52 protein-coding genes and 2 pseudogenes (1 of these 54 cut by a window edge) are annotated in these 55,927 nt (G+C 59.0%); 21 read left to right on the top strand and 33 right to left on the bottom strand.

The features are described 5' to 3' along the window. Window positions 1-2,179 (bottom strand): DUF5801 repeats-in-toxin domain-containing protein (locus AC1Q6Y_RS23895; protein ID WP_492625285.1); only part of this gene is annotated, 2,179 nt, incomplete at its 3' end. A gap of 396 nt (window positions 2,180-2,575) precedes the next feature. On the opposite strand from AC1Q6Y_RS23895, the gene AC1Q6Y_RS23900 reads away from it, so the two are divergent. Next, window positions 2,576-4,006, top strand: a complete 1,431-nt coding sequence (locus AC1Q6Y_RS23900; protein WP_492625286.1) for an IS1182 family transposase — start codon at window positions 2,576-2,578, stop codon at window positions 4,004-4,006. 389 nt (window positions 4,007-4,395) lie between these two features. On the opposite strand, the gene AC1Q6Y_RS23905 is transcribed toward AC1Q6Y_RS23900, so the two are convergent. Further along, window positions 4,396-4,608, bottom strand: a complete 213-nt coding sequence (locus tag AC1Q6Y_RS23905) for a DUF1059 domain-containing protein (protein WP_008001113.1) — start codon at window positions 4,606-4,608, stop codon at window positions 4,396-4,398. A 197-nt stretch (window positions 4,609-4,805) separates the two neighbouring features. On the opposite strand from AC1Q6Y_RS23905, the pseudogene AC1Q6Y_RS23910 reads away from it, so the two are divergent. Continuing rightward, window positions 4,806-5,084 (top strand): annotated as a pseudogene (locus AC1Q6Y_RS23910) (DNA adenine methylase); the annotation flags it as partial. A gap of 83 nt (window positions 5,085-5,167) precedes the next feature. On the opposite strand, the gene AC1Q6Y_RS23915 reads toward AC1Q6Y_RS23910, so the two are convergent. Then, window positions 5,168-9,400 carry a DUF5801 repeats-in-toxin domain-containing protein gene (locus tag AC1Q6Y_RS23915; protein ID WP_492625287.1) on the bottom strand — a complete coding sequence of 1,411 codons (4,233 nt, stop codon included), beginning with the start codon at window positions 9,398-9,400 and terminating at the stop codon, window positions 5,168-5,170. A gap of 252 nt (window positions 9,401-9,652) precedes the next feature. Between AC1Q6Y_RS23915 and AC1Q6Y_RS23920 the strand changes: the two are divergent. Then, window positions 9,653-9,775 (top strand): annotated as a pseudogene (locus AC1Q6Y_RS23920) (acetoacetate decarboxylase (ADC)); the annotation flags it as partial. A 53-nt stretch (window positions 9,776-9,828) separates the two neighbouring features. On the opposite strand, the gene AC1Q6Y_RS23925 reads toward AC1Q6Y_RS23920, so the two are convergent. Next, window positions 9,829-10,278 (bottom strand): MerR family transcriptional regulator, encoded by a 450-nt coding sequence (locus AC1Q6Y_RS23925; RefSeq protein ID WP_090455530.1) that lies wholly within the window; start codon window positions 10,276-10,278, stop codon window positions 9,829-9,831. A gap of 252 nt (window positions 10,279-10,530) precedes the next feature. On the opposite strand from AC1Q6Y_RS23925, the gene AC1Q6Y_RS23930 reads away from it, so the two are divergent. Next, window positions 10,531-11,361 (top strand): alpha/beta fold hydrolase, encoded by an 831-nt coding sequence (locus AC1Q6Y_RS23930; RefSeq protein WP_090455529.1) that lies wholly within the window; start codon window positions 10,531-10,533, stop codon window positions 11,359-11,361. A gap of 368 nt (window positions 11,362-11,729) precedes the next feature. Here AC1Q6Y_RS23930 and AC1Q6Y_RS23935 read toward each other — a convergent pair whose 3' ends face one another. Both AC1Q6Y_RS23935 and AC1Q6Y_RS23940 read right to left on the bottom strand, forming a co-directional pair. Further along, a complete protein-coding gene (locus AC1Q6Y_RS23935) occupies window positions 11,730-12,596 on the bottom strand; it encodes a patatin-like phospholipase family protein (protein WP_057714630.1) in 867 nt (288 codons plus the stop codon). 93 nt (window positions 12,597-12,689) lie between these two features. After that, complete coding sequence (locus AC1Q6Y_RS23940; protein WP_340312105.1) at window positions 12,690-13,007, bottom strand: hypothetical protein; 318 nt, start codon at window positions 13,005-13,007, stop codon at window positions 12,690-12,692. Window positions 13,008-13,521: 514 nt separating this feature from the next. On the opposite strand from AC1Q6Y_RS23940, the gene AC1Q6Y_RS23945 reads away from it, so the two are divergent. Continuing rightward, window positions 13,522-14,496, top strand: a complete 975-nt coding sequence (locus tag AC1Q6Y_RS23945) for a TerC family protein (RefSeq protein ID WP_492625288.1) — start codon at window positions 13,522-13,524, stop codon at window positions 14,494-14,496. Between the two features lie 157 nt (window positions 14,497-14,653). Here AC1Q6Y_RS23945 and dapF read toward each other — a convergent pair whose 3' ends face one another. After that, entirely contained in the window at window positions 14,654-15,469 is an 816-nt protein-coding gene (gene dapF / locus AC1Q6Y_RS23950) for a diaminopimelate epimerase (RefSeq protein ID WP_150814093.1), read from the bottom strand. 211 nt (window positions 15,470-15,680) lie between these two features. Further along, window positions 15,681-16,985, bottom strand: coding sequence for an MFS transporter (locus tag AC1Q6Y_RS23955; RefSeq protein ID WP_492625289.1), 1,305 nt, complete (start codon window positions 16,983-16,985; stop codon window positions 15,681-15,683). Between the two features lie 163 nt (window positions 16,986-17,148). Between AC1Q6Y_RS23955 and AC1Q6Y_RS23960 the strand changes: the two genes are divergently transcribed. The 3 genes from AC1Q6Y_RS23960 (at window position 17,149) to AC1Q6Y_RS23970 (ending at window position 22,832) form a co-directional block, all read left to right on the top strand. Then, window positions 17,149-19,986, top strand: a complete 2,838-nt coding sequence (locus AC1Q6Y_RS23960; RefSeq protein WP_492625290.1) for an AMP-binding protein — start codon at window positions 17,149-17,151, stop codon at window positions 19,984-19,986. A gap of 464 nt (window positions 19,987-20,450) precedes the next feature. Next, complete coding sequence (locus AC1Q6Y_RS23965) at window positions 20,451-21,998, top strand: phospholipase D-like domain-containing protein (protein WP_492625315.1); 1,548 nt, start codon at window positions 20,451-20,453, stop codon at window positions 21,996-21,998. A gap of 228 nt (window positions 21,999-22,226) precedes the next feature. Continuing rightward, complete coding sequence (locus AC1Q6Y_RS23970; RefSeq protein WP_057714639.1) at window positions 22,227-22,832, top strand: transglycosylase SLT domain-containing protein; 606 nt, start codon at window positions 22,227-22,229, stop codon at window positions 22,830-22,832. A 273-nt stretch (window positions 22,833-23,105) separates the two neighbouring features. Here the strand turns inward: AC1Q6Y_RS23970 and AC1Q6Y_RS23975 are convergent, their stop codons facing one another. From AC1Q6Y_RS23975 to AC1Q6Y_RS23985, 3 genes are all read right to left on the bottom strand, one after another. Beyond that, window positions 23,106-23,288: a hypothetical protein gene (locus tag AC1Q6Y_RS23975; RefSeq protein WP_057714641.1), complete on the bottom strand. Its 183-nt coding sequence runs from the start codon at window positions 23,286-23,288 to the stop codon at window positions 23,106-23,108. Between the two features lie 427 nt (window positions 23,289-23,715). Further along, on the bottom strand, window positions 23,716-23,910 hold the full coding sequence (locus tag AC1Q6Y_RS23980; RefSeq protein ID WP_090455493.1) for a hypothetical protein: 195 nt from the start codon (window positions 23,908-23,910) through the stop codon (window positions 23,716-23,718). A gap of 93 nt (window positions 23,911-24,003) precedes the next feature. Further along, entirely contained in the window at window positions 24,004-24,846 is an 843-nt protein-coding gene (locus tag AC1Q6Y_RS23985) for an NAD(P)H-binding protein (protein WP_349734400.1), read from the bottom strand. Between the two features lie 177 nt (window positions 24,847-25,023). Here AC1Q6Y_RS23985 and AC1Q6Y_RS23990 point away from each other — a divergent pair, with 177 nt between their 5' ends. Continuing rightward, window positions 25,024-25,689 carry a TetR/AcrR family transcriptional regulator gene (locus tag AC1Q6Y_RS23990; protein WP_492625291.1) on the top strand — a complete coding sequence of 222 codons (666 nt, stop codon included), beginning with the start codon at window positions 25,024-25,026 and terminating at the stop codon, window positions 25,687-25,689. Between the two features lie 25 nt (window positions 25,690-25,714). Here the strand turns inward: AC1Q6Y_RS23990 and AC1Q6Y_RS23995 are convergent, their stop codons facing one another. From AC1Q6Y_RS23995 to AC1Q6Y_RS24025, 7 genes are all read right to left on the bottom strand, one after another. Next, window positions 25,715-25,999, bottom strand: a complete 285-nt coding sequence (locus AC1Q6Y_RS23995) for a hypothetical protein (RefSeq protein ID WP_057714648.1) — start codon at window positions 25,997-25,999, stop codon at window positions 25,715-25,717. Between the two features lie 206 nt (window positions 26,000-26,205). Further along, window positions 26,206-26,436, bottom strand: coding sequence for a hypothetical protein (locus tag AC1Q6Y_RS24000; protein WP_057714650.1), 231 nt, complete (start codon window positions 26,434-26,436; stop codon window positions 26,206-26,208). Between the two features lie 130 nt (window positions 26,437-26,566). Then, on the bottom strand, window positions 26,567-26,788 hold the full coding sequence (locus AC1Q6Y_RS24005; RefSeq protein ID WP_492625292.1) for a hypothetical protein: 222 nt from the start codon (window positions 26,786-26,788) through the stop codon (window positions 26,567-26,569). 126 nt (window positions 26,789-26,914) lie between these two features. Further along, entirely contained in the window at window positions 26,915-27,994 is a 1,080-nt protein-coding gene (gene modC / locus AC1Q6Y_RS24010; protein ID WP_090455485.1) for a molybdenum ABC transporter ATP-binding protein, read from the bottom strand. A 3-nt stretch (window positions 27,995-27,997) separates the two neighbouring features. Then, the gene (gene modB, locus AC1Q6Y_RS24015; protein WP_090455483.1) at window positions 27,998-28,678 is read right to left on the bottom strand and encodes a molybdate ABC transporter permease subunit; all 681 of its coding nucleotides are present in this window, start codon (window positions 28,676-28,678) and stop codon (window positions 27,998-28,000) included. Continuing rightward, entirely contained in the window at window positions 28,679-29,446 is a 768-nt protein-coding gene (gene modA / locus AC1Q6Y_RS24020; RefSeq protein WP_349734393.1) for a molybdate ABC transporter substrate-binding protein, read from the bottom strand. It lies immediately after the preceding gene. A 122-nt stretch (window positions 29,447-29,568) separates the two neighbouring features. After that, window positions 29,569-30,636 (bottom strand): NAD(P)H-dependent flavin oxidoreductase, encoded by a 1,068-nt coding sequence (locus AC1Q6Y_RS24025; protein WP_154909152.1) that lies wholly within the window; start codon window positions 30,634-30,636, stop codon window positions 29,569-29,571. Between the two features lie 154 nt (window positions 30,637-30,790). Between AC1Q6Y_RS24025 and acuI the strand changes: the two genes are divergently transcribed. Beyond that, window positions 30,791-31,774 (top strand): acrylyl-CoA reductase (NADPH), encoded by a 984-nt coding sequence (gene acuI, locus AC1Q6Y_RS24030; protein ID WP_492625293.1) that lies wholly within the window; start codon window positions 30,791-30,793, stop codon window positions 31,772-31,774. Here acuI and ada read toward each other — a convergent pair whose 3' ends face one another. From ada to AC1Q6Y_RS24055, 5 genes are all read right to left on the bottom strand, one after another. Further along, entirely contained in the window at window positions 31,775-32,839 is a 1,065-nt protein-coding gene (ada, locus tag AC1Q6Y_RS24035; RefSeq protein WP_223502673.1) for a bifunctional DNA-binding transcriptional regulator/O6-methylguanine-DNA methyltransferase Ada, read from the bottom strand. Window positions 32,840-32,926: 87 nt separating this feature from the next. Then, window positions 32,927-33,607, bottom strand: a complete 681-nt coding sequence (gene alkB / locus AC1Q6Y_RS24040) for a DNA oxidative demethylase AlkB (protein WP_492625294.1) — start codon at window positions 33,605-33,607, stop codon at window positions 32,927-32,929. Further along, on the bottom strand, window positions 33,597-34,301 hold the full coding sequence (locus AC1Q6Y_RS24045) for a 2OG-Fe(II) oxygenase (RefSeq protein ID WP_492625295.1): 705 nt from the start codon (window positions 34,299-34,301) through the stop codon (window positions 33,597-33,599). Before AC1Q6Y_RS24045 ends, alkB begins: the two co-directional genes overlap by 11 nt. A 117-nt stretch (window positions 34,302-34,418) precedes the next feature. Beyond that, window positions 34,419-34,586, bottom strand: coding sequence for a hypothetical protein (locus tag AC1Q6Y_RS24050; RefSeq protein WP_492625296.1), 168 nt, complete (start codon window positions 34,584-34,586; stop codon window positions 34,419-34,421). A 37-nt stretch (window positions 34,587-34,623) separates the two neighbouring features. Beyond that, window positions 34,624-34,926 (bottom strand): DUF1883 domain-containing protein, encoded by a 303-nt coding sequence (locus AC1Q6Y_RS24055; RefSeq protein ID WP_007912251.1) that lies wholly within the window; start codon window positions 34,924-34,926, stop codon window positions 34,624-34,626. 201 nt (window positions 34,927-35,127) lie between these two features. Between AC1Q6Y_RS24055 and AC1Q6Y_RS24060 the strand changes: the two genes are divergently transcribed. Together AC1Q6Y_RS24060 and AC1Q6Y_RS24065 are read left to right on the top strand one after the other, a co-directional pair. After that, window positions 35,128-35,484, top strand: a complete 357-nt coding sequence (locus AC1Q6Y_RS24060; protein ID WP_057714660.1) for a hypothetical protein — start codon at window positions 35,128-35,130, stop codon at window positions 35,482-35,484. Between the two features lie 72 nt (window positions 35,485-35,556). Then, on the top strand, window positions 35,557-35,787 hold the full coding sequence (locus tag AC1Q6Y_RS24065; protein ID WP_008053025.1) for a hypothetical protein: 231 nt from the start codon (window positions 35,557-35,559) through the stop codon (window positions 35,785-35,787). 11 nt (window positions 35,788-35,798) lie between these two features. On the opposite strand, the gene AC1Q6Y_RS24070 is transcribed toward AC1Q6Y_RS24065, so the two are convergent. Continuing rightward, window positions 35,799-36,080, bottom strand: coding sequence for a hypothetical protein (locus AC1Q6Y_RS24070; RefSeq protein WP_057714661.1), 282 nt, complete (start codon window positions 36,078-36,080; stop codon window positions 35,799-35,801). A 137-nt stretch (window positions 36,081-36,217) separates the two neighbouring features. Continuing rightward, window positions 36,218-36,406 (bottom strand): hypothetical protein, encoded by a 189-nt coding sequence (locus AC1Q6Y_RS24075; protein WP_007985505.1) that lies wholly within the window; start codon window positions 36,404-36,406, stop codon window positions 36,218-36,220. A 288-nt stretch (window positions 36,407-36,694) separates the two neighbouring features. On the opposite strand from AC1Q6Y_RS24075, the gene galU reads away from it, so the two are divergent. After that, window positions 36,695-37,534, top strand: coding sequence for a UTP--glucose-1-phosphate uridylyltransferase GalU (gene galU / locus AC1Q6Y_RS24080; protein WP_056724500.1), 840 nt, complete (start codon window positions 36,695-36,697; stop codon window positions 37,532-37,534). A 130-nt stretch (window positions 37,535-37,664) separates the two neighbouring features. Next, window positions 37,665-39,023 carry a glutathione-disulfide reductase gene (gene gorA, locus AC1Q6Y_RS24085; RefSeq protein WP_492625297.1) on the top strand — a complete coding sequence of 453 codons (1,359 nt, stop codon included), beginning with the start codon at window positions 37,665-37,667 and terminating at the stop codon, window positions 39,021-39,023. Here the strand turns inward: gorA and AC1Q6Y_RS24090 are convergent. Then, the gene (locus tag AC1Q6Y_RS24090) at window positions 39,020-40,030 is read right to left on the bottom strand and encodes a DNA-binding protein (RefSeq protein ID WP_057714663.1); all 1,011 of its coding nucleotides are present in this window, start codon (window positions 40,028-40,030) and stop codon (window positions 39,020-39,022) included. The genes gorA and AC1Q6Y_RS24090 overlap by 4 nt on opposite strands. Before the next feature lie 570 nt (window positions 40,031-40,600). Between AC1Q6Y_RS24090 and AC1Q6Y_RS24095 the strand changes: the two genes are divergently transcribed. From AC1Q6Y_RS24095 to ahpF, 3 genes are all read left to right on the top strand, one after another. Then, the gene (locus AC1Q6Y_RS24095; RefSeq protein ID WP_492625298.1) at window positions 40,601-41,539 is read left to right on the top strand and encodes a site-specific integrase; all 939 of its coding nucleotides are present in this window, start codon (window positions 40,601-40,603) and stop codon (window positions 41,537-41,539) included. Between the two features lie 139 nt (window positions 41,540-41,678). Next, window positions 41,679-42,242, top strand: a complete 564-nt coding sequence (gene ahpC / locus AC1Q6Y_RS24100) for an alkyl hydroperoxide reductase subunit C (RefSeq protein ID WP_007975937.1) — start codon at window positions 41,679-41,681, stop codon at window positions 42,240-42,242. A 139-nt stretch (window positions 42,243-42,381) separates the two neighbouring features. Beyond that, entirely contained in the window at window positions 42,382-43,944 is a 1,563-nt protein-coding gene (gene ahpF / locus AC1Q6Y_RS24105; protein ID WP_492625299.1) for an alkyl hydroperoxide reductase subunit F, read from the top strand. Between the two features lie 221 nt (window positions 43,945-44,165). Here ahpF and gloA read toward each other — a convergent pair whose 3' ends face one another. Next, window positions 44,166-44,687: a lactoylglutathione lyase gene (gloA, locus tag AC1Q6Y_RS24110; RefSeq protein ID WP_090455458.1), complete on the bottom strand. Its 522-nt coding sequence runs from the start codon at window positions 44,685-44,687 to the stop codon at window positions 44,166-44,168. Between the two features lie 144 nt (window positions 44,688-44,831). Here gloA and AC1Q6Y_RS24115 point away from each other — a divergent pair, with 144 nt between their 5' ends. Beyond that, entirely contained in the window at window positions 44,832-45,350 is a 519-nt protein-coding gene (locus AC1Q6Y_RS24115; RefSeq protein WP_057714667.1) for a DUF4946 domain-containing protein, read from the top strand. 162 nt (window positions 45,351-45,512) lie between these two features. Here AC1Q6Y_RS24115 and AC1Q6Y_RS24120 read toward each other — a convergent pair whose 3' ends face one another. From AC1Q6Y_RS24120 to AC1Q6Y_RS24130, 3 genes are all read right to left on the bottom strand, one after another. After that, entirely contained in the window at window positions 45,513-45,878 is a 366-nt protein-coding gene (locus AC1Q6Y_RS24120) for a histone-like nucleoid-structuring protein, MvaT/MvaU family (protein WP_008051761.1), read from the bottom strand. A gap of 234 nt (window positions 45,879-46,112) precedes the next feature. After that, window positions 46,113-47,645 carry an EAL domain-containing protein gene (locus tag AC1Q6Y_RS24125; protein WP_492625300.1) on the bottom strand — a complete coding sequence of 511 codons (1,533 nt, stop codon included), beginning with the start codon at window positions 47,643-47,645 and terminating at the stop codon, window positions 46,113-46,115. 112 nt (window positions 47,646-47,757) lie between these two features. Continuing rightward, on the bottom strand, window positions 47,758-48,630 hold the full coding sequence (locus AC1Q6Y_RS24130) for a LysR family transcriptional regulator (protein WP_492625301.1): 873 nt from the start codon (window positions 48,628-48,630) through the stop codon (window positions 47,758-47,760). A 77-nt stretch (window positions 48,631-48,707) separates the two neighbouring features. On the opposite strand from AC1Q6Y_RS24130, the gene AC1Q6Y_RS24135 reads away from it, so the two are divergent. Both AC1Q6Y_RS24135 and hppD read left to right on the top strand, forming a co-directional pair. Continuing rightward, window positions 48,708-49,652: a DMT family transporter gene (locus tag AC1Q6Y_RS24135; RefSeq protein ID WP_492625302.1), complete on the top strand. Its 945-nt coding sequence runs from the start codon at window positions 48,708-48,710 to the stop codon at window positions 49,650-49,652. 251 nt (window positions 49,653-49,903) lie between these two features. Then, window positions 49,904-50,980, top strand: coding sequence for a 4-hydroxyphenylpyruvate dioxygenase (gene hppD, locus AC1Q6Y_RS24140; protein WP_057714671.1), 1,077 nt, complete (start codon window positions 49,904-49,906; stop codon window positions 50,978-50,980). A gap of 126 nt (window positions 50,981-51,106) precedes the next feature. Here hppD and rarD read toward each other — a convergent pair whose 3' ends face one another. From rarD to AC1Q6Y_RS24155, 3 genes are all read right to left on the bottom strand, one after another. Then, window positions 51,107-51,988, bottom strand: a complete 882-nt coding sequence (gene rarD, locus AC1Q6Y_RS24145; protein WP_492625303.1) for an EamA family transporter RarD — start codon at window positions 51,986-51,988, stop codon at window positions 51,107-51,109. Window positions 51,989-52,188: 200 nt separating this feature from the next. Next, a complete protein-coding gene (locus tag AC1Q6Y_RS24150; protein ID WP_492625304.1) occupies window positions 52,189-53,196 on the bottom strand; it encodes an aldo/keto reductase in 1,008 nt (335 codons plus the stop codon). A 188-nt stretch (window positions 53,197-53,384) separates the two neighbouring features. After that, the gene (locus AC1Q6Y_RS24155) at window positions 53,385-54,695 is read right to left on the bottom strand and encodes an MFS transporter (RefSeq protein WP_150814056.1); all 1,311 of its coding nucleotides are present in this window, start codon (window positions 54,693-54,695) and stop codon (window positions 53,385-53,387) included. A 170-nt stretch (window positions 54,696-54,865) separates the two neighbouring features. Between AC1Q6Y_RS24155 and AC1Q6Y_RS24160 the strand changes: the two genes are divergently transcribed. Beyond that, window positions 54,866-55,927: the 5' portion of a sugar diacid recognition domain-containing protein gene (locus AC1Q6Y_RS24160; RefSeq protein WP_090455446.1), read on the top strand. The gene runs 60 nt beyond the window's last position; only the first 1,062 of its 1,122 coding nucleotides appear in the window; its start codon is at window positions 54,866-54,868; the stop codon falls past the right edge of the window.

The following is a 55,927-nucleotide window of genomic DNA, read 5'->3' on the forward strand; positions in this document are numbered from 1 at the left end:
GATTGGTGGTATTGGAATGCACCACAGCGCGGAGCTGGTCGAGGATGACATCACCGTTGGCGGCCACGCTGACCGTGAACACCAGCTGACTGGTGGTGGCCGTGCGGCCTTCGACCACGGTGCCGTTGAGCGACAGGTTCACCGCCTCGCCGGTGGCCGTGTCGGTCAGCCCGGAGGCTCCGGCCACCACGCCCAGTGCATAGCTCAGGGTGCCCGCACCATCAGCGCCAAACGCCGAGGTGAAGTTGGCGGCAAAGTTCTGGGTGGCGTTGGTCGCCAGCACCGTCTCGTCCACCATCAGCGTCGGCTCCGTACCGGTGGTGCTGATGCTCGGCCCATCGTCGTCGAAGATGATCTTGGAGCCGATTTCGGTTTTCGAAATAGAGGCCTGGACCAGCGTGAAACCACCGATATCAAAGTCGGCGTGCTCATTGCCCTTGGCAGTGACGGCCGCACCGTTCTCGATAAGCACGCGGTTGTGATCCGCCGTAGTGGTGTATTCAATCTGGTAGCCGGCTTTAATACCGGTGAGGGTTGCGACCCCTGCAGCAAAGCTGATGGTGATGGTGGGATCATTCGCCGAGCCGTTTGAATTCTCGATCACCTGCCCGGCGCTGTTGAAGACGCGAACATTGGTGATGGCCACCGACGCATCGCCCGCGTATCCGTTGATGAAATTCACGCCAGGTTCAGCCGCGGTGCTGGATGCGCTGATTCTTACCACGGCACTCTTGCCGCTTTGCAACTGCACGACGTCGAAACTGGCCGATTTCGCATTGAAGACACCGGTAAAGTCGACGTTGGATTCAAGGTCGGCTTCGTTCTGGTCCAGGTTGGGAATGGTCACATTCTGCCTGGCACCCGTGACGAACGAAAAGCGAATGCCCTCTTGCTCCACAATCATCTGATTGTTGGTGCCGAAGGTGGTCGGGCCACCCGCCTGGCTGGTATTGATCGTGTCGCCAGTCGTTATATTGGCGCCGCTTGATTGGTCTGCGGGGTCCTTGCCGGTGGCAATGATGGTCGGATCCGTGATCCGCAACACACCACCGTCGTTGACAACGTTCGGGTTCGCCTTCGTGAACATCAGGAACAGGTTCTGACCGGAAGGCGCATTGGCCAGATTGAATTCCAGGTCCTGGCTGGCGCCGATGAAAACCTTATCCAGCAGATTGAGCGAATCATCGGCATTCGTCATAACGGGATGCTTGAGCGGCTGGTACTCCACGGTCCAGATCTTGCCGCCGCTGACCGGTGATCCGGTTTCCTCAATATAAGCAGCGAACACAATCGCGCCGCTTGAGCCGCCGGCTCGACCCAGAACGATGTTGTTGTTCGTATCCGTATAGAGAAAGATGCTGGTGCCGTTGAGGGTCAACAGCCCGCTGTCCACGCCATTGAGTGGTGCGCCAGAGGTGCCGACGAAGCTGACATCGGTAATGCTTGCTCCGGGGTCAGCGGTGATGGTGAATGCATTGCTGCCTGTGTTGCCTGCGGCACCGGTATAGCCACTCAAGGCCGCGCCCGTTGCAGTACCTGCCCCCAGTGCGGCCAAACGGGTGGCGAAGGTCGAGGGCAGCGACGTCACCAGGATGTCGTTGTCGTCAGCATCCCCCACTGGGCCTGGCGTGGCAGTGGCGTTCTGCAACCCGGCCGTTTCGTCCAGCGTCACGTCCTCGCCGGTCGCCACGACGCCCAAAACGCTGTCCGTAAAGGACGTAGTCGCCACGGCGTCGTCACCCGTGCCGACTACTCCATCGGCGCCCGCAGAGGCCGCTGTGAGCAGAAACGTTGCGCCTGCCGAGTCGTCGGGATTCACGTACCACGAAGTGGTGACGCTGCCGTTGACTTGGCCGTCGAGATCGCCGGCGCCACCGTCGGTCACGGACCAGGGCTCGTGTCCCTCGCCGGTATTGGTATCGAGCACGTCGTCGGACGTACCCCACACACTATCCGCACCGGCACCGATGGCGTGGTCCACTTCGAGCGTCACGGTGCTGCCGGCGGCGAAACCGCTGGCCGTGATGATGGCCGTGCTGCCGGGGGCGTAGTCTTCAAGGTTGGTGGTGACGGTCGGAATGTAGGTAAAAGTCCAGTCGTGGCTGACGGGTGAAGGATGGTCACCGGCGTTATTGGCCAGGTCACTCGTGGGCGATGAGGTTTTTTTGCGCATAGTCATGACTTTCTCCTGAGCGGGGTCCAGTCATCGGGGGTCGACCTTGGACCATTTTCGGTTCTATTGGTCACAACTATGAACATGCGCCGCAGGCTGCACATCGACTGATACTCCTAGGCGGACTAGGAGTTTCAGGCTATTGGGAAGGGGAGACGGGATGACGCGAAGGAACCGAGCCGCATTTTCCGCTTGTGAATGAGGACATGGCGCTGCTGTTCAAGGTCGCCGGGGCTTTAACCGCCAGCGCGTCGAACTGAGGCTGAACCTGCTCAGGCGGTCGGGTAGAAAGGCGACATGGATTTAACTGGTCGAGAAGGGCCGTTTTTGGCCCAGAGTGTGTAAAAACGCTTTCTTGAACCCTTGCTATGATTTCTGAGGATTTCATCGCAGGGATCGCCCATGAAGCGCTTTATCCAAGGTGAACATCGAGGCCAAGGCACCTTACTTCCTGAGAGCCTCGACGACTACGTCAGCGATACCAATCCGGTGCGTGTAGTCGACGTCTTCGTCGACGAACTCGACCTGGTCAATCTGGGTTTTGAAGGTGCCATTCCAGCCGATACTGGCCGGCCGGCTTACCACCCCGCGATCTTGCTGAAGATCTACATCTACGGCTATCTCAACCGCATCCAGTCGAGCCGACGGCTGGAGCGAGAAGCTCAACGCAACGTCGAGCTGATGTGGTTGACCGGGCGTTTGATGCCGGATTTCAAGACCATCGCCAACTTCCGAAAAGACAACAGCAAGGCCATCCGAAGCGTCTGTCGCCAGTTCGTTGTGCTGTGTCAGCAGTTGGGACTGTTTGGAGAAAATCTGGTCGCCATCGATGGCAGTAAATTCAAAGCAGTCAACAACCGCGACCGCAATTTCACCAGCGCCAAACTGAAGCGGCGAATGGAAGAAATTGAATCGAGCATCAACCGTTACCTGACTGCACTCGATGCTGCCGATCGGCAAGAACCCACAGCTTCCGAGCCTAGCGCCGTTCGGCTGGAAGAGAAAATCGTCAAGCTCAAAACTCAAATGAAGGAGCTTCAAGCGATCGAAATCCAGCTCAATGAATCCCCCGATAAACAGGTCTCACTGACCGATCCAGACGCCCGCTCCATGAAGACTCGCGGCACGGGAATCGTCGGCTACAACGTGCAGACAGCGGTCGATACTCAGCACCATTTGATCGTTGCACATGAGGTGACCAACGTCGGTTCCGACCGGGATCAACTCAGCTCAATGGCCAAGCAGGCCCGCGAGGCGATGGCGTCAGATACGTTGTCGGTAGTGGCTGACCGAGGTTACTTCAAAAGCGAACAAATCCTGGCTTGTCACGATGCCGGTATCACCGCCTATGTGCCCAAGCCGATGACCTCTGGAGCCAAGGCTGACGGGCGTTTCAATAACGATGCCTTCATCTATGACGCGGCAAAAAACGAATACATTTGCCCGGCTGGAGAGGCGCTGATCTGGCGCTATACCAACGTTGAAAAAGGCCTGACGTTGCACCGTTACTGGAGTTCGAAATGCCGGGGCTGCGCAATGAAGCCGCAGTGCACACCGAGCACACAACGGCGGGTTCGACGCTGGGAGCATGAAGCCGTATTGGAGGAGATGCAGCTTCGGCTGAGCAAAACACCGGAGATGATGCGAGTCCGAAAGCGGACGGTTGAGCATCCCTTCGGGACGCTCAAACAATGGATGGGTGCGACGCACTTCCTGACGCGAAAGCTGGCTGGGGTGAGTACGGAGATGAGCTTGAATGTGCTCGCCTACAACATGAAACGGGTCATGAAAGTCATCGGTACTCATCACTTGATGAAGGCGCTAACGGCCTAAAAACCGGCCTGTTTTTACGTATCCCGATGATCTGGCGCGTTGCTGGGGCGGTTTAGCTCATCAGGAAGGGACATCGTGCCTTGATCAGGCTACGAAGCCGGACAGCCGCTCAGCCTTGAAGATCGAAACGGGATCTAGCGTTTTTACACACTCTGGGCCGATAGCAGTCTGTCGAATCAGTTTGAGCTTAACTTGAATGAACACGCAGCCACATTAAACAAGCACTCCAAAGCACCCCCAAGGAGCAGCCATTGGCAGTTCCTTGGGGGTCTCCTTCGTCATTCAGATTGTGCCAGGCATAAAAAACTACCCTCAGGCCTGCGGAGCTCATCGAAATGAGCCTCGTAGGTGCTTATCGATGACAATCACTCCTCTGAAACCCCTGGGTGCTAAGCAGGACGCGGTGCTTCAACAGGCGGGGTTCCGTCGTGAAACATCGTCTTCAGTTGAGCACGCAGTTCTGGTGAGTCGGTGTGCTTGTGAACACTGACCGCATGCTGCGCGGCGGCCTCGAGCAGTTCGTTTTCAGAGTCTGCGGACAGTGCGATTGAGCAGTGGGAATCGCTCGGAAACTCGCGGCAGTCGATGTATTTACGCGCCATGAATGTTTTCCTCCCTACGACGAAGGCAGGCCGTGGCCTGCGTGAACGATCGCTCGACGCGTCCTCCCTACATCAAACACGACTGCATGCCGCATCGAGTGTGCCGATCGTTAAAGTATAGGCCCACCGATGTCAGGGTCGTTGTGCCAGACATAGAAAACGGTCGCGCGGAAACAGGGAGCAGATCGCGACGGCTCGGCATTTACCTGAAACTGCTGCGCATCGAAGAAAATCTCTCAGCCGCGTGGCAGCGTCTGTCTGGCATCTACGTTGAAAATCTGCCCTGGCTGGAATGCGCTGAACGTTACGTGCCCATACTTTCCGCTACATGGACCCGCCGTACTGGCAGACCGTCGGTTATGGTGTGGACTTTCCATTTGATAACTACGAGCGCATGGCATGATTTCATGCGTCGCGGTAAGGGCAGGGTGATGGTCAGTATCAATGACCACCCGGACATTCGCCGCGCATGCGATCATCCGAATCTCTTATCTGAACTGCAAAAAGAATACGAGGGTGGTTTCCTAGGCCACCCTCGCATCCGTTCACGCGCAAAGCTTCAAGCACTGCCAAAAAAGACGTCGGTATTCAGAACATCAACCCCGACCAAGGTGATGGTCGTTGTTTGTCCGCCCGTCTCGGCAACCGTCACGATGCTGTCGGCACCGGTGTTGTCGATCGATTGGACAGCGGCGTTCGGGTCGCCGTTGAGCACCAGTCTGTCCCGCACGCCCGGGCCCGCATCGAAGCCGCTGACCTGGTACAGGTTCTCATTGACTGACAGATCGATGTTGAACGCATCCTGCTCACTGATCGTGCCAACCAGCGTGAAGTCGAAGGGTGCGTTGGCCGGTTCGTTGGCGAACAGGTTGGCGTCAAAGATACTCGTCGCCGAGTCCCCGTCCTTGTCCGTCAGCGTCGCGCTGAACGCCAGCTGGACATCGCTGGCCAGACTCTCGCTCTCCTGAATGAACTGGATCACCGGGATCTTGATATCGCCCCGGCCCATCGTCAGCTGAACCGCGTCGATCAGTGTCGTACCCGCCTTCTCGACGAGGAAGGACACCTGCCCGCCAGCCTCCGGCGTCAGGGTGTTCACCTCGATGCGGTCCGAAAGCGTGCCATCCGCGTAGTAGATCCGGTAGTACAGGTCCTCGGTCGCGGTGTTGTAACCCGCCACGGAGTTGTCGATGAAGACCTTCATTGCCGTCAGCAGGCTCTCTGGGTTGATGACGAAACTTTCATCGGCGTTGCTGATTGCCGCCAGGTTATCGCCCTGGAACACGTTGTTGGCGACGCCGATGCCGGCCGTGCTGACGTTCATGGCCCTCGGGTCGATGTACGACGGCAGAGGGTTGGTTTGTAGCGCGGCTTCGGTGGGGTCGGGTGCTCCGAGCCCGATGCCGGTCAGGATGTCCGCGGTCGACGCCAGCGCCTTCGCGGAAAAGAACACAATCTCCTCGGACGCCGAAGGAATAGCCGGGTTACTCGTCTGAGGAATCAACAATGTGCGCACCGGGTCCGGGCCACCGGCAGCGAGCGAGCCGTCGGCACTGCTGAGCACGATCGTCGAACGGAAGCCTTGCACCAGATCCAGTGCATAGCGACCATCGGCATAGGCGGTCAACGTGTAGTCGACGGTGGTATTCGCCGTTGCGGCGTTGTTGTCGAAATCACCGGTCAAGGTTCCCGCGAACTGGTACGCACCATTGGCATCCGGTGACAGCGCCAGCTCGCTGAGCGTGCCGGTCCCGGTCGTGGTCGTGTTGTCTGGCCTGACGAGAGTGAACTGGTTATTGACCAACGAGATATCCAGACCGGCCGCCCCCAGCCCGTCGGCTCCCGTCGCCATGTTCCAGAACCCGGATTGCGCAAGGACGCTACCGGTCCCGATCAGGTTGCCGAAACTGAGTGCCGGCCCGTCGTCCTTGAACACCAGGTTCTGCCCGATGTTCAGCGTCGCCTGGGCACTGTCGCCGTCCCCGTCGGTCTTGATCGCCGTCAGCGTCACCAGATTGTCCGAGGTCAACGACTTCGAATCATCGGGATTGCTTGGGTCGGAATGCACCACGGCGCGGAGCTGGTCCAGCGTGACGCTGCCATTGGCGGCTACGCTGACCGTGAACACCAGCAGATTACTCGTGGCCGTGCGGCCTTCCACCACGGTGCCATTGAGCGACAGGTTCACCGCCTGGTTCGAGGCCGTGTCCGTCAATCCGGAAGCCCCGGCCACCACGCCCAGCGCATAGCTCAGGGTGCCCGCACCATCGGCGCCAAACGCCGAGGTGAAGTTGGCGGCGAAGCTCTGGGTATCATTGGTCGCCAGTACCGTCTCGTCCACTGTCAGCGTTGGCTCCGTGCCGGTGGTGGTGATGCTCGGCCCGTCGTCTTTGAACACCAGGTTCTGCCCGATGTTCAGCGTCGCCTGGGCGCTGTCGCCCTCCTTGTCGGTAATGGTCGCGGTCAGCGTCACCAGGTTGTCCGAGGTCAAACTCGTCGAGTCATCGGGATTGGTGGCGTCGGGATGCACCACGGCGCGGAGCTGGTCGAGGGTGACATCACCGTTGGCAGCCACGCTGGCCGTGAACACCAGCAGGCTGGTGGTGGCCGTGCGGCCTTCGACCACGGTGCCGTTGAGCGACAGGTTCACCGCCTCGCCTGTCTCCGTGTCGGTCAACCCGGAAGCTCCGGCCACCACGCCCAGCGCATAGGTCAGGGTGCCGGCGCCATCGGCGCCAAACGCCGAATTGAAGTTGGCGGCAAAGTTCTGGGTGTCATTGGTCGCCAGCACCGTTTCGTCCACTGTCAGCATCGGTTCCGTGCCGGTGGTATTGATGCTCGCCCCGTCGTCCTTGAACACCAGGTTCTGACCGATGTTCAGCGTCGCCTGGGCGCTGTCGCCGTCCCCGTCGGTCGTGGTCGCCGTCAGCGTCACCAGGTCGTCCGAGGTCAAACTCGTCGAGTCATCCGGATTGGTTGGGTCGGGATGCACCACGGCGCGGAGCTGGTCGAGGGTGACATCACCATTGGCGGCCACGCTGACCGTGAACACCAGCTGACTGGTGGTGGCCGTGCGGCCTTCGACCACGGCGCCGTTGAGCGACAGGTTCACCGCCTCGCCTGTCTCCGTGTCGGTCAGCCCGGAAGCTCCGGCCACCACGTCCAGCGCATAGGTTTGCGTGCCGGCCCCATCGGCGCCAAACGCCGAGTTGAAGTTGGCGGCAAAGCTCTGGGTGTCGTTGGTCGCCAGTACCGTCTCGTCCACCGTCAGCGTCGGCTCCGTGCCGGTGGTGCTGATGCTCGGCCCGTCGTCGTCGAAGATCATCTTGGAGCCGATTTCGGTGGTGGTAACAGAGGCTTTGACCAGCGTGAAACCACCAATATCAAAGTCGGCGTGGTCATTGCCCTTGGCATTGACGGCCGCACCGTTCTCGATAAGCACGCGGTTGTGATCCGCCGTAGTGGTGTATTCAATCTGGTAGCCGGCTTTAATGCCGGTGAGGGTTGCGACCCCTGCAGCAAAGCTGATGGTAATCGCCGGATCATTCACCGATCCGTCTGAATTCTCGATCACCAGCCCGGTGCTATTGTTGATCACGCGAACATTGGTGATGGCCACCGGCGTATCGCCCGCGTATCCATTGATGAAATTCACGCCAGGTTCAGCCGCGGTGCTGAATGCGCTGACTTTTACGATAGCGCTCTTGCCGCTTTGCAATTGCACAACGTCGAAATTGGCCGACCTCGTGTTGTAGACGTCGGTAAAGTCGACGTTGGATTCAAGATCGGCTTCGTTCTGGTCCAGGTTGGGAATGGTCACATTCTGCCTGGCACCCGTGACGAACGAAAAGCGGATGCCCTCTTGCTCCACAATCATCTGATTGTTGGTGCCGAAGGTGGTCGGGCCACCCGCCTGGCTGGTATTGATCGTGTCGCCAGTGTTTATGTTGACGCCGCTTGACTGGTCTGCGGGGTCCTTGCCGGTGGCGATGATGGTGGGATCCGTGATCCGCAACACACCACCGACATCGACTACGTTCGGGTTCGCCTTCGTGAACATCAGGAACAGGTTCTGACCGGAGGGCGCATTGGCCAGGCTGAATACCAGGTCCTCACTGGCTCCGATGAAAACCTTATTCAACAGATTGAGCGAATCATCGGCGTTCGTCATATCGGGATGCTTGAGCGGTTGGTACTCCACGGTCCAGATCTTGCCGCCCGTGACCGGCGAACCGGTTTCTTCAATGTAGGCAGCGAACACGATCGCACCGGCCGGGCCCCCGGCTCGGCCCAAAACGATGTTGTTGTCGTTCGTATCGGTATAGAGAAGGATGCTGGTGCCATCGAGGGTATCGAGTCCGCTGTCCACGCCATCGAGCGGTGCGCCTGAACTGTCGGTGAAGCTGATATCGGTAATGCTTCCTCCGGGCGCGGTGGTGACGGTGAATGCATCGCTGCCGGTGTTGCCTGCGGCACCGGTATAGCCGCTCAAGGCCGCACCCGTGGCGGTGCCTGCCCCCAGTCCGGCCAAACGGTTAGCGAAGGTCGTGGGCAGGGACGCCACCAGAATGTCGTTGTCGTCAGCGTCCCCCGCAGGGGTTGGCGTGGCAGTGGCGTTCTGCAACCCCGCCGTTTCGTCCAGGGTCACGTCCTCGCCGGTCGCCACGACGCCCAGAGCGCTGGCTGTAACCGACGTTGTCACCAATGACTCGTTGAGGTCAGTGGTGAGGGGCTGGGTGGATAGAGCGATCTGATCGTTCGTTGACGATGAGTTTTTTTTCTGAGTAGCCATGACGTTCTCCAAAGCAATTGCAGTCACCAAGGCCGGACCGCGGACCTTTTTTTGGTACATGCCACAACTATGGATAAACGCCGGGCGATATACATCGGCCGATACTCCCAGACGGGGCAGGAGATTCAGACTACTGGGAAGGGGAGACGGGATGACGCGGAGTCGAATATTCCGCCTGTGAATGAGGGCATGGCGCGGGTGTTCAAGGTTACCGGGGCTTTAACCTCCAGCGCGTCGAACTGAGGCTGAACCAGCCTGTCGAACTACATCCGCTCCTTGAAGCTGGGGAAAATGATGAAGTACGAATACGTGCCAGCGTTCCAAAGTGCGCTCTACGCGCCGCAGCCGTTAGCGGCACTGGCTAACGCACACTGATTCAACGATCCGGCAAAAACCTGTCAGACCTCACAAGCCTGACAGGTGACGTTTTACTTGGACGACGCAATATCACGGCCGCGTGGTGCTACCGCCACACCTTCCTCGCGTAGACGATGCAATAACAACTGCGTGTTGTCCACGCAACCCATGCCTTCAGGCTTGCTTTCAACTCCCTCGATAACCAGAAGAAGTTGCGCTTTATTGAGGGCCAGCCGTTGCTGCAGGACTTCGATTTCCTCAACCTTGCGCTTGAGTCCACTGAGCAACTCTTCATGCCGCCAACCGTTCGCATTCATCGGCAGTAGTTGTCGGATTTCTTCCAGTGAAAACCCCGCCGCCTGGGCGCCCGTGATGATCTCCAAAACCCACTCCGTATCAGGTGCATAGTCCCGATACCCATTGGCTTTGCGCCCGACAGATTTGATCAGGCCGCTCGCTTCGTAAAAACGGATGCGTGAAGGCGCCAGTCCGCTGATTTTCGCCAGTTCGCCTATTCTCATATTCCACTCCGAAAAACCATTGACCTTAAAGTTGACTTTAAACCTAAAGTTATTTGGCGACCAAGCTGCGCGGATGTAATGCATTGCTAAAACGCCATGGAATTCAGGGGTGGGCGAAAACCAGACCAGGACCATTCCCTCTGAACTGCCTATTGGATGGGCTGCACGTTATTGAACAAGGGCAAGGTTCAACAAGGGGCACGATCAGGACACGATTGGTCATACCCTCCATTTCATTCGGGAGATGCGAACATGGGTTATGTCACTACGCAGGACGGTGTTGAGATCTTTTACAAAGACTGGGGGCCACGGGATGCCCAGGTGATCTTTTTTCATCACGGATGGCCACTCAGTGCGGACGACTGGGATGCGCAGATGCTCTTTTTCCTGGCGAACGGCTACCGGGTCATTGCACACGACCGGCGTGGTCACGGGCGATCCAGTCAGGTCTGGGACGGGCATGACATGGATCACTATGCTGATGACGTCGCGGCCGTGGTCAACCATCTTGGGGTACAAGGCGCAGTTCATGTGGGGCACTCCACCGGCGGTGGTGAAGTCATCCATTACATTGCGCGCCACGGCGAAGACCGAGTGTCGAAGGCCGCCATAATCAGCGCCGTGCCACCCTTGATGGTTCAGACACCGAGCAATCCAGGCGGCTTGCCAAAGTCGGTTTTCGATGACTTGCAGGCACAGCTGAAGGCCAACCGCGCACAGTTCTACCATGACGTTCCAGCTGGACCTTTCTACGGTTATAACCGCCCTGGTGCAAAACCGTCTGAGGGCATCATCCGGAACTGGTGGCGACAAGGCATGATGGGCTGTGCAAAGGCGCATTATGACGGGATCGTGGCCTTTTCCCAGACCGACTTTACCGAGGATCTAAAGAGCATCACGATCCCCGTGCTGGTGATGCATGGTGATGATGACCAGATCGTGCCTTATGAAAACTCCGGGCTCTTGTCAGCCAAACTGTTGCAAAACAGCACGCTGAAAACCTACTCGGGCTTCCCGCACGGAATGCCTACGACGAACGCCGATACAATCAACGCCGATTTGCTCGCTTTCCTGCGTGGTTAGTTAACTGGGGGGGTGGGTAAAAAACTGCCCCCCAGTTTCTTCAAAGCCAAAAAATCGATGCGTTGAAGATTCGACTAAGTGGCTGAAAACTGAGCTGACCGAGTGTCCGCTTGCGACTCACTTCGTCTATGTTTCCTGTTCCTCACTGGACTAAAAAAATGGGGCTGTTAATCAATTAATTATTTGCCCTGTTCAGGCTGCCCAGCGTAGTCCGGCGACGCTCAGCAGGATCATGGGCAACCCGAAGCGTGAATTCCAGGATGGCGGCATTTAGGGCGGGTAGGGCGAGATTTGGGTTGATTTTGAAACGCAGGCATCGCTCTGGGTGCTCCGGCCTGAAGGTAAGCTGTTTTGGTAATTCACATCACTCAATGCTCATGGGCATGCGAATGGATGGAAAGGGCACCAGGGACCTTGGTGCGTTCGAGCCCCCCACGTTCCAGCCACCGAAGGGTCTGCTCATAGGCACGCTGCAGCAAAGACTCGGTCTGGTCAAAGTTGAAAACCGAGACATCCACCGGGCACAAGGGCGGGACGATGTGCAGACTGGTGACAGTGCGGAAGTGTTCGATGTCGCTCACCAGCTGGCGCATGCTCATCAGATTGACGGTGTGCAGGGCCAAGGCGACCAGTCCTCGGGGAGGTTGCGTCAGGTCGCAACTCACTCCGGTGGGGATTACCACGACGTTGGTGGCTCCCAAGGCTACGGCAGTCGAAATAGGTGTATTGCTTGCCACGCCGCCATCAACTAGAAACTGATCGGCGATTTGTACGCAGGGGAACACCAGCGGAATGGCAGCGCTGGCCAGTAACGCCTGCTCGAGTTCGCCACTGGACAGAACCGTCTCGGCACCACTGAGCAGGTTGGTGGTGACGATGTACAGGGGCAGCACCGCATCCTCAATGCGGTGAATGGGTAGTGCCTGACCCAGCAGCCGATTCAAGGCCGACGGCTGCAACAGATAGCCACGCCGTTTGATCAATCCTCTACAGGTATCGAACCAAGAGAGGGGGAAGATGTCAGTTTTACTCAGCCCGCGCCAGAATCCGGCGAGCGCCTGGACGCCATCGGAATCGGGTCTTGCGGCAAAGTAGGCACCGTTGATAGCGCCTACCGAAGCACCAATCACCATGTCAAACCGAACATTGGCTTCGACCAGGGCCCGCAACATTCCCACCTGCACCGCCCCCAAACTGCCACCGCCAGCGAATACGATTGCGGTTTTGGTCGTCATGGCGGAAGTCTCTGTGCGGAAATGTATCGAATGAGTGTAGCTGGCGGGGCGGCATGACTTCCGGCAGCCCGCCATATGCATTCAGTGCGCGACCTATGAAGCGGCGCTCGCCTCATTGGTAGAATTCAAATAGCAGGCCATCTCCCGTTCGACAACGTCGATCTCATTTAGCCCCCAGTTTGTAAGGGGCGCGGAAAGTTTGCCGGTCGACGCAAAACTCGCCGCCAGCAGACGGGTCATCAGCGTCTTTGCCAAGTCCAGTTGCTCCTGAAGCTCCTGAACCGCGCGATCAGCCTTGTCCAGGCTCTGTCGCAGGGCATCGCGCCCGGCAGTGATCTGTCCGACACTGGCCATCGTTTCATGTGGGTCGACCATCAATGCCGCTTTTTCTTCCAAAGATTTATCACTCATCAATGTGCTCGTTCGCTCAGGTTCAAGGTCAGGCACGCGCAGGCCTTGCCTCAGTGATATCGGCACGAGAGTTTATTCCTATAGTTTTCTATCGCACTGCTGCGCAAGGTGCCGACCAACGGCAGCGGAACCCATCAGTACCCCCGACCCGAAACGCCCGCTGAACGATTTAGCCTATCTGTTGCGTTGGTGGGTTGAATCCACAACCCATAGCTGACGGTCGGCTTGGCTCAGATTCAGGTTGAGCAAGCCTGTCTCTCGAATCAACACTTCGTAAAAAACGAACAATTCGCAACGAATAAACGATTTTTACTGATGCTACATGCCCGTTAGCATGACCTCTTCCAGCCCATTTACTTCATGCAGAGACAGTCATGCAGAAGGCCATCCAATGCCGCGGTTTCGAGATTACTTCAGCAAGCGCCTGGCCTACCGCTTAAGTCACTGCGCCGCCCGCATTGGGGCGGGTGATCGTGCGGCGCTATATGAGTATCGGCCAACCTTGGATAGTTAAATGACCACCATTAGCGTCGGCCAATCTTGGATGTGGGCCGCCTTTATCGGGTTCGTCCTCGCCATGCTGGCGCTGGATCTTTTCGTTTTCGGCGGGCGCAAGGCGCATCGTGTTTCGGTACGCGAAGCGCTGGCCTGGGTCATCGCCTGGACCAGTTTGGCGTTGGTCTTCTCCGTTCTGCTCTGGTGGTATCTGCGCAGCATGTTCGGCGCCGAAGTGGCCCAGCGTACAACGCTCGAATTCCTGACGGGCTACCTGATCGAGCAGTCGCTGTCGATCGACAACATGTTCGTTTTCGTGATGATCTTCGGCTATTTCGCCGTGCCGCAAGCGTTGCAGCGCCGCGTCCTGCTCTATGGCGTGCTCGGCGCCATCATCATGCGCGCCGGTATGATTTTCGCCGGTGTCTGGCTGGTGCAGGAGTTTGCCTGGCTGCTCTATGTCTTTGGCGCTTTCCTCCTCATCACCGGCTTCAAGATGCTGATCTTCGCCAACCAGCAGCCAGAGCTCGAAAAGAACCCTTTGCTGCGCTGGCTGCGTAGCCATCTTCGCATCACCGACGGTTTTCACGGCGAGCGCTTCTTCGTGCGCCAGAACGGCCTGCGCTGGGCGACGCCGCTGTTCCCGGTGCTGGTGCTGATCGAGGCCAGCGACCTGGTGTTCGCGGTCGACAGCATCCCGGCTATCTTCGCCGTCACCACCGACCCCTTCATCGTGTTCACCTCCAATATCTTCGCCATCATGGGCATGCGCGCACTGTATTTTCTGCTTGCCGACATGGCCTACCGTTTCCACTTGCTCAAATATGGTCTGGCCATCGTACTGGTGTTCATCGGCGGCAAGATGCTGGTCGCGCCGTGGTGGCACATGCCGATCCAATGGTCGCTGACCACAGTTGGCGGCATCATCTTGATTTCGGTACTGTTGAGCCTGACTTTGACGAAGAGCAAAACACGGGTTACGGGAGAACAATGATGAATTTGAGACAAGAACGGGCGATGGCGGCACCGACGCTAGCTGAGCGCGACAGTGATGGTCGACTGATCGGCGTAGTCATCGACCGGTTGAATCCACAACCCAAAGCAGACGGTGGCGACAGGCAAAAGTCGGCCAATAGCGGCCTACCTGAAAATCAAGCTTTCAACAAAGCATCCGCGATTGTTCCTGAAAAAGTCGTCTCTACCGGCCCGGTGAGAAAAACTGATCCCTCGCCATCCCATTGAACCGTTACAGCTCCGCCGTCACATTCGACCTCAACGCAATTGTCTAGCAAGCCACGACGAATTCCGTTAACTGCGGCGCCGCAAGAGCAGGAGCCTGAACCCAGCGGGATACCGCCCCCGCGCTCCCAAATTCGCAACCGGATGTGCTTTCGGTCAATGATCTGGACGAAATGCACGTTCGTCCTGAGGGGAAACAAGGGGTTGGTTTCAACTCCCGGTCCAATCGTTGCAATCTCAACGGCTGTCAGATCATCCACAAAATAGGTGCAGTGCGGATTTCCCATGCTGCAAGCTGTTGGGTGACCGGCAAGTGGCATCACTAAAGTGTCCATTTCCAAAGCCAGAGGAACATCCGACCAACCCAAAAGTGGCTTTCCCATGTTTACAGAAATGGCGCCGGTTGAAGTTCGTTCGCAAGTCAGCAGGCCACGGTTGGTTCGCAGTGCTGCCGAAGTCATATTGGATTCACGCATCAGCATATCAGCGGCCCCGCGCGTTGCGCTGCCACAAGCGTCCAGCGTTGAGCCATCTGCATTCCAGAACATCAAACGCGCATCTGCATCATCGCAATCAAACACCACCGCGAGTTGATTGAAGCCGACTCCTCGGTTCCGATCTCCCATTAGACGAGCCATATTGCTGGTGATTGGATTCGGTGATTTTCGCGAGTCGACGATAACGAAATCATCGCCATTGGCGTGCATTTTATGAAAGCTGAGCGGCATAAATAGACCTGGCAGCGAGACATGTGATGAGTTGACGTTTTAAAGCGATCTATCCCTATTCGCATGACTTTTGCAAGCTACGTGAAAACTCATGAGGCGAATGTGTTTGGCAGACTGGACACATCGTTGTGTTTGATTCATCACCAGCAGCTTTTGGCCGAATTAGGTCAGTTTCGACAGGCGAAGACTGACCCGATGCAGGGAGTCTCTTTCACTTTTCGAGACTCTCGGTATGGCTGACAGCTACCTGCCGCCCGCGCTCCAGGTTGACGCCGGCCAGGATCAGCAGGCCGACAACGAAATAGCTGCCGGTAATCAGCATCGCCAGGCGGTGATCGCCTCCGGACAGCCAACTGGTCAAGCCGTAAGTCATGGGGCCGAGGATTGCCGACAGTTTGACGGCCAGCCCCCAGAGGCCGAAGAACTCCGCTAGCCGCGTCGGCGGCGCGAGCAGACCGACTATCGCACGTCCGGCCGATTGGCTGGCGCCCATGCACAGACCGGCGAGGTTGGCCGCCAGCCAGAACAGCCCGGGGCCGCGCGCGACCCAGACCAGACCGACCATGCCGAGCCAGCCCAGCAGGGTCAGCGCCAGCGTGGTGCGATGGCCGAGGCGATCCTGCAGCCAACCGAACAGCACGGCACCGATGGAGGCCGTGATATTCACCACGAAGATCAGCAGCAGCGTGTCCTGGGTACCGAAGCCCATGACCTGATTGGCATAGATGGCAGCCAGGGTGATCACCGCCGAGATACCGGCCTGGTAGCAGACGGTGCAGGCAAGGAAGCGCAGCAGGTCACGATAGCGGTCGGCTTCGCGCAGCGTCTGCGCGAAGCGCGCCAGCGCCGCTTGCGGGATAGGCCTGTCGCTGCTCCCTGTTTGCGGCAGGCTGCGTTCACGCAAGAACAGGAAGGTCGGTACGCTGGCCAACGCGAACAAGACCGCAGTGATCAGCATGCACACCGGCACGAACTGCGCCGCTGTCTGGCCTTGCGCCTGGGCCCAGCTGACGAAGGCCAGGCAGGCGCCCAGGCTGACCAAACCGCCAATGTAACCCAACCCCCAGCCCCAGCCGGACACCTTGCCCAAGGCATCCGCACGGGCGAGCTGGGGCAGGAAGGCGGCAATCAGGTTCTCGCCGCTGCCGAAGCAGTAGTTGGATAGCACGATGAACAGAATCGCAACGCCAAGCTCTCCCGGCCCGGCCAACGCCAGTCCAGCGGTAAAGACGACGCAACCGATCGTGCTGAACAGCAGCAGGCGTTTCTTGCAGGCGAAGGCGTCGGCGTAGGCACCGATCAGCGGAGCGGTCAGGATGATCAAGGCGTAAGAGAGGGATATGGCGCTGGTCCAGGCCAGCGTACCCCAGGCTTCGCCCTTGGCGACCACGGCGACGAAGTAGGCGTTGAACACGGCGGTGATCACCACGGTCGTGTAACCGGAGTTGGCGAAATCGAACATCGCCCAGGCCCAGATTTCTCGGCGTGTCACTCCGGGGGCAAGGCTGGCTGGCATGGCAGATCTCTCTGCAGGGGCTGCGTTCTTCAGAAGCCTAGCCCCGGCTCACCCATCCTGCGAGCGCTGCAGCTGATGATGGCATTCCCAGTCGTCTCAGTAGGCGCATAATGGCAATTGGCAAGGATCTACACACAGATTGTTCTGTCATGAGGGGCTGCCGATGCCTCGTCCGCCTCCAGAAACCCGTGCCGTTCCCCGTTGCGATGGGGACGCGGAAAAATTGCTCGAAATTGTCCGGCGCACCGTGGTCGAGCTGCGCCCGCAAGCGGCAGAAGGTTTGCAAGTCACCTTGCACAGCGTGCTGGATCGGGATCTGGGCGTAGACAGCCTGGCTCGAGTCGAGCTCTGGTCACGTATCGAGCACGAATTCGGTGTGCGCTTGCCAGAAAACCTGTTCGCCTCGGCAGACACCCCCACCGACATACTGCGCGTGCTGCACAGCAGGCATGGCGCCGAGGCCGTACGTCCGTTGCCCTCCAGCAACTCCAGCGAGACCCTGATAGCAACGGGGCAGACGCCAGACGCCGCGCGGACCTTGATCGAGGTACTGGACTGGCATGTGCGCCAGCAGCCGCAGCATCTCCACGTGCGCCTGCTAGGTGAAAGTGACCAGCAGGAAGATATCAGCTATGGCGCCTTGCACCAGGGTGCCTTGGCCGTTGCCGCAGGGCTGCAACGCTGTGGCTTGCACGCCGGTCAGACCGTGGCGCTGATGCTGCCCACAGGCCGCGACTTTCTCCAGGGCTTTTTCGGCATCCTGTTGGCCGGTGGTGTGCCGGTGCCCATCTACCCACCGCTGCGCCTGTCGCAGATAGAGGATCATCTGCGCCGCCAGGCCGGTATTCTGCGCAACGCCGAGGCCAAAGTGCTGATTACCGTGACGCAAGCGAAGCTGCTCGCCCGGTTGCTCCAGCCGCAGGTCCCGAGCCTGACGCGCATTGCCAGCGTGGCCGAGCTGACAGGCGAGGGGGGCGAGTGTGTCACACCGCCGCGGCAACCGGATGACATCGCCTTCCTGCAGTACACCTCGGGCAGTACTGGCCAGCCCAAGGGTGTGATGGTCAGCCACGCCAATCTGCTGGCCAATCTGCGCGCCATGGGGAGGGCTCTGAAGGTGGGGCCGCAAGACGTGTTCGTCAGCTGGCTGCCCATGTACCACGACATGGGATTGATCGGTGCCTGGCTGGGCAGCCTGTACTACGGCTACAGCCTGATGCTGATGTCGCCGCTGGCTTTCCTGGCACGGCCGGCGCGTTGGCTATGGGCCATCGACCGCTTCCGCGGCACGTTGTCGGCGGCGCCCAACTTTGCCTACGAACTGTGCCTGAACAAACTTGCTGACGGCGACCTCGAGGGCCTGGACCTGAGCAGTTGGCGCCTGGCCTTCAACGGTGCCGAACCGGTCAGCCCGCAGACCTTGCAGCGCTTCGCCGAACGTTTCGTTCGCTACGGCTTGGCCCCTACCGCGTTGGCGCCGGTCTATGGGTTGGCCGAGGCTACGCTGGGCGTGGCCTTTCCTCCCCTGGGCCGAGGGCCGCTGATCGACCGGGTACAGCGCGATGCGTTCCAGGCCCGTGGCAATGCACTGCCCGCCGAAGCGGATGCCAGCGCAACGCTGCGCTTCGTCTCCAGCGGTCGACCACTGCCGGGCCATCAGATTCGTATCGTCGATGGCAGCGGAATCGAACTGCCCGAACGCAGCGAAGGGCACCTGCAATTTCGCGGGCCGTCTACCTCGGCAGGCTACTACCGCAACCCCGAAGAGACCCGCCGGGTGCTGCGCGATGGCTGGTTCGACTCGCTCGACTTCGCCTACATGGCCGGCGGCGAGGTCTACCTGACCGGCCGCGCCAAGGACTTGATCATCCGTGCCGGGCGCAACATCTACCCCTACGATGTCGAAGCAGCGGTCGGCAATCTGCCCGGGCTGCGCAAAGGCTGCATCGCGGTGTTCGGCAGTCCGGAGCCGGCCACCGGCACCGAGCGCCTGGTGGTGTTGGCGGAAAGCTACGAGAAGGACGCTGCTGCGCGGCAACAGCTGCAGCAGGAGGTCAACCGTATCGTGTTCGACCTCACCGGTGTGGCGCCCGACGATATCGTTCTGGCGCCACCGCATAGCGTACTGAAAACCTCCAGCGGAAAGCTTCGCCGTGCTGCCAGTCGTGAACTGTATGAGCGCGGCGAAGTGGGGCGGCCGCACCTGGCCGTTTGGCGCCAGCTGCTGCGCCTGGTATTGCAGGCCTTGCGCGGGCATTTCGGTCGCAGCTGGCAGACCTGCCGCGCCGCGTTGTATGCCACTTACATCTGGCTGCTGTTCTGGCTGGTCACACCGCTGACCTGGCTGGTCGTTGCGATCCTGCCGCGCCAGCGTTGGTGTCGCAGTTTTACCCGTACGGCCTCCCGGCTGTTTCTGCGCCTGGCGGGTGTTCCGTTTAGTGTCACGGGACTCGAACGCCTGCCTTCCTCCTCGGTGAGCGTGCTGGCCGCAAACCATGCCAGCTACCTCGATGGTGTCATTCTCAGCGCGGCCCTACCGCCACAGTTCAGCTTCGTTGCCAAGCGCGAATTGGCTGACCAGTGGATCGCCGGCCGGTTCCTGCGCAAGCTCGGCGCCCGCTTTGTCGAACGCTTCGACCTGCAGCGCAGCGCCGCAGACACCGAGCCCCTGGCCGAGGCGCTGCAGGCTGGCCAGCCCTTGGTGTTCTTTCCCGAGGGAACCTTCACCCGCGAGCCAGGATTGCGAACGTTCCACATGGGCGCCTTCGTGCTAGCTGCGCGTGCCGGCGTGCCGCTGCTGCCGGTCGCAATTTGCGGCACGCGCAAGGTGCTGCGCGACGGTCAGTGGTACCCGCGCCACGGTGCAATCCACGTCAACGTCTGTCCTCCGCTGTTGGCAGACGGGCCGGACTGGATGGAGGCAATCAAGCTGCGGGATGCGACGATAGCGATGCTGCTAGAGCACCTGGATGAATCGGAACGAGCCCAGCGCCCAAGTTAGGCGACTACTTTGCTGCCGTCGTTTTTCCAGAGCCGTTTATAGAGTGGGCACACGTCAAAATCTAAATCCGCTGTGAGCGCCCGCTTTTGGCTGACTGCTGCCTGTCGCGAAGGGCCGAAAACGACTCAGTCACTCCGGTGCCATCATCACCACAAGCGTCATCTTGATGAACTCTTCAATCTTATCGATGGCTTCCAGGGCACCGCGTAAGTTGTTAGCGACACCGGCTGACCCAAACTGTTCGACCCAGCCAGGCGCTATAGCGGAGGGCGGGCCTGCACCCGGCCCAGGGCGGTTTCATGCTCTGGGCGCAGCTGCTGGAATATTTCGACACGCTGCTTGAAACGGGCTTTACTGGAACAAGTCGTGCGGACTATCGAGGGCTGCATGTGCTCGGCAGCCAGTACTGGCTGGATGCCGAGTTCAAAACTACACCCGTTGTGGTTGAGGAGCAGTCCTTGCCCATGTCCCGGTTTCTCTGCGCCATGCTGTTCGCGCTGCTGCTCGTCGGCTGCGCCACCACGCGATTGCCCCACGAATTCAGCGAGGCGATACCCGCCAGCGATTCGGTGTTCGGGCGCTCGATCCAGGCTCAGGCCGCCGCGCATGAGGGGCGCTCGGGTTTTCGCTTGCTGCCCAACAGCAGTGAAGCATTCCGGGCGCGCGCGGAGTTGATCCGCAATGCGCAGAAAGCCGTCGATCTGCAGTACTACATCGTGCATAACGGTTTCAGCACTCGGGCGCTGGTGCATGAAATGCTGCTGGCAGCAGATCGCGGCGTACGGGTACGCATCTTGCTCGATGACACTGCCAGCGACGGCCAGGAAGAAGTCATCGCTACCCTGGCGGTGCACCCGAACATCCATATCCGCGTCTTCAACCCTTTGCATCTGGGGCGCAGCACCGTGGTCACTCGAACCATGGGCCGCCTGCTTGATCTTTCCCAACAACACCGACGCATGCACAACAAACTGTGGCTGGCCGACAACAGCGCAGCGATCGTCGGCGGACGCAACCTGGGGGATGAATATTTCGACGCCAGGCCCGACCACAACTTCACCGACATGGACCTGCTGGGCATCGGCCCGGTCGCCGAGCAATTGGGGCACAGCTTCGATCAGTACTGGAACAGCGCCTTGAGCCAGTCGATCAGTGACTTCCAGCTCAACAAGCCAACAGCGCAAGACTTGCTCGAAAGCCGCCAACGCCTGGAGCAATCGCTCCAGACCTCACGTATCGAGAGCAAGGCGTTGTACAACCATCTCATGACCTACCAGACTCAACCGCAACTCGAGACCTGGCGCAAGCAGCTGATCTGGGCCCATAGCAAGGCGATGTGGGACGCTCCAAGCAAGGTCCTGGCCAGCGGCGAACCGGCACGCGCGCTATTGATGGCCACACAGCTGCGGCCTGAACTCGATAGCGTCAATAGCGAGCTGATCATGATCTCGGCCTATTTCGTCCCGCAAAAGCCGGGCATGGACTATCTCCTGGGTCGTGCCGATGCCGGCGTTGATGTGCGCCTGCTGACCAACTCACTGGAGGCCACCGATGTGCCGGCGGTGCATGGCGGCTATGCACCGTATCGCAAGACTCTGCTCGAACATGGCGTGAAACTCTATGAGCTGCGGCGCCAGCCGGACGATCCCGGTCGTAGCTCCTCGTTTGGTTTCAGTGGTGGCTCTGACTCCAGCCTGCACACCAAGGCCATGATCCTGGACAGACAGAAAGTGTTCGTCGGCTCGTACAATTTCGACCCGCGTTCAGTGTTCTGGAACACTGAAGTCGGGGTGCTGGTCGATAGTCCCGAACTGGCCGGCTACGTACGCCAGCTGGCGCTTGAGGGCATGGCGCCGGCCCGGAGTTACCAGGCCCGACTGGAAAACGGCGAAATTGTCTGGCTCACCGAGGACGACGACCGCCTGCATACCTTGCGCAAGGAGCCCGGCGGCAGGTGGCGCAGCTTCAAGGCCTGGCTCAGCGACAAGATCGGCCTGGAGAAAATGCTCTAGATCGAAACCCGGAGTACACCCACTGGCCTCACGCCCGCGTGTGAGCATTCAATCAGAGCGCAGGGCTTGCGTCAGGCCGCCGTGCAATAGGGACTTACAAAGAAGCCTTTCGATAAGGGTGACGCGATCAAGCTGGATGTCTTCTGACGTTTTTGTCTGCACCTGCCTGACTCAGGCGCCTTGCAGTAAACGGAGGGTACCTTATGCCCTTATTTTTGAGGGTAATGAATGAAACAAGGACAGGTTCTGCTGTTGGCATTGTTGATGCTGTTTTTAACGGGGTGCACGACTACACCGCCAAAAGACCAAGGCAATCTCTGCAGTATTTACCGTGAGTATCCCGACTGGTATGAGGACTCGCTGCAAATGCAGAGTGAATATGGGACGCCTCTGCATGTGGCCATGGCGATCATGAAGCAGGAAAGCAGTTACGTGGCGGACGCATTGCCGCCTCGTGACTACCTGCTCTGGGTGATCCCCTGGGGGCGAGTCAGTTCGGCCTACGGTTATGCGCAGGCTCAAGACCCGGTGTGGGGTGAGTACAAGGACAATACGGGCAACGGTGGTTCGCGTGACAGTTTTGACGACGCGATCATGTTTATCGGTTGGTACACCACTGGCACCCAACGTCAGCTCGGAATCTCCAAATGGGACACCTACAATCAGTACCTGGCCTATCACGAGGGGCGTGGGGGCTTTAGCCGCAATACCTATCGCAGTAAACCTTGGCTGATGCAGGTTGCCCAGAAAGTGCAAAAGCAGTCAGAGATTTACAACGCTCAACTTAAAGTGTGTCGCCAAGAGTTGGAAGATGATCGTAGCGGGTGGTTTTAACGCATTTACGAAAAAAAACCCGCATCTCCTGGGGGAAGATGCGGGGAAAAGTATTACACATGGTGAGGAAGGTCGGCCTCCTCGAAAGCAGACTGGCTGTATTCGAAGCGTCCGTTAAAGGTGTCACCTGTAAACCTCACCTTGGCCAACGCCCCCTCGACGCATATTTAAAGTCGAGGGAGAGGGGCGAGCGAAATCAATAATTATCAAAGACAGATTAATAAATACGGATATGACGTCGTGGATAGCCTCATCGGTGATGGCGTCGCGAGGTCAAGCCTGTTCCAAAAGAAGTCTGGCGGTGCTGATAGGCAAGGGGTGAGGTGCATTGATCCGGCCTTCCAATCTGATCACGAACGCCAAGGCCTCTGCGTAGCTGCGAAACTCAACGCACCACGCGTTCATCCATACATTCCAGCCTTCCGGTTTGCTCGCCTTCTCGATTTTTATCAGCATCCTGGAATCCCTCCATGTGGTGGTTTAGCCTGGTCTCGAACCGGGGAAAACCGAAGTGCGGTGTGTGAATGTTTGTCTGCGTGGCCTGGGTGACGACGCGGGACAAAACAGTAAATCTGCTCAGGAAAGTCAGCCTCTGCAAATGCGGTTTTGATGGCAGTCGAAGCTTTCGTCAAAAACGTCACCTGCGGGCCCTACCATGGCTAACCCTCCTCTTGGCACATTTAAAGCCGATAGAGGGGAGTGTTTGGAAATTAATAATTATCAAAAATGGATTTACGGCGGCGGGGGGGATTCAGACGTTGGAACCGTGTTTGCGTTCGATTGGGCATTCTCTAAACCAAGGGCTTGCAAGCGAAAGCGGATGCAAGCCCTTGTTTTTTTCTGTTCCATTATTTCTATCTTGATCGTGATTGCCTGATGCTTTTCAGGACGTCGGGTCTGCCTTGCGGCGATCGCTGCCGGCCGGGTTGCCGGTATCGATCAGCCTTCTTTCCAGCAGTACGTTTTCCAGGGCCTGGCGGTCTGACGGGTTCATCTGATGTTCTCGCTCCTTGAGTTCCAACAGGATCGGGGTCGACCACTGGCGGTAGGTTTGTTCAGCACTACGATTGAGTGACATGGGTTCCTCCTTGATCAGGCTCCTGCCAATAAAGGCGCCGCACTTCGATACGCCAAAAAACCCTAGTCGACGAAGCCTGTTCCCGCCACTGCTTTACGTCGGACGGCCATTGCCCCAGATGCCCGTAGCGGCAGTGCGCCGTACGTAGTCGCCAAAGTCGCGCGCCGGCCGTCCCAACGCCCGCTGTACACCATCGGCCACGGGTGTGTTGCGCCCGTCCAGCACAGTCGTGAAGAGATACAACACCAGGTCGATCAACGCCGGGGGAAGTTGTTCCTGTTCCATTGCCTGTCGATACGCGTCCGCCGGTACGGCCACCAATTCGATGTTGCGACCGGTGGCGCAAGCAATCTCGGTCACGGCCTGGGCAAAGGTCAACGCCCGAGGGCCGGTAAGTTCATAGAGCTGGTTGGTGTGTCCGGGTTGGGTCAGTGCCGCGACGGCACACTCGGCGATGTCTTCTGCATCGACAAAGGGCTCGGCGACCTGGCCGACGGGGAGTGCAAGCTCACCTTGCACAATGGGTTCAAGAAAGTGTGCCTCGCTGAAATTCTGGCAGAACCAACTGGCCCGCAGAATCGTCCAGTCAATCCCGCTGTCCTGTACGACGCGTTCGGCCTGTTGCGCTTCAACTTCGCCGCGCCCGGATAACAAGACCAGTTTGCGGACGCCGCTTTTCACCGCCAGGTCGGTGAACGCCTGGATGGTTTCAACGGCGCCTGGAACGGCGAGGTCCGGTTGAAAGGAAATGTAGACGCAATGAACGCCATCGATCACGGCGTCCCAGGTCGATCGATCTTCCCAGTCGAAGGGTGGATTGGCATCGCGCGAACCCCGGCGAACGGGCAGGCCGGCAGTCTCGAGCCGTTGTGTGATGCGCCGTCCGGTTTTGCCGGTGGCGCCGAGGACCAGCGTGATGGGTTGGGCCGTTTTCATCGCGTTCATCTCCATCGATTAATGTGAGTGATGCTCATGTTTAAAAGATGATAGATGCTCATGTTTCACCGTCAACCCATCAGATCGAATTCCCCGACGTGTGGCATCTGTTGTTGGGCGTAGGGAATGGCGATGCTAAGGTGAGTACATGTCACGTTTTTGATCGGGAACTCACTCGTGCGCAAAAAAACCTCTGAAACCCTCGAACAGCCTGCTGCAGAAGCGGTTCGACGCAAACCCACGCAACAGCGCAGCCGCGATCGTCAGGAGCGGATTCTGGCCATGGCCACTCAATTGATCGCGGACAAGGGCAGCGACCAACTCAAGATGAGTGAAATCGCCGAGCGCTCCGAGATCTCGATCGGTTCCCTTTATCAGTACTTCCCCGACAAGAGTTCCGTGATCCGTACGCTGGCCGAGCGCTACAACGCTGAAAGCCGTCGTTGCATTGCCGAGGCAATGGAGGCTGTCGAGGATGCCCGGGGTTTGCGCGCCGCCTATTCGCAGTTGCTCGATCAGTATTACGAGATCGTGATGGCGACACCGGTGATGCGTGACATCTGGTCCGGCATGCAGGCCGACAAGCAGTTGTTGCAGCTGGAACTGGAGGAGAGCCGGGTTGCCGGAGCCCTGCTGGCCCAGGCGATGCTACGCGTGTATCCCGACTGCGACGAGCAACAGGTCGAGGAGTCCGCGTTTTTGATCTGGCACCTGGGCGAAGCGACCATGCGGTTGGCGGTCACTTGTGCATCCGTTGAGGGGCGAACACTGGTCGAGGCGTTCAAGCGCATGTCCCTGCGCGAGATCATGGAGCCCGCGCGCAGGGACATCGACTTGCCGTAAAAACCTGACGGCGACTTCATGCTCCCTAAACGAAGGGTTGGCCGCCAAAGCCACGGGGCAGTCGTTGCAGGCCGGCCATCGCGGTCAGCCGCTCGGTCCAGGCTGAACGCCAGTCATTGGCGGTGTGCACGGCTTTGGCTTTGCGTGCTGCGCGGCGGGCAGCGTTGCGCTCAGCCTTGCGGGCTTCTTTGTAGGCGTCGGTGTTTCGGCAGCTTCGGCATTTCACCCGGTTGAGTTCGCGGGTCGATACGAGGTTGTTGCCGTGGTGACCGCAGGCCAGGTGCCCGCTGACTTTGAAATGAGTGACCATTGGAACGTCTCCTTCGTGACGTGTGAGCGGTTGACTCCACGTGAGCGGGGACGTTCGATTGGTTTTGCGCAACAAAGAATCCCGGTTCCAGGCCGGGTTGTGAGAAGGGATGGAAATCCAGCAGGCAGCCAAGGGTGTGGAGACGTACGGTCACCAATCATGCTGCCCGAATAGGGCCTTTTCCCGCACCGCGAATTCGTGACGGATCATCTGAACCGGGGCAGAGGCCGGTCGACAGGCTTGAGAGACGACAGCGTGTGCCGGATCAGCGGCGTGTCCTTCTCAATGTCGTTCAGGCGATCACGAATTCTGAGGGCGGTGGGGTGTCCGCCTTGATGATCGACCCAGTCGGCGATTTCCTTGCAGGCTGCGGCCAGGCGAGCCTGACGGGAATCCAGCAAGGTGAGCAAGGTGGTGATGGACTCTTTTTCGGACATGGGAAGCACCTCCGTTCAAGAAACCTGGGTGTGGCAGCAAAAAGCCCGCCTGGGGCGAGCTTTCTGCCGAAAGGGTTACTGATCCTTCAACTATCTCAGTATAGACCCGTTAAAAAATGGTGACGAGCCGTCAACTTTGTCGGGCTGTCACTTGTGATTGAGCGTTCAACTGACGGCAAACACGCACAGCGTCTTCTTCACTATCGTAGCCATCTCCGATGAAGCCTTGGGTGCGGGTATCGGCGATGCGGTACCAGACTGCGGCATCCGGTGGCAGGTGGTCATATTCACCTGCACGGCGACCATGGATGATGATCTTGTTGCAGCGTTTCACGACGAAAATGTCTTCCATGGCGTCTCCGCAGCGGATACGTGTTCAGTTCAACTATAGAAGCCATTGGTGATCGTGCAAAAAATAGGCAGGTCAATTCGTCGATTCAGGCGCTGACCTCTGCCCGGTGCAGTCGTGCCTTCGGATTTACGCCAGCACCGCGACCGCTTTGATTTGTGCCCACAGTGGCTGGCCGGGATGGATGTTCAGTTGATCACGGGAATAACGCGTGATCCGCGCAAGCAATGGCGTGCCGGCAGCGTCCAGGCGAATCAGCACATGGGCGGCGTTGTCGGCGCTCATTTCGCTGACCACAGTGACCGGCAGGCGATTGAGAATGCTGCTTTGCCCGGTATTGTCCAGGCTCAGGCTCACATCCCGCGCCTGGACCTTGCAGCGCAGTGCCTGGCCCGCATCCAGTGGCGTATGAGGCACACGGATGTTGAGGGTAGTGTCGGGCAATTGCAGGCTCAGCAATTGATAGTCGGCGTCATAAGCGCTGACGCGACCTTCGATCACCACACCCGCGTCATCCCCCATTGCCAGCGGCAAGTCCAGGCGTGCCAGGGTCTGGCCGATCGGGCCGCTGGCCAGTGCCCTGCCGTTGCTGAGCAACACGATATGGTCGGCCAGCCGCGCAACTTCATCCTGGGAGTGGCTGACGTACAGCACCGGGATGTCGAGTTCGTCGTGCAGGCGTTGCAAGTAGGGCAGGATTTCACCTTTGCGTTGGGCATCCAGGGCCGCCAGAGGTTCGTCCATCAACAACAGTTTCGGGCTGGTGAGCAAGGCGCGGGCGATGCCGACGCGCTGTCGCTCACCGCCTGAAAGGTGTTGCGGGTGCCGGTCCAGCAAATGGCTGATGCCCAGCAACTCGGTGGCGTGGGCCATGTCGACCCGACGCTGCGGCTTGGGGATGCGCTTGAGGCCGAATGCCAGGTTGGCCAGCACCGACAGATGAGGAAACAGGCTGGCTTCCTGGAACACATAGCCCAGCGCGCGCTTGTGCGGCGCGACGAAGATCCGGTTGTCGCTGTCTTGCCAGACTTCATCGTTAACCTGGACAAAGCCTTGCTCGGCCCGTTCCAGGCCGGCGATGCAGCGCAGGCAAGTGGTCTTGCCAGAGCCGGAGTGGCCGTAAAGCGCAGTGACGCCACGGCCAGGCACCTGCAGATCGACGTCCAGGGCGAAGCCCGAATAACGTAGTTTCAGACGCATTTGAATCATCGGTCAGCTCCAGCCCGCTTTGGTTTTACGACTGGAATACAGCGCCAGCAGGACGACAAACGAGAACACCAGCATTGCCCCGGCCAGCCAATGGGCCTGGGCATACTCCATGGCTTCGACGTGATCGTAGATCTGCACCGAGACCACGCGGGTCTTCTCGGGAATGTTGCCGCCGATCATCAGCACCACGCCGAACTCGCCGACGGTGTGGGCAAAGCCGAGAATGGCCGCGGTAATGAAGCCGGGGCGGGCCAGGGGCAGTGTCACGCTGAAAAAGGTATCCCAGGGATTGGCCCGCAAGGTCGCGGCCACTTCGAGCGGGCGCGTGCCAATCGAGGAAAAAGCGTTTTGTAGCGGCTGGACCACAAACGGCATCGAATACAGCACCGAACCGATGACCAGCCCCGCAAAACTGAACGTGAGGGTGCCAAGGCCCAGTGATTGGGTGAGCTGGCCAAGGTACCCGTGAGGGCCGAGGGCCAGCAACAGATAGAAACCAATCACCGTCGGTGGCAGCACCAGGGGCAGGGCGACAATCGCCCCGACCGGACCGCGCAACCAGGAGCGGGTGCGCGACAGCCATAACGCAATCGGAGTGCCGACAATCAGCAGGATGACGGTCGTCAGGGACGCCAGTTTCAGGGTCAGCCAGATGGCGGAAAAATCGGCACTCGATAGCGACATTTAGATTTCGTAACCGTAGGACTTGATGACAGCTGCCGCTTTCGGCCCCTTGAGGTAGTCAACCAGTGCCTTGGCGGCCGGGTTGTCCTTGCCCTTGTTGAGAATCACCGCGTCTTGCTTGATCGGGTCGTGCAGGCTGGCGGGAACGATCCAGGCCGAACCGCTGGTGATCTTGCCGTCCTTGTAGATCTGCGACAGGGCGACAAAACCCAACTCGGCATTGCCGGTGGAGACGAACTGGTAGGCCTGGCTGATGTTCTGGCCTTCGACGATCTTGTCCTTGACCTTGTCGGTCAAACCTTCCCTGGCCAGTACCTGGGTCGCCGCCAGGCCATAAGGCGCGGCTTTGGGGTTGGCGATGGACAGGTGCTGATACTCGTTCTTTTTCAGCACATCGCCCTTGGCATCGACGTAGCCTTCTTTGGCCGACCACAGCGCCAGCGTACCGACGGCGTAGGTGAAGCGCGAACCCTTGACGGAGTCGCCTTCGGCTTCAAGCTTTTTCGGGGTGCTGTCGTCTGCCGAGAGGAACACTTCGAACGGCGCGCCGTTTTTGATCTGGGTGTAGAACTGGCCGGTGGCGCCAAAGGAGGCGACCAGTTTATGCCCGGTGTCTTTTTCGAAATCAGCGGCGATGGCCTGGATGGGGGCGGTGAAGTTGGCGGCGACGGCCACCTGGACTTCGTCCGCCTGGGCTGAGCCGAAGGCGAATACGGCGAGAAGGCTCGCCAGGCAGGTCGGGGCAAAACGTGAGGCAAGAATGGTCATGAAACGGCTCCGTTAAAGGCAATGGCGGCAGGTTAATCGTTATGTACAAAAATATATAGCGAATTGCCTTTGAACGGAATGTGTTGCCGCAAAATTGTATACAATTTTAATGAGAGTGATGCTCAGGGACGACCCAGCAGTCTCGCTAATCCTTCTTCAGCCAGCTTTCTAGTCAGTGCTTCGGTGGTCAATTCGACCCCGAGGGTAAATGCCTGGCCGGCCCACAGGTTGCTGAAGTCCGCTTCACCTTTGGCCCGCAACGGCATCAGCGCGCCACCGGCAAGGGGGAAGGCCGGGGCCTTGGCGCTCATGGGCCCCAGCTCACGCATCACCCGATTGAGGATGCCCCGGGCCGGGCGGCCGGTGAACACGTTGGTGACGGCCGTCTCGCTTTCCCGGGCGGTGCGCAAGGCTTTGTGATGGGAAGGGCTGACCTTGGCCTCTGGCGTGAACAGGTACGCCGTACCCACCTGCACCGCCGAAGCACCGAGCATGAAGGCCGCGGCGACGCCTCGTGCGTCAGCGATGCCGCCGGCGGCAATCACCGGCACCTTCACCGCATCGACGACTTGGGGCACCAGGGCGAAAGTCCCCACCTGACTGCTCAGGTCATCGCTGAGAAACATTCCGCGATGGCCCCCGGCTTCGTAGCCCATGGCAATGATTGCATCACAACCATGCTGTTCCAGCCACACGGCTTCTGCGACCGTGGTGGCCGAGGACAGCACCTTCGCGCCGGTGGCCTTGACCCGGTCGAGCAGGGATTTTTCCGGCAGGCCAAAGTGAAAACTCACCACTTCAGGGCGAAACGCTTCGACCACTTCGCAGGCCGCATTATCGAACGGCGCCCGGTTGGACACCGGTGTCGGCGCATCGAAGTCGGCGCCGAGTTCCCGGTAGTAAGGTTGCAGCAGATTTTTCCAGTCCTGCGCGCGTTGCTCATCCGGAGCCGGAGGCTGATGACAGAAGAAGTTGACGTTGATCGGGCGCCGGGTGTGTTGGCGGATGGTTTTGAGCTCTTCGCGCAGTTGATCCGTGCTGAGCATCGCCGCTGGCATCGAGCCCAGGCCGCCGGCATTGCAGGTTGCAATCACCATGGAAGAGTTTGTGGCACCGGCCATCGGCCCCTGAATGATCGGCAGTTCGATCCCGAGCAGGTCAAGAATGCGGGTATCTGGCCATTGGTTCATGTGCTGTGTTCTCCGACGTTGAATCCGGGTAGGGGCGGTAGAACAGGATTTGTAACGCAACGACTGACGCAAGGCCAGTCGTCATTTCGGCGGGTGAGGCTTATGTGTTATTTCAATTGCACCACCCACAGACTGATTCCATTGAGAGGCCGTAATGTTCAAAGGCATTTTGATCGACAAAGACGACAGCGGTTACCGGGCCACACTGCAAGAGATCCAGGACGATCAGTTACCTGAGGGCGATGTCACGGTGCGTGTGGCCTACAGCACGCTGAACTTCAAGGATGGCCTGGCGATTACCGGCAGCAGTCCGGTGGTGCGCAAATTCCCGATGGTGCCGGGGATCGACCTGGCCGGTGTCGTCGAAGTCAGCGGGCATCCGGACTACAAGGTCGGTGACCAGGTCCTGCTCAATGGCTGGGGCGTGGGTGAAGGGCATTGGGGTGGATTGGCGCAGAAGGCTCGCCTGAACGGTGACTGGCTGATAGCGCTGCCCAAGGCGTTTACCGCGGCTCAGGCGATGGCCATCGGTACGGCGGGCTACACGGCCATGCTGTGCATCCTGGCACTGGAGCACAACGGCGTGACGCCCGGGCAGGGTGACATTCTGGTGACTGGCGCCAACGGTGGCGTCGGCAGTTTTGCCATCGCCTTGCTGAGCAGGCTCGGCTACCGGGTGGTCGCGTCCACCGGACGGACCTCGGAGCACGACTACCTGAAGCAACTGGGCGCCAGCGAAATCATCGATCGCGCCACCTTGTCCGCGCCGGGCAAGCCGTTGGCCAAGGAGCGCTGGGCGGCCGTCATCGACTCGGTCGGCAGCCACACCCTGGCCAATGCGTGCGCCAGCACCCAGGCCAACGGCACCGTCGCGGCCTGCGGTCTGGCCCAGGGCATGGACTTTCCCGCATCCGTTGCGCCGTTCATCTTGCGCGGCGTGACCCTGGCCGGCATCAACAGCGTGACCCAGCCCAAAGCCAAGCGCGTGGAAGCCTGGAATCGCCTGGCCCGGGATCTGGACTTCAATCTGTTGCCGCTGATCAGTCACGAAATCGGCTTGAGCGAGGCCATCGAGGCCGCGTCACGCTTGCTGGCCGGGCAGTTGCGCGGGCGAGTGGTGGTGGATGTGAACCGCTGATCACTGCGATTCGCGCTGCAGCAATTGACGTTTGCGCTCGACACCCCAGCGATAGCCCGACAGATTTCCATCGCTGCGCACCACGCGATGGCAAGGGATCGCCACCGCCAGGCTGTTCGCGCCGCAGGCCTGGGCCACGGCGCGAACGGCTTTTGGTTGACCGATGCGCTGGGCGACATCGGCGTAGCTGGCAGTGCTGCCCACGGGAATCTCTCGCAGCGCTTGCCAGACACGCTCCTGAAACGCCGTGCCGCGTACGTCCAGCGGCAAATCAAGGCCAATGGCCGGCGCCTCGATAAAGCCGACGACCCGGGCAATCAATTGCTCGAACTCATGATCGGCACCGATCAGGTTGGCGCGGCGGAATTTGTCTTGCAGATCACAGACCAGTTGGTGCGGATCATCGCCCAGCAGGATCGCACAGACCCCACGCTCACTCTGTGCCACCAGAATCGCGCCCAGCGAACACTGGCCGACGGCAAAACGAATGTCGTTGTTTTGACCGGCCGCGCGGTAGTCTCCGGGTTTCATTCCCAGCAGTTGGTCTGCCGCTTCATAAAACCGGCTGTTGGAGTTGAAGCCGGCGTCATACAGGGCATCGGTCACCGAGCCGCCGTGCGCCAGTCGCTCGCGTACCTTGCGTGAACGATGGGCATCGGCGTAGCCCTTGGGCGTCAGGCCGGTGACGGCTTTGAACACGCGATGGAAGTGGAAGCTGCTCAGGCCCGCCGCCTCGGCCAATTCGCCCAGGGCGGGCAGCGTTTGCGCGCTTTCGATCTGGCGGCACGCGGCGGCCACGGTGGCGGCATGTTGCGCGGCGAGTTCGCTCTGATCCTTCGTCGCGCGTTTGCTCGGACGATAACCCGCGGCGCGGGCCTGTTCGGCGCTATCGAAGAATTCGACATTGTGTGGCTTGGGCAAGCGCGCGAGGCTGCTGGGGTTGCAGTAGATGCCTGTGGTCTTCACGGCATAGACAAACTGCCCGTCAGCCTTGGGATCGCGCGCAACCACGGCGGCCCAGCGCGGATCGTTTTCAGTGGCGATTTTGGTCGATCGGGTTGTCATGGCGTCACGTCCATTGAGGGGTTGCCTGCACATTAACCGTGGGGCAGTTGCCACACACTCCGGCGCTTGCGGTCAAATTCGAAGGCTTTATCCGGCGGTACGGAAGGTGAAGTTGATGCGTTGCTCGCCCAGTTTCGGATGATGGCCGTCCTTGATCGGCAACACGCCGTGATAACGCAGGCGATCCACGCCACCCCAGACCACGATGTCGCCATGGAACAGGGGCACGCGCTGACTTTTGTCGCTGCGTGCAAAACCACCGAACAGGAACATCGCCGGCAAACCCAGGGATACCGAAACGATGGGGGCGGCGTAGGAATGTTCGTCCTTATCCTGATGCAATGACATTTTTGCCCCGGGGATATAACGGTTGATCAGGCAGGAATCCGGCGCAAAACCGGTGAACCCTGCTGCCTGTGCCGCTGCTTGCGCCAGTTGGAAAAACACCTCGGGCATCATTGGCCAAGGCTTTGCGGTGTCTGGATCGAGGCGGGTGTACCGATAACCGCGGCGGTCAGTGGTCCAGCCGAATTGGCCACAACTGCTCAGGGCGACCGACATGGTGAAACCGCCGGGTGTGACCATCTGCCGAAACGGCGCGGCCGCCAGCACTTCTTCCAGGGCAGGCAGCAAACGCTCCAGCCAGGGCACGGCGAAGCCTCTAAGCACGTAGGACTGTTCGCCGATCTGCTCGCGCCTGGGCTGTTGCTCGGGTTCTGCATCGGTAAATAGATCGAAAGTCTGCGGATTCATGGGTTCATGACGCATCGTGAAAGATGATTCCAAGGGTATGCCGATTACCGCTGTGCAGGCGACTCACGCCGTGACGCAGGGTAACGCGGTAGTAACCGCGAGTGCCTTTGACCGGACGCTGGTTGACCGCAAAGATCAGCCCGTCGCCTTTCTTCAGATCGATGACCATCGGGCGTGACTGCATTCGCGGGCGCTGTTCAGTCAGGACAAATTCGCCGCCGGTGAAGTCTTGATCCGGGTCTGACAGCAGGATCGCCACTTGCAGTGGGAAAATGTGCTCACCGTACAGATCCTGATGCAAGCAGTTGTAGTCCTGCGGACCATATTGCAGCAACAAGGGTGTCGGACGGTTCTGACCAGCGGCATGGCAGCGATCAAGGAAGGCTGGAAGGGTTTCAGGAAAACGCTCCGGCAAGCCCATCTGTTCATGCCAGCGATTGGCGATGGGCACCAGTCGTGGGTAGAGCGCGCTGCGTAAGCGGGCCACGAGTTCCGGTAAGGGGTAGTTGAAATACTTGTACTCGCCTCGGCCGAACCCGTGGCGAGCCATCACCACATGGGAGCGAAACAGTTCGGTGCGAGGGTACCAGGCGCTGACCTGCCCGCAAGCCTTGTGACTCAGCAGTGACGGGATGACGGCGCAGCCGTCCTGATCAAGTTGCTGCTCCAGCAGGGGCCAGTCCAGCCTGTCCAGATATTGCTCGCTCATTGCCGGGCCTCTTGTTATGGAGGTGGTCAGTCTGCAAGGCAAAAATAAAACTGGCACTCCGCTGCTTGCGGTCGAACTGCGAGCGGGAGCCGACGTCCATTGTCGCTCCAGATCGTGTTACAACGCTTTGCTGACGCTGATGTCGCTGATGACGTCGTCCTGTTCATGAATGGCGTCCAGCGCCGCCTTGGCTTCTTCCTGGGTGCCGTTTTCAAGCTGGGCAAACTCGAAGCGGCGCTCACCGTTGAGTTTATATTTGATGACGTACTTGGTCGTTTGGGCCACGGTTGTATCTGCCTGTCTTGTGTTTCGGGTTCGCTGATCAGCTCAGTTTCGTGCTGGAGCGGCGAATGATTTTGATCGAGTGCGTCAGGGTGGGTTTGCGCGTCACGCTGATAGCGCGGCGGTTGACGGTGTCGATCGTGATGTTCCAGAAACCGGTGCTCGGGGCTGTGATGCGGGCTGGAAACGTGTCGAATGCACCGCCGTGATAGGTGTGACGACCGCCATTCTTGAAGCTGCGGAAGTTGGCGTCGTTCATCAAGCGGATGTTGCACATTTGGGAGCATTGAATGACGACGATGTCGTCTTCATTGAGGTGCTCGCGCTGATGGATAAATTTCATGAGGCGCCTCCAGAAGGGCTTTTTCTACAAAATCAAAACGATAGCATGGGCGATTGGCGCAGTTTATCAGCCCGAAGGCCTTATTATCCGGCCGCTTCGACAATTAAAAACGCTTATTTCACATTTGATGAGCGATAAAGCAGTTTGTCTCGGAGAAAAATCGCAGTTGCGCTGTCCGAGGGTCTTTAATGGAGGTTTGGTATGAAGTGGGGTTTGTGGTTGTTGCCGATGGCATTGACGATCAGTGGTTGCGCGAACGTCTCGGACATCAACGAGTCCTTGCCGACGATGAACGTGATTTCTGGCAAGAAGCCCCATGAATACGCGCAATGCCTGAGCGAAAAACTGGCCGATAGCCGAGGCGCCTTGCAGATCCAGTCGCACAAGGATGGCTTGCGCGTGATCGTGCCGCTCAAGTTCTCCGTGGGGCCGTCTGCCGTGTTTGACATCGAAGAACGCTCCGGCGGCAGCAGCATCAAGTTGCACGAGAGCATGTCCAATGTCCCGGTGCGGCCAAAGGATGTACAGAAGGCTGCCAACGAGTGCATTTCCGGCTGATAGACTATCGACCATCAGCACCGATGCCGCCAAAGCCCTGCTTTGGCGGCATCGTTATTTCTGGAGTCGAACATGAAGCGAGAGCAGGTCCGGGAGCGGCATGCAGAGGGTTTAATCTCTGCCACCCATGTGATTCAGAATCCGGCGGAGCTGGGGGAATGGATCGTGTTTTTCAAGAAAAGCGCCGGGCGCAGCTATTTCCTGGTGGATGACAATGATGAAGTCGAGTCCTTCAGCCGCCTTGATGATCTGATCGATACCGTGCGCGGGCTTGGAATCAAATTCGCCGAAATCCATATGTAGGGCGTGGCGCGTTACCTGCAGATCACCACGACGTTGCGGCTCTTGTAGTTACCGACGTCGGCGCCGAGGGTCTTTTCGCTCTCCTTGAGCGAGGGGGTGCCATCGGTTCCGACAATCTTGTAGCCGGTGCCCGCGCAGGACGCATCGGCCTTTTCGTAACAGGCAGCCCAGGAGTTGGCTTCCCCGGAGCAGTCAATCGATAGACCTTGCTCTCCGTTGGCCAGGTAGGTTTGTTCCGACGTTGCGCAGCCGCTCAGGGCCAATACCGTCAGCAAAGGCAAAACTTTATTCATGGCTTGATCATCGTCAGGGGGGTGGGCTAAGGCTGAGACAGCGCCGGATTCAAAAGGTTATAGCCAAAGGCCACTTCTTTTTCGGTATTCATAAAAAAGCCCTGCGCCATGGCAGGGCTTTTTGCATCGGGCGTCGATCAGCTCTTGTCTTTGCCGCGTCGCTTGGGTTCCGGGTGCTCAAGTTCCAGCACCGAGGCCACTTCGATTGCCAGGGCTTCGGAAGGGAACGGCCCGGCGATATTTTCACCGGCGACACTGGCCACCCACCATTGGCCGTCTTTCTCCTGATTGATCAGGAATCCGTTGACGCTTTTTACTGCCGACATCTACTTGCCTCGTTGTCTGGTTCAATCGCGCCATGATACCGCCAAACACACTCAAGGGGTGCCGATGGGCGTATGGTGATGGGTTCCGGGCGGTAGAAACCGTGCATTTGCGCAAGTCTCTGCTATGCATAAGAGGCTGCGCAGCGACCTGCGCACTCCCGCAGGGAACTATCGGCAAGAATATTTCTCTATGTTGGCATCGGTTAGCCAGCGCGGGGCATTGTAAGGTGCACGCCGCCTGATTAGACTGCGCCGAAACTCGTACACACAGCCCTTTCAAGGACTTATATGATCAAGAAATGCTTGTTCCCAGCAGCCGGTTACGGTACTCGCTTCCTGCCAGCGACTAAAGCCATGCCCAAAGAAATGCTGCCGGTGGTGAACAAGCCACTGATCCAGTACGGCGTCGAAGAAGCACTGGATGCCGGCTTGACCGAAATCTCCATCGTCACCGGTCGCGGCAAGCGCGCCCTGGAAGACCACTTCGACATCAGCTACGAGCTGGAAAACCAGATCAAGGGCACCGACAAGGAGAAATACCTGGTCGGCATCCGCAAGCTGCTCGACGAGTGCTCGTTCTCCTACACCCGCCAGACCGAAATGAAAGGCCTGGGCCACGCGATCCTAACCGGCCGTCCACTGATCGGTGACGAGCCGTTCGCCGTGGTGCTGGCGGACGACCTGTGCGTCAACCTCGAAGGCGACGGCGTTCTGACCCAGATGGTCAAGCTGTACAAGCAGTTCCGCTGCTCGATCGTGGCCATCCAGGAAGTCGATCCGTCCGAGACCAACAAGTACGGCGTAATCGCCGGCGAGATGATCCGCGACGACATCTACCGCGTACACAGCATGGTTGAAAAACCAAAGCCGGAAGACGCACCGTCGAACCTGGCCATCATCGGCCGCTACATCCTGACCCCGGACATCTTCGACCTGATCGAACAGACCGAGCCAGGCAAGGGCGGCGAAATCCAGATCACCGACGCCCTGATGAAACAGGCCCAGAACGGCTGCGTGATGGCCTACAAGTTCAAGGGCAAGCGTTTCGACTGCGGCGGCGCCGAAGGCTACATCGACGCGACCAACTTCTGCTTCGAGAACTTCTACAAGACGGGCAAGGCGTACTGATCGCTTTCGACCTGACTGTATTGAAAAGCCACCTTCGGGTGGCTTTTTCATTTTCAGGCCCCATATCGACTGCAGCGCTTGCCCAACAAATGTCTGCGGGTATGCTGGTCACCTGCCGAGGAGATTGAAAATGGCCTACGATTTTGACCTTTATGTGATTGGCGCCGGTTCCGGCGGTGTGCGGGCTGCGCGGTTTGCCGCCGGGTTCGGCGCGAAAGTGGCCGTGGCCGAAAGCCGCTATCTGGGCGGGACCTGCGTGAACGTCGGCTGTGTGCCGAAAAAATTGCTGGTCTACGGTGCGCACTTCGCCGAAGACTTCGAGCAGGCTTCCGGTTTTGGCTGGGGCCTGGATGAGGCGCAGTTCGACTGGCCGACGTTGATCGCCAACAAGGACCGCGAGATCAATCGCCTCAATGGCATTTATCGCAACCTGCTGGTCAACAGCGGCGTGACCTTGCATGAGGGCCACGCGAAGATCGTCGATCCGCATCAGGTCGAGATCAATGGCGAGCGTTTTACCGCCAAGAACATCCTGATTGCCACCGGCGGCTGGCCGCAGATTCCGGAGATTCCGGGGCATGAGCATGCCATCAGTTCCAACCAGGCGTTCTTCCTCAAAGAGCTGCCCAAGCGGGTGCTGGTGGTGGGCGGTGGCTACATTGCGGTCGAGTTCGCCGGGATCTTCCACGGCTTGGGTGCCAAGACCACGCTGCTGTATCGCGGCGAACTGTTCCTGCGTGGCTTCGATGGTTCCGTGCGCAAGCATTTGCAGGAAGAGTTGACCAAGCGCGGCATGGACCTGCAGTTCAACGCGGACATCGAGCGCATCGACAAGCTGGCCGATGGCAGCCTGAAAGTTACGCTCAAGGATGGTCGCCAGCTGGAAGCCGATTGCGTGTTCTACGCCACGGGTCGTCGTCCGATGCTGGACAATCTGGGGCTGGAAAACACCGGGGTCAAACTCGACAGGAAAGGCTTTGTCGAAGTCGATGAGCTGTATCAAACCGCCGAGCCGTCGATCCTGGCGCTGGGCGATGTGATCGGCCGTGTTCAGCTGACGCCGGTGGCCCTGGCCGAAGGCATGGCGGTGGCGCGACGCCTGTTCAAGCCAGAGCAGTATCGTCCGGTGGATTACAAGATGATCCCGACGGCGGTGTTCAGCCTGCCGAACATCGGCACCGTCGGTTTTACCGAGGAAGAAGCTCGCGAAGCCGGTCACGAGGTGCAGATCTTCGAAAGCCGCTTCCGGCCGATGAAGCTGACCCTGACCGAATGCCAGGAGCGCACGCTGATGAAACTGGTGGTGGACGCCAACACCAACAAGGTCCTGGGTTGCCACATGGTCGGCCCGGAAGCCGGTGAAATCGTCCAGGGTCTGGCGATTGCCTTGAAGGCCGGCGCCACCAAGCGCGACTTCGACGAAACCATCGGGGTGCACCCGACAGCCGCCGAAGAGTTCGTCACCATGCGTACGCCGGTCGCCGGTTAAGCGTCCTTCGCTGCGTCTGCCGCTGCCGCAAGGGTCGCGGCCAGACGTACGCGTTCTTCCAGATCCGTCCGGGTCTTGGCCAGATCCATTTCCAGTGACCTGTTGAGCTGCGACTGCTCATCGACGTTCTGCTTGAGTGCCTGGCTTTCCAGTAGGGCGACGCGCAGGCGCTCCTGGAGGAGGGTGCGCTCACCGTCGACGCGGGTGGCCTGTTCCAGCAACTGATCCTGACGGGTATTGCTTTGCTTGAGCTGTTCTTGCAGCAGGCTCAGTTCGCGCAGCGTGCCGCGGTTTTCAGTCAGCAAGCGTTCGTTGTCGCGGTGCAACTGGGTGATTTCATCCTGGCGTACCAGTGCGCTTTGTTGCGCCTGACGCAGTTCCATCTGTATCTGTTGCACCTGGCCTTCGTGGCGACTCATTTCCTGTTCGCGCTGTTCCTTGACCGCATTGCGGTAGTGCTCCAGTGCGTCGCGAGTGTGCAGGTGCTTTTCTTCAAGGGAGCGGATCTGCTCGTCCTTGTCTTTCAAGCGCAATTCGAAATCGGCTAGCGCCTGATTCAACCCGGCGTTGCGGGTTTGCTCCGTTTGCAGCATGGCTCGAGTTTCTTGCAGGGCCTCGGATTCCTGAGTCAGTGCCAGGCTTTGAAACTCGTATTGCTGGTGCAGCTCGCTGTTGTCCTCTTGCGCTTCGCCGAGCTGGTTTTCCAGCGCCTTGCGTTGTTCTTCGTACTGCGCGCGCGCCTGGTCGATGGGCTCTTGCGCCTGCTCCTTGAGTCTTTGCGCGAGCCGCGCCACCAGCGCCATCAGTTCGTCGTCGATCGGTTCTGTCGGCGCCTCGACAGGTTCGACCCGGTCATCGAGCTCCTTGAGGTAGCGATGAATCGTGGTTTTCGAGCCGGTATTGCCCATTTCGATGCGTACGGCATCGATGCTGGGGTTTTCGCCGCGGGCGAGGATCGCCAACCGAGCGGCTTGAACCACCGCTTTATTTACACCGCCGCGTGCCATGAGATCTCCCGGGTTTTGATGATGTGGTACGTACCACGTAAATACACATTGTACCATTCAATAGAAAAAGTTAAATGCTGAATGTGATTAACACGGGATATACTGGTATTACCCCGTGTGATCGAAATTTCTAGGTATTCCTCGCACTGTTTCCGTACACCAACCCTTGTAGGAGCGAGCTTGCTCGCGAAAAACCCGAGAACGCCGCGGGGCACCTGCCAGCCAGCCAGCGTTATCGTTGACGACCATCGCGAGCGAGCTCGCTCCTACAGTGTTTTGTGTTTTTCGCGCCAGCGGCCGATGCCCCTTGTAGGAGCGAGCCTGCTCGCGAAAAACCCGAGAACGCCGCGGGGCACCTGGCAGCCAGCGTTATCGTTGACGACCATCGCGAGCGAGCTCGCTCCTACAGCGTTTTGTGTTTTTCGCGCCAGCGGCCGATGCCCCTTGTAGGAGCGAGCTTGCTCGCGAAAAACCCGAGAGCGCCGCGGGGCACCTGGCAGCCAGCGTTATCGTTGACGACCATCGCGAGCGAGCTCGCTCCTACAGTCGGTTAAAACAGGTTCATTTCCTATGAGCGATATGGATCGCTATCTGCAAGCAGCGACTCGCGACAACACCCGTCGCAGCTATCGGGCGGCCATCGAGCACTTCGAAGTCACGTGGGGCGGTTTTCTGCCGGCAACCGGCGACAGCGTGGCGCGCTACCTGGTAGCCCATGCCGGCGTGTTGTCGATCAACACGCTGAAATTGCGTTTGTCGGCATTGGCGCAGTGGCACAACAGCCAGGGCTTTGCCGATCCCACCAAGGCGCCTGTGGTGCGCAAAGTTTTCAAGGGCATTCGCGCGCTGCACCCGGCCCAGGAAAAACAGGCAGAACCCTTGCAGCTTCAGCACCTGGAACAGGTGGTCAGTTGTCTGGAGCAAGAAGTGCAGACCGCCAGGGCCACAGGCGACCGACCGGGTTTGCTGCGGGCCAGGCGCGACATGGCCCTGATCCTGTTGGGCTTCTGGCGTGGCTTTCGCAGTGATGAGTTGTGCCGGCTTCAGGTGGAACACGTGCAGGCCAGCGCCGGTTCCGGCATCAGTCTCTATCTACCGCGTAGCAAAAGTGATCGCGATAACCTTGGCAAGACCTATCAGACACCGGCCTTGCAACGCTTGTGTCCGGTGCAGGCTTATATCGACTGGATTACCGAGGCGGCACTGGTGCGTGGGCCGGTGTTCCGTGGCATCGACCGCTGGGGGCATCTGGGCGAGGAGGGATTGCACGCCAACAGCGTGATTCCGTTATTGCGTCAGGCGTTGGCGCGAGCAGGTATCGCCGGTGAACTTTACACCAGTCATTCCTTGCGTCGCGGCTTTGCCACCTGGGCGCATCAAAGTGGCTGGGATTTGAAGTCGCTGATGAGCTATGTGGGCTGGAAGGACATGAAGTCGGCCATGCGCTACATCGAAGCCAGTCCGTTTCTCGGCATGGCGCGTATCACGGAAAAGCCCGTCTCACCCTAGATACCGTTTTCTTCTATTAATACAGCTGGCTAATAGCGAAAGACAATCAGCAGCATCAGGTTTGCCAATGAGCCTTCCGTTCGTCGAGTGGGTAAAGTTCTTTCCATCAACTTCTTAACCCCCTGACGGAGAGTCAACGATGCCTATCATCAACAGCCAAGTTAAACCGTTCAAAGCTGACGCATTCAAAAATGGCGACTTCGTAAAAGTCTCGGACGCAGACCTGAAAGGCAAGTGGTCTGTGGTGTTCTTCTACCCGGCCGACTTCACCTTCGTCTGCCCGACCGAGCTGGAAGACCTGGCTGACAACTACGACGCGTTCCAGAAACTGGGCGTCGAGATCTACAGCGTTTCCACCGACACTCATTTCGCCCACGCTGCCTGGCACAACACCTCGCCAGCCATCGGCAAGATCCAGTACACCATGATCGGTGATCCGACACACGCCATCTCCCGCAACTTCGACGTGCTGATCGAAGAAGCAGGCCTGGCTGACCGTGGCACCTTCGTGATCAACCCTGAAGGCCAGATCAAGATCGTTGAACTCAACGACGGCGGTGTAGGCCGTGACGCTTCCGAGCTGCTGCGCAAGATCAAGGCTGCCCAGTACGTCGCTGCTCACCCAGGTCAGGTTTGCCCAGCCAAGTGGAAAGAAGGCGAGGCCACTCTGGCGCCGTCCCTGGACCTGGTCGGCAAGATCTAAGTCTGTGATCGCACCATCAGGGCGGAACTCCGCGCCTACTCGGTAAGCTGCACCGCCCAATAAAAACGCCCGGGCGAGATTCGCTCGGGCGTTTTTTTATGCCTGCTCTAAATGAATCATTCAAAAGGAAATCGCCCGTATGTTGGACGCCAATCTTAAAGCCCAGTTGAAATCGTACCTGGAACGGGTCACCCAGCCGATCGAGATCATTGCATCCCTCAACGACGGTGCGAAATCCCAGGAAATGCTTGAATTGCTGAAAGACGTTGCCAGTCTTTCCAGCCAGATTACTTTGCTCGACAACGGTGACGATGCACGCAAACCGTCGTTCTCGATCAATCGCCCGGGTGCCGATATCAGCCTGCGTTTCGCCGGCATCCCGATGGGCCACGAATTCACTTCGCTGGTGCTGGCCTTGCTGCAAGTCGGCGGCCACCCTTCGAAGGCCAGTGTCGAAGTGATCGAACAGATCCGCTCGCTCAAAGGCGAGTTCAACTTCGAGACTTACTTCTCGCTGTCCTGCCAGAACTGCCCGGACGTGGTCCAGGCGCTGAACCTGATGGCGGTACTGAACCCGAACATTCGCCACGTCGCCATCGACGGCGCGCTGTTCCAGGCTGAAGTCGATGAGCGCCAGATCATGGCGGTCCCCAGCATCTACCTTAACGGTGTGAACTTCGGCCAGGGCCGCATGGGCCTGGAAGAAATCCTCGCCAAGATCGACACCAGCGGCATCGAACGCCAGGCCGAGAAAATCAGCGCCAAAGAAGCCTTTGACGTGCTGGTGGTCGGCGGTGGCCCGGCCGGTGCTTCGGCGGCAATCTACGCGGCCCGAAAAGGCATTCGCACCGGTGTCGCGGCCGAACGTTTTGGTGGGCAGGTGCTGGACACCATGGCCATTGAGAACTTTATCTCGGTGCAGGAAACCGAAGGCCCGAAACTGGCCGTGGCCCTGGAAGAACACGTCAAGCAGTACGACGTGGACATCATGAACCTGCAGCGTGCCGACAAACTGGTACCCGGCAAGAATGGCGAGCTGCACCAGATTCACTTCGCCAGCGGCGCCTCGTTGAAGGCCAGGACCGTGATTCTGGCGACCGGTGCGCGGTGGCGTGAAATGAACGTTCCCGGTGAGCAGCAATACCGCAACAAGGGCGTGGCGTACTGCCCGCATTGCGACGGTCCGTTGTTCAAGGGCAAGCGCGTGGCGGTGATTGGCGGCGGCAACTCCGGCGTCGAAGCGGCCATCGACCTGGCCGGTATCGTGTCCCATGTCACGCTACTGGAGTTCGATGTGCAGTTGCGAGCCGATGCGGTATTGCAGCGCAAGTTGCACAGCCTGCCGAACGTCACCGTGATCACCAGTGCGCAAACCACTGAGGTCACCGGTGATGGCCAGAAGGTCAACGGCCTGCGCTACAAGGATCGTCAGAGCGACGAATTGCGCAGCGTGGAACTGGAAGGGATCTTTGTGCAGATCGGTCTGTTGCCTAACACCGATTGGCTCAAAGGCACCATCGAATTGTCGCCCCGTGGCGAGATCATCGTCGACGCTCGCGGTGAAACGTCGGTGCCGGGTGTGTTCGCTGCCGGTGACGTGACCACGGTGCCGTACAAGCAGATCGTGATCGCAGTGGGCGAGGGCGCCAAGGCTTCCCTGAGCGCTTTCGATCACTTGATCCGGACCTCGGCTCCGGCATAAATCGGACGCTGAAACACAAAGCCCTGTAGGAGCGAGCTCGCTCGCGATGGTCGTCAACGATAACGCTGGTTGGCAGGTGCCCCGCGGCGTTCTCGGGTTTATCGCGAGCAGGCTCGCTCCTACAGAGGGGTATCGGCGCCGGCTCTGAAAACACAAAACCCCATGATTGATCATGGGGTTTTGTGTTTCACACATTCCAAATGTTGGATTTGTTGTGCGGGTTACAGCGGTGCTGGCTGAATGATCTCTACCCAATAGGCGTCCGGATCCTTGATGAACGCCAGGCTCTTCATGCGGCCATCGCTCAAGCGTTTCTGGAAATCGCAGCCCAGTGCTTCAAAGCGCTCGCAGGCGGCGACGATGTCCGGCACCGAGATGCAGATGTGGCCAAAACCGCGCGGGTCGGTGTTGCCATTGTGGTAGGCGAAATCCGCATCGTTCTCGGTGCCGTGGTTGTGGGTCAGCTCCAGGATGCCTGGGATCGATTTCATCCACTCGGTGCGCGCGGCGGCGTCGGCCGGGATCTGGTTCTTGTCCACCAGCGCCAGGAAATACAGGCTGAACTCGGCTTCCGGGAAATCGCGTTTTTCCACCAGGGTAAAACCCAGGATGCGTGTGTAGAAATCCAGGGACTTGGTGATGTCCTTGACCCGCAGCATGGTGTGGTTGAAGACAAATTTCTGTGTAGCGGCGTCCGGTTGGGCGGTAACGCCGGGGAAGGTGTTCAATTCGTGCAGGCTCATGGGCCCTCCGGAAAATATGTGGGCTAACGAATGGAGACAATGATACGCAAGGGTTCGGACATCACCAAACCCAAACAGTCGGCTATTGCCTGACAGCCGGCCTGGGCCCAGACTTTACGGCTTGAACCTTGAGTGCCCATTGCAATGATTCGATTCCGTAACGTGCTGTTCATCCTGCTAAGCGTGCTTTCGCTGGCTGGCGCTGCTCGCGCCGATGCGCCAGTGGTGACCTGGCCGCAAGGCTGGCAGGTCGAAGACGTGCCTGAATCGGCGTCGGGGGTCAGTCGCCAGCGGGCGGTGAAAAATGATCAGGATGGATCGCCGCTCATGGTGATGGAACTGACCATGAGCCCGGTGCAAAGCGATCACCAGGTAAACCTCGAAGGCGTACTGCTGGAGATGCGCAAGTCGGTTCAAAAAGACTTCTTTCAGGGCGGATATCAAAGTGTCTGCACGCGCATTCATTCGACTACGTTGAGTCGATTGGCCGCGCTGGAAACAACCTGCACCATCACGCAAAACGGCAGGCATGTGCTTTCTCAAACATTGGTGGCTGCGGTGGATGCCGATAAGGCCTATGTTCTTTCCTACGCAGGGCAGGCCGAGGCTTATAAGGCGAGCCAGGATGAAATAGACGCTGCCCGTAACAGCTTGAAACTTTAGTAAGCGCCAGTGCTTTTTCGGTGCATGAAAAATATTTTAGATATCAAAATGGATTAAGCACAAAGTTGATGGCAGTTAGTATTTGTCGGGTGCCGGCCCCGGGCATTTAGATAGCCCATGAAAAAGCCCTGCATAAGCAGGGCTTTTTTGTCGCCGCGAGAGTTAGCCGCGCAACCAGGAATCAACGGTGGCTGCACCGTACTGTTCTTTCCAGGCTTTCAGGCCGCGGTGGTTGCCGCCCTTGGTTTCAATCAGCTCGCCGGTGTGCGGGTTCTGATAAACCTTGACCACACGGGCGCGGCGGGTTTTAGGGGCGGCTGCCTGCAGCAGGCCGGATTTTGCCGGGTTAGGATCGAGAATGGCGATGATGTCGCGCAGGCTCTTGCCATAGGTTTTCATCAAGCCCTGGAGCTTCTCTTCGAATTCGATTTCTTTCTTGAGCCCGGCATCGTTCTTCAGGGATTCCAGCTGCTTGAGCTGTTCTTGAAGGGCCTTTTCGGCTGCACGAAATTCAGCGAGTCTGGACAATATCTTTACTCCAATAGTGTGTTTGGTTGATGCCAACCGCAAACAAAGCTATAAGCCAAGAGCCTTGAAGCGACTCGGTGATAGTGGCTCACCTGCCAATTTAGCGCAGGCATCAAAAATTGTAGTAGTTAATTGGCCAAGAGTAAATCCTGTCTTTTTCTTCATGTAACGTCAGAAGTGTTTTGATTCAAATTGGTGCGGCTAATCGTTTGTTTTGGCGATTGAATTCGCGAGTTAATGGTCGCTTAATGCACTAATGAATTCCGCGCCGGGCATGGGTTTGCCGAACAGATAACCTTGCAGGAAGTTGACCTGGTGAACGCTCAGGTAATCACTCTGTTCGCGGGTTTCGACACCTTCGGCCACCAGGGCAAGGTCGAGTTTGACCGCCAGTTCGATGATGCTGTCGAGGATGTGGCTCGACAGTGTGTCGATGCCGATCATGGCGACAAAACTCTGGTCGATTTTCAGAAAATCGACATTGAACTGCCGCAGGTAGCCAAGGCTTGAGTGGCCGGTGCCGAAGTCATCGATGGCGATTTTCACGCCCAGTTCGCGAAGTTGTTCGAACAGTTGCAGGGTGATGGCCGTGGGCTCGATCAATTCACGTTCGGTCAGTTCCAGTACCAGATGGATCGAGCCTGGCTCGAACACATCGAGAAACTCGCGGCAATCCTTGACCAGTTCCAGGTCCTGGCAATGGCTGGCGGTGATGTTGATGCCAATGTGAAACGGCTTGTTGAAGCTGGCCGATTGCGGTGCGAGCAGGGCGGCGGTTTGTCGCATCAGTGAGCGGGTCATCGGCACGATCAGCCCGGAGTGCTCTGCAAACGGAATGAACAGATCCGGACGCACCAGGCCTTCCTTTGGATGTTGCCAGCGCATCAGCACTTCAGCGCCGGACCAGCTTTTGCTGTCGCCATGCACCACGGGCTGGAAATACGGAATGAACTCTGAAGCTTCCAGTGCCCGCTGCATTTCCTGGGTAGGTGCCGAGGAGCGCTTTTGCAGGACGTGACCAATAGCCCCGGCAATCACACCGAAGAAAATCAGCAGACTGAGCAGCGGCGGATATTCGCTGCGTATGTATCGCCAGATTTCGCCTTTGGGAAAACCGGCTTCCACGGCAAAAGCATAGCGCCCGGAGGTCAAGCGACTTTGCGCAACGGGCAGGTCAGGCGCAGTGCCGGTATGAACCTTGCCATCGGCGGATATCCAGTCCGGGCCAACTTGCAGCACCAGTAAGGTATTGCGACCAATCAGGCGCAGGGTATTAATCAAGTGATAACCATCGAGGGTCGACAGTGCGCCTTTGTTTCCTTCGCTCAGCCGGTACACCAGCACGGCGGTGTTGGGCGTTACCGGATTGCCGCTCAAGAGCCATAAGGCGCCCTGGGTGTAGTCACCAGGGTTGACCTTCTCCTGGTAGTCGCCGAACAGAGAGCTGCAATAGAGGTTGTTGTCCCACACCAGATTGGTTGAACGCACGAAGGGGCGGCGAGTGACCTGCTCGCGCAGCGCCAGTGTGACTTCACCGCAACTTTGGCCTGCCAGCGGCAGCAGTTCACGAGCAGCCTGGGCGTTGTTGTCGAGCATCAGGTCGAACTGACGAATCGATTCTTCGGCGGTTTGTTCGGCGTCTTGTTTGAGCGCACGCCCTGCTTGCATGTAAAGAATGGCGGCCCCCAGCAGCACCGGGAGCAAGCCACTGATCAGAGTGACGGCAATTCTTGTGCTGCGACTGCGGGTTTTGGCTTTCAGCGGCATTCGCGAGTCCTGTCACGAAGATGTAAGGCTCTCAATTGATGGCGGGGCAAAACGCCTCCCATGAAGAGTTCGGGTATGGGCCATGATAGTTGGCCGTTGGCGGTTATGCCGCTCAACGCAAATCAAGGCTTTCGGCCAGCCTGATAAAGGCCAGCGTCGCGGGTGATGCCTGGCGTCGATCGAGCACCGCCAGGCCGACCTGGCGCAACACCGCCGGCGACAGAGGTTTTTTCACGCAGCGGCGGTCAATCTGATTAGGCAATGAACCTTCGGCAACCACCGTCACCCCGTCGCCACGAGCGACGACATCCAGGGTGCTGATCAACTGCGAGCAGCGATAACGGATATTGGGCGTCAGTCGGGCCACTGTGAACAGACGTGAAACCAGCTCCGAAGAACCGGCCTCGGTCAGCACGAACGGGAAGTCGCACAGATCCTTCAGGCTCAGGCTGTCGTGAACCGCCAGCGGGTGGTCGGCGGGCAGCAGCGCGACCATCTGGTCTTCGATCAGCGCGACCGTGTCGAAACGCTCCTCGGGCAACACCACAAAGCCTATGTCGATCCGCCGTTCCTCCAGCCACTGGAGTACCTGACGGTCGGGGCCCTCGTCGATATGCACCTCGATGCCGGGATGGGCGGCGCGGTACTGCTGCAGAATCAACGGCAGCAATTTGATCGATGAAGTCGGGCCGAAGGAGCCGATTCGCAGCGTGCCGCGTTTCATGCCCCTGGCATCGGCCGCTTCCTGGCGCAGGGTGTTGGCCAGGCCGAGCATCGCCCGGGCGCGCAGCAACAACTGCTGGCCAATGTCGCTCAGTTCGACCTGGGTTTGATGCCAGCGCAGCAGTTCGACACCCAACTCCAACTCCAGGGACTTCAAGGCATGGGACACCGCCGATTGGGAAATACCCAGGCGATTGGCCGCTGCCGTGAAGCCGTGGAGTTCGGCCACGAGGGAGAAAATCTCCAGTTGAGTGAGGGTCATGAGTGTTTGCTCATTTTACGATGACTGGGTATTAACCGAATGATACGGCATCTCTCCGACATCCGGTCCTGGAATCTATGACGATCTGCGAGCAAAGCCTGTCAAAACCATCGGATCTTCCGGTGTATCTGAAACTGGCGGCGGTCACCATGGTGTGGGGTGGCACCTTCGTTGCCGGACGCTATCTGGCCGCTGACCTCAGCCCGCTACTGGCTGCCAGCCTGCGGTTTCTGCTGGCCAGCGTGGCCTTGCTGCTGTTTATACGCATGGCACGCACACCGCTGGTCCGGCCCAGCCCCCGGCAATGGCTGCAATTGTCATTGCTTGGCTTTTTCGGGATATTTTTTTACAACCTGTGCTTCTTTTATGGCTTGCATTACATCAACGCTTCACGGGCATCCTTGATCGTGGCGCTGAATCCGGCGGTGATCGGCCTGGCTTCCTGGTTGCTGTTCAAGGAACGTTTGAATCGGGCGAAAGTCGTCGGCATTGCGATCTGCGTGGTGGGCGCGAGCATGGTGATCGTCAGTCGCGACCCGCAACTACTGGCCGGCGGCGCCGATGTCTGGCTCGGCGATTTGCTGATTTTCGGCTGTGTCCTCGGCTGGGGTGTCTACTCGCTGTTTTCCAAAGAGCTGAATCACACCCTGGGTCCGGTGCAAACGGTGACCTATTCGATCCTGCTGGGCACCGTCATGCTCTGGATGACCTGCATCGTGCGCGGCGAGGTGAGTGTCGCCGCGATCGCCCAGCTGGGTGCGCAGCAATGGTTGAGCCTTTTGTACCTGGGCGTGCTGGGGTCGGCGCTGGCGTACATCGGCTACTACGACGGCATTCGCAAAATCGGCGCGACCCGTTCCGGGGTGTTCATTGCCTTGAACCCGTTGACGGCGGTGATCCTTGGCGCACTGCTGCTGGATGAGCCGCTGACGCTGGCCATGTGCCTGGGTGGCGGGCTGATACTGGCGGGGATTTTCCTCTGCAACAAACCCCTTGCGCGGGCATGGAAAAAGGGGATTTGATACAGAAGGCGGACAAACTGATTTACGCTGTGTAGAATCGGGTTACGCATACAATAATAATCGTCTTCTGGCAGCAGAAGCCTCGCCCGCAAGAGCCTTGGGTCGAAAATGAAGATATTCGGGTTTCAACTGATCTACGGTGACTTTCTCGCCCGCAGTGTGCGGGGCATCTCCTGTGCGCCACCCACCGGTCTCAGCATTGCTTACAACTAACCTTTGTTAATTGATAAAAAAATGATGAGGCGCCGACCATGGCAGATTTATACGAAAACCCAATGGGCCTGATGGGCTTTGAATTCATCGAGCTCGCATCGCCGACCCCGAACACCCTGGAGCCGATCTTCGAGATCATGGGCTTCACCAAGGTGGCGACCCACCGTTCCAAGGACGTGCACCTGTATCGCCAGGGCGCGATCAACCTGATCCTCAACAACGAACCCCACAGCGTGGCTTCGTATTTCGCGGCCGAGCACGGTCCGTCGGTGTGCGGCATGGCGTTTCGCGTCAAGGATTCGCAAAAAGCCTACAAGCGTGCCCTGGAACTCGGCGCCCAGCCGATCCACATCGAAACCGGCCCGATGGAACTGAACCTGCCGGCGATCAAAGGCATCGGCGGCGCACCGCTGTACCTGATCGATCGTTTCGGCGAAGGCAGCTCGATCTATGACATCGACTTCGTGTTCATCGAAGGCGTCGACCGCCATCCGGTCGGTGCCGGCCTGAAGATCATCGATCACCTGACCCACAACGTGTATCGCGGTCGCATGGCCTACTGGGCCAACTTCTACGAGAAGCTGTTCAACTTCCGCGAAATCCGCTACTTCGACATCAAGGGCGAATACACCGGCCTGACCTCCAAGGCCATGACCGCACCCGATGGCATGATCCGTATCCCGCTGAACGAAGAGTCGTCCAAGGGCGCCGGGCAGATCGAAGAGTTCCTGATGCAGTTCAACGGCGAGGGCATCCAGCACGTTGCGTTCCTGTCCGATGACCTGATCAAGACCTGGGACCACCTGAAAAGCATCGGCATGCGCTTCATGACCGCGCCGCCTGAGACCTACTACGAAATGCTCGAAGGCCGTTTGCCGAACCACGGCGAGCCGGTGGACCAACTGCAGGCGCGGGGCATTTTGCTGGACGGTTCGTCCGAGTCGGGCGACAAGCGTCTGCTGCTGCAGATCTTCTCGGAAACCCTGATGGGGCCGGTGTTCTTCGAGTTCATCCAGCGCAAGGGCGACGACGGTTTCGGCGAAGGCAACTTCAAGGCGCTGTTCGAATCCATCGAGCGTGACCAGGTGCGTCGTGGTGTTCTCTCCACCGACTAAGCCGTTACACCGATAAAACTGTGGGAGCGAGCTTGCTCGCGATAGCGGTAGTTCATTCAACATTAATGTTGACTGACACACTGCAATCGCGAGCAAGCTCGCTCCCACATTTTGTTTTGCGTGTGCTTAAAGTCTGCGCTGCCGGACCAGATGCTTGAACCCTTCAAAAACCAGCACCAGCACGGCCATCCAGATCGGGATGTAGGTCAGCCATTCCCCGGCCTTGATGCTCTCTCCCAACAGCAACGCCACGCCCAGCAACAACACTGGTTCGACATAGCTCAACAAGCCGAACAGGCTGAACGGCAGCAAGCGGCTGGCAATGATGTAGACCACCAATGCCGATGCGCTGATCACGCCGAGCATCGGGATCAACAGCGATAACCATGGATGCTGTTCAAACACACCAAAACCTTGCGCGCCGCTCTGGACGAACCAGACTGCCACCGGCAGCGTCAATGCCATGTCCAGCCACAAGCCACCGAGGTTGTCCGCCGCCAGTCGTTTGCGCAGGACGAAGTAGGCCGGATAACCCACGCAGACCAGCAAGGTCGCCCAGGAAAAACCACCGACCTGATACACCTCGTTGACCACCCCCAGGCAGGCGAACACCACCGCGACTTTTTGCAGATAGGACAGACGCTCGCCGTAGGCCAGGCGACCGGTCAAGACCATGGTCAGCGGCAGCAGGAAATAGCCGAGCGATACGTCGAGGCTGTAGCCGTTCAACGGTGCCCACATGAACAGCCACAATTGCACGCCGAGCAGGGCAGAGGAGGCGATCAGCGCGCCCATCAGTTTCGGATTGGCCATGGCGCGCCGAACGATCTCCAGCACGCGCTTCCACTCCCCGGACACCACCATGAACACGGTCATGCACGGGACGGTCAGCAGCATGCGCCAACCGAAGATTTCCACGCCGCTCAAGGGGCTGAGCAGCGATGTGTAGTAGTACATGACGGCAAACAGCACCGAGGCTGAAACCGATAGAGCGATACCTTTAGACAAGCTGTCCTCGCGAGGTTGAAGGTGAAACGGGGGGCGGAGGATACGTGGTTTTTGTGCTGAATATTGTCCGGATGATCAATATTTCCAACGTCCCCTGTAGGAGCGAGCCTGCTCGCGATGAACGACCAGACACCGCGGGCAGGCAGGCTCCCCGCGTTATCGTTGACCACCATCGCGAGCAAGCTCGCTCCTACAGTGGTTTAAAGCGGTCTGCGGCCGGACACAAAATGGCTCACATCATTGAACCCCGGTGTCGACGCATGCCCCGGTGTCACCAGCGAATCGATGAACGCCTCATCCTCGGCCGTGATCTTCACCGCCTGCGCCTTAGTGTAGGCGTCCCATTGTTCTTCCGTGCGCGGCCCGACAATGGCCGAGGTCACGGCGCTGTTGTTCAGCACCCAGGCAATCGCGAACTCGACGATGCCGACGCCGCGTTCCTGAGTGTATTGCTGGATTTGCTGGGCGATGCGCAGGGATTCGACGCGCCATTCGGTTTCCAGGATGCGTTTGTCCTGGCGTCCGGCACGACTGTTGGCATCAGGTTTCACATCCGGTGCGTATTTGCCGCTGAGCACCCCGCGCGCCAGCGGGCTGTAGGGCACCACGCCAAGGCCGTAGCTTTGAGCCGCCGTGATCTGCTCGGTTTCTGCCTGGCGGTTGACGATGTTGTACAGCGGCTGGCTGATCACCGGCCGGTCAACGCCCAGTTTGTCGGCCACGCGAATGACTTCGGCGATGCGCCAGCCACGGTAGTTGGACAGGCCCCAGTAACGGATTTTCCCTTGACGGATCAAGTCACCGATGGCCGATACCGTGACCTCCAGCGGCGTATTGTGGTCTTCGCGGTGCAGGTAATAGATGTCGAGATAGTCGGTGCCCAGGCGTGTCAGGCTGGCATCGATGCCGTTGAACAGGTGCTTGCGGCTCAGGCCGCTGCGGTTGGGAACGCCGTCCACGGGACCGAAGCCGACCTTGGTGGCCAGCACCCATTCGTGGCGGCGGCTGGCGATGGCCTCGCCGACGATTTCCTCGGAACGGCCGTTGGTGTAGACGTCGGCGGTGTCGATGAAATTGATACCCTGGTCCCAGGCCTTGTCGATGATCCGCAGGGAATCTTCGGTGCTGGTCTGTTCGCCGAACATCATGGTGCCCAGGGTCAGGGTGGACACCTGCAGACCCGAATGACCCAGCGTGCGGTAGCTCATGAGCAAATCCTTTTACCAGTGGGAAAGGCTCAATCAGATACCAGAACCAATGCCGGGAGCAAACGCAAATCTCAAACACACACAAACCAACTGTAGGAGCGAGCTTGCTCGCGATGGAGTGTCAGCTACATGGGCGTGTCTGACACTCCTTCGCGAGCAAGCTCGCTCCCACAGGGGATTTGTGTTGATCAGGTGCGCAAGGTTCGGGTCATGCGCAACGCCAGCAAACTGCCGCAGACAATCACACCCGCCAGCAGGTACAGCGCCGCATCGGTCGAGCCGGTGCTGTCCTTGACCCAACCCACCAGGTACGGGCTGAGGAAACCGGCCATCTGCCCCATCGAGTTGATCAGCGCCAGGCCACCGGCGGCAGCGCCGGCACTCAGCAGGGCGGTCGGCACCGGCCAGAACATTGGCAGGCCGGTGAGGGCGCCCATGGTGGCGATGGTCAGACCAAGTATCGCGATGGCCGGGTTGGCGGCGAAGTTCACCGCGATCAGCAGCCCCAGCGCCCCCATCAGCATCGGCACCACCAAATGCCAGCGGCGTTCTTTGCGCAGGTCGGCTGAACGGCCGACCATTAGCATGAATACGGCGGCGAGCAGATACGGAATCGCGCTCAACCAGCCGATCACCAGGTTATCGCTGAAGCCCAGGTTCTTGATGATCGACGGCAGCCAGAAGTTGATCGCATAGACGCCACTCTGGATGCAGAAATAGATCAGGCCGAAAGCCCAGATCGCCGGGTTCTTGAACACCGCCAGCAGCGAATCGGTCGTGGTTTTCGGCTTGTTCGCCAGATCTTCGGCGTGGTCGGCTTCCAGCACCGAACGCTCAAACGGAGTCAGCCACTTGGCATTGGCGTAGCTGTCGCTGAGCAGGAAGTAAGCCAGCGCACCCAGGATGACGGTGGGAATGCCTTGCAGCAGGAACATCCACTGCCAGCCGGCGAGACCGCCCTGGCCGGCGGCGAAGTGGTTGAGAATCCACCCGGAGAACGGGCTGCCGAGCAGGCCGGATACCGGGATCGCCGACATGAACAAGGCCATGATGCGGCCACGGCGGAAGGTCGGGAACCACTGCGAGAGGTACAGCACCACGCCCGGGAAGAACCCGGCTTCGGCCGCGCCGGTGAACAGGCGCAGGGTATAGAACTCGGTCGGTGTGGTGACGAACAGCAGGCAGGTCGACAGGGTGCCCCAGGCAATCATCATCAGCGCAATCCAGCGCCGCGGGCCGAATTTGGTCAGGGCCAGGTTGCTTGGCACGCCGCACAGCACGTAACCGATAAAGAAGATGCCGGCGCCGAGGCCGTACACGGTTTCGCTGAACTTCAGTGCGTCGAGCATTTGCAGTTTGGCAAATCCAACGTTTACCCGGTCGAGGTAGTTGAACAGGTAGCAGATGAAAATGAAGGGGATCAAACGCAGGGTGATGCGCTTGTAGACGGCGTTTTTATCGTCAGCGATGGCGTCGGACGCTACGGCGCTCTGTGTCATGGCGGCTCTCTCTTTATTATGATTTTTTGCGATGCAAAGGGTAACGTTGATCGCCCAGAGAGTCTCGACCACCCTCAGGGTGGCTGTCTTTGTGCCTGAGCACAGGGTTTGCAACCAAGGCCTGTGCGGGTGAACAACCCGTTCCATCACTGTCTTCAAGGATCACTTGCATGTTCGAACTCGATCACGACCTGGCCCAGGACATCGTCGACCGGGCGATGGCTATCCTGCCGTACAACGTCAACGTCATGGACAGCCAGGGCTTGATCCTGGGCAGCGGCGAACCGGAGCGGGTCAACACCCGGCATGAGGGCGCGCAACTGGTATTGGCCAATGGCCGAGTGGTGGAGATCGATGCGCAGACGGCGATTCACCTCAAGGGCGTACAACCGGGGATCAACCTGCCATTGATGCTCGACCAGCGCCTGATTGGCGTGCTGGGCATCACCGGCGAACCCGAGCAACTGCGCACCTACGCCGAGCTGGTGCGCATGACCGCCGAAATGCTGGTGGGCCAGCGCAATCAGCAGGCCGAACAGCAATGGCGGCGCCAGCGCTGCGATGACTTGCTGGCGCTGCTTCTGAGCGAAGCCGGGGATTCTCCACGACTGGTCGATGAAGCGCAGCAGTTGGGCCTCAAACCACAAATGACTCGAGTGCCGTACTTGTTCGAACTGGGCCTGGAGCACGCACCAGGACAAACCGTCGAGGCACTGAGTGCCTGGTTGACGAGCCGTCATCCGGACAGTTGGTGCGTGAGCTCGGCCAAAACCTCGTTGCTCTGGTGCCGGCCGGCCAGCCAGACGGTCGAGAACGAGCGCTTGCTGGACAAACTCGACGGCCTGGGCTGGAACATCCTGCGCATTGCCGTGGGTGGGCAGGCCGATGGACTTTCCGGATTGCGTCGCTGCTATCGCCGGGTCGGTGACTTGCTGGCCTACGGGCGCGAAGTGCTGCCGCGCTCCCGATTGCTGACGCTCAACCGCTATCGGCTGCCGGTGATGCTCTGGCGCCACCGCAACGACGACGCCCTCGACGAATTGCTCAATCCGCTGCGCAAGGTCATTGCCAAAGACAGCAACGGCCAGTTGTTGGCCACCCTGCGCAGCTGGTGCGAACACGACGGCCAGAGCCAGGCCTGCGCCGATGCACTGGGCATCCATCGCAACAGCCTGCGGTATCGCATGGAGCGGATTGCCGAGCTGAGTGGGGTTGATCCATTGCGACTGGAC

Source organism: Pseudomonas sp. GW823-FHT06E10 (assembly GCF_058794995.1).

Excerpts from the sequence above, each read along its gene's own strand:
- AC1Q6Y_RS23925 (WP_090455530.1), bottom strand. The coding sequence starts at position 10,278 with ATGAGAATAGGCGAACTGGCGAAAATCAGCGGACTGGCGCCTTCACGC.
- AC1Q6Y_RS24025 (WP_154909152.1), bottom strand. The coding sequence starts at position 30,636 with ATGAACCAATGGCCAGATACCCGCATTCTTGACCTGCTCGGGATCGAA.
- AC1Q6Y_RS24055 (WP_007912251.1), bottom strand. The coding sequence starts at position 34,926 with ATGAAATTTATCCATCAGCGCGAGCACCTCAATGAAGACGACATCGTC.
- hppD (WP_057714671.1), top strand. The coding sequence starts at position 49,904 with ATGGCAGATTTATACGAAAACCCAATGGGCCTGATGGGCTTTGAATTC.
- AC1Q6Y_RS23905 (WP_008001113.1), bottom strand. The coding sequence starts at position 4,608 with ATGGCGCGTAAATACATCGACTGCCGCGAGTTTCCGAGCGATTCCCAC.
- AC1Q6Y_RS23975 (WP_057714641.1), bottom strand. The coding sequence starts at position 23,288 with ATGCTGATAAAAATCGAGAAGGCGAGCAAACCGGAAGGCTGGAATGTA.
- AC1Q6Y_RS24005 (WP_492625292.1), bottom strand. The coding sequence starts at position 26,788 with ATGGAAGACATTTTCGTCGTGAAACGCTGCAACAAGATCATCATCCAT.
- alkB (WP_492625294.1), bottom strand. The coding sequence starts at position 33,607 with ATGCGTCATGAACCCATGAATCCGCAGACTTTCGATCTATTTACCGAT.
- AC1Q6Y_RS23935 (WP_057714630.1), bottom strand. The coding sequence starts at position 12,596 with ATGACGACCAAAACCGCAATCGTATTCGCTGGCGGTGGCAGTTTGGGG.
- ahpF (WP_492625299.1), top strand. The coding sequence starts at position 42,382 with ATGTTGGACGCCAATCTTAAAGCCCAGTTGAAATCGTACCTGGAACGG.
- ahpC (WP_007975937.1), top strand. The coding sequence starts at position 41,679 with ATGCCTATCATCAACAGCCAAGTTAAACCGTTCAAAGCTGACGCATTC.
- AC1Q6Y_RS24000 (WP_057714650.1), bottom strand. The coding sequence starts at position 26,436 with ATGTCCGAAAAAGAGTCCATCACCACCTTGCTCACCTTGCTGGATTCC.
- AC1Q6Y_RS23980 (WP_090455493.1), bottom strand. The coding sequence starts at position 23,910 with ATGTCACTCAATCGTAGTGCTGAACAAACCTACCGCCAGTGGTCGACC.
- AC1Q6Y_RS23995 (WP_057714648.1), bottom strand. The coding sequence starts at position 25,999 with ATGGTCACTCATTTCAAAGTCAGCGGGCACCTGGCCTGCGGTCACCAC.
- AC1Q6Y_RS24125 (WP_492625300.1), bottom strand. The coding sequence starts at position 47,645 with ATGCCGCTGAAAGCCAAAACCCGCAGTCGCAGCACAAGAATTGCCGTC.
- AC1Q6Y_RS23930 (WP_090455529.1), top strand. The coding sequence starts at position 10,531 with ATGGGTTATGTCACTACGCAGGACGGTGTTGAGATCTTTTACAAAGAC.
- AC1Q6Y_RS23955 (WP_492625289.1), bottom strand. The coding sequence starts at position 16,985 with ATGCCAGCCAGCCTTGCCCCCGGAGTGACACGCCGAGAAATCTGGGCC.
- AC1Q6Y_RS24070 (WP_057714661.1), bottom strand. The coding sequence starts at position 36,080 with ATGAATAAAGTTTTGCCTTTGCTGACGGTATTGGCCCTGAGCGGCTGC.
- AC1Q6Y_RS24060 (WP_057714660.1), top strand. The coding sequence starts at position 35,128 with ATGAAGTGGGGTTTGTGGTTGTTGCCGATGGCATTGACGATCAGTGGT.
- AC1Q6Y_RS24045 (WP_492625295.1), bottom strand. The coding sequence starts at position 34,301 with ATGAGCGAGCAATATCTGGACAGGCTGGACTGGCCCCTGCTGGAGCAG.
- ada (WP_223502673.1), bottom strand. The coding sequence starts at position 32,839 with ATGACAACCCGATCGACCAAAATCGCCACTGAAAACGATCCGCGCTGG.
- AC1Q6Y_RS23945 (WP_492625288.1), top strand. The coding sequence starts at position 13,522 with ATGACCACCATTAGCGTCGGCCAATCTTGGATGTGGGCCGCCTTTATC.
- dapF (WP_150814093.1), bottom strand. The coding sequence starts at position 15,469 with ATGCCGCTCAGCTTTCATAAAATGCACGCCAATGGCGATGATTTCGTT.
- AC1Q6Y_RS24115 (WP_057714667.1), top strand. The coding sequence starts at position 44,832 with ATGATTCGATTCCGTAACGTGCTGTTCATCCTGCTAAGCGTGCTTTCG.
- AC1Q6Y_RS23985 (WP_349734400.1), bottom strand. The coding sequence starts at position 24,846 with ATGAAAACGGCCCAACCCATCACGCTGGTCCTCGGCGCCACCGGCAAA.
- AC1Q6Y_RS24065 (WP_008053025.1), top strand. The coding sequence starts at position 35,557 with ATGAAGCGAGAGCAGGTCCGGGAGCGGCATGCAGAGGGTTTAATCTCT.
- AC1Q6Y_RS23940 (WP_340312105.1), bottom strand. The coding sequence starts at position 13,007 with ATGAGTGATAAATCTTTGGAAGAAAAAGCGGCATTGATGGTCGACCCA.
- AC1Q6Y_RS23915 (WP_492625287.1), bottom strand. The coding sequence starts at position 9,400 with ATGGCTACTCAGAAAAAAAACTCATCGTCAACGAACGATCAGATCGCT.
- AC1Q6Y_RS24090 (WP_057714663.1), bottom strand. The coding sequence starts at position 40,030 with ATGGCACGCGGCGGTGTAAATAAAGCGGTGGTTCAAGCCGCTCGGTTG.
- acuI (WP_492625293.1), top strand. The coding sequence starts at position 30,791 with ATGTTCAAAGGCATTTTGATCGACAAAGACGACAGCGGTTACCGGGCC.
- gorA (WP_492625297.1), top strand. The coding sequence starts at position 37,665 with ATGGCCTACGATTTTGACCTTTATGTGATTGGCGCCGGTTCCGGCGGT.
- AC1Q6Y_RS24135 (WP_492625302.1), top strand. The coding sequence starts at position 48,708 with ATGACGATCTGCGAGCAAAGCCTGTCAAAACCATCGGATCTTCCGGTG.
- AC1Q6Y_RS23965 (WP_492625315.1), top strand. The coding sequence starts at position 20,451 with ATGTCCCGGTTTCTCTGCGCCATGCTGTTCGCGCTGCTGCTCGTCGGC.
- AC1Q6Y_RS23970 (WP_057714639.1), top strand. The coding sequence starts at position 22,227 with ATGAAACAAGGACAGGTTCTGCTGTTGGCATTGTTGATGCTGTTTTTA.
- modA (WP_349734393.1), bottom strand. The coding sequence starts at position 29,446 with ATGACCATTCTTGCCTCACGTTTTGCCCCGACCTGCCTGGCGAGCCTT.
- galU (WP_056724500.1), top strand. The coding sequence starts at position 36,695 with ATGATCAAGAAATGCTTGTTCCCAGCAGCCGGTTACGGTACTCGCTTC.
- gloA (WP_090455458.1), bottom strand. The coding sequence starts at position 44,687 with ATGAGCCTGCACGAATTGAACACCTTCCCCGGCGTTACCGCCCAACCG.
- modC (WP_090455485.1), bottom strand. The coding sequence starts at position 27,994 with ATGATTCAAATGCGTCTGAAACTACGTTATTCGGGCTTCGCCCTGGAC.
- AC1Q6Y_RS24155 (WP_150814056.1), bottom strand. The coding sequence starts at position 54,695 with ATGACACAGAGCGCCGTAGCGTCCGACGCCATCGCTGACGATAAAAAC.
- AC1Q6Y_RS24150 (WP_492625304.1), bottom strand. The coding sequence starts at position 53,196 with ATGAGCTACCGCACGCTGGGTCATTCGGGTCTGCAGGTGTCCACCCTG.
- AC1Q6Y_RS23960 (WP_492625290.1), top strand. The coding sequence starts at position 17,149 with ATGCCTCGTCCGCCTCCAGAAACCCGTGCCGTTCCCCGTTGCGATGGG.
- modB (WP_090455483.1), bottom strand. The coding sequence starts at position 28,678 with ATGTCGCTATCGAGTGCCGATTTTTCCGCCATCTGGCTGACCCTGAAA.
- AC1Q6Y_RS24075 (WP_007985505.1), bottom strand. The coding sequence starts at position 36,406 with ATGTCGGCAGTAAAAAGCGTCAACGGATTCCTGATCAATCAGGAGAAA.
- AC1Q6Y_RS24130 (WP_492625301.1), bottom strand. The coding sequence starts at position 48,630 with ATGACCCTCACTCAACTGGAGATTTTCTCCCTCGTGGCCGAACTCCAC.
- AC1Q6Y_RS24095 (WP_492625298.1), top strand. The coding sequence starts at position 40,601 with ATGAGCGATATGGATCGCTATCTGCAAGCAGCGACTCGCGACAACACC.
- AC1Q6Y_RS23900 (WP_492625286.1), top strand. The coding sequence starts at position 2,576 with ATGAAGCGCTTTATCCAAGGTGAACATCGAGGCCAAGGCACCTTACTT.